Origin of the sequence: Acidithrix ferrooxidans, assembly GCF_000949295.1 — a bacterium.
Lineage (GTDB): Bacteria > Actinomycetota > Acidimicrobiia > Acidimicrobiales > Acidimicrobiaceae > Acidithrix > Acidithrix ferrooxidans.
In genome coordinates this window covers 1-40,592 of sequence record NZ_JXYS01000065.1, presented here as the reverse complement: position 1 = coordinate 40,592, position 40,592 = coordinate 1, and the positions used below count along the sequence as shown (strand labels likewise).

Below are 40,592 nucleotides of genomic sequence, written 5' to 3'. Positions count from 1 at the left end.
GATAAGTATGATCTCAAACTTTCTGATCCGATCAAGAGCCTCTAAGAACTTATCCTTATAGTGCCAGTGTTCTTCAAGATGGAGTATTACTTTTCTAGCTGAACGAGTGATATGTCCTGCGATCTGAAAGTAACACCGTCGAAGCTTTGGTGTGGTGATAACAGTTTCTGTAATAGCACCTATTCGTGCAGTTGCACCGTGCCAGGTTGTGCAGTTGCACCGTGCCAGGTTGTGCAGTTGCACCGTGCCAGGTTGTGCAGTTGCACCGTGCCAGGTTGTGCAGTTGCACCGTGCCAGGTTGTGCAGTTGCACCGTGCCAGGTTGTGCAGTTGCACCGTGCCAGGTTGTGCAGTTGCACCGTGCCAGGTTGTGCAGTTGCACCGTGTCAGGTTGTGCAGTTGCACCGTGTCAGGTTGTGCAGTTGTAAACAGCGACTTTTTTTTGACCCACATCAGCGGTTTAAAATTGACCCGCCCAATTGAGTTCAATAGTAGTTGTTGGTGTCAGTAAAAGTGTCTCATTTCTAAGACACCGTGGATCTGAAAATCTCAGTTGAGAAATTCGTTTAGCCGAGCAGTAAGACGCTCTGCATTATCTCTAGTTTGATCGAAGGTGACTATCACTTCTTCATTATCTCGAAGTAACTTGACCATCCAGGATCGCTCCTCTGGTCGACTCCGGGTAGTTGCAGAACCAAAATGTACCTCTGCTCTAATCAGGCCTCTTTTCCTCTGTCTATGAGCTGCCATACGACAAGCTGCTGAGCAGTACCTTTGTGGTCTTCCTATGCAATCTTCCGGAAGTATTTGATCACACCCCTGTCTCTCGCAGATCTTTGAGATAGGTAGTTCCGTAACGTTATGAAATGGGTTCTCCTCTCTGTTCAGTTCTCAGCTGAGATAGTTCCGTAACGTTATGAAATGGTTCTCGGGTTCGCTCTAGTGATCCCAGCTGAGATAATTCTGTAACGTTTAGAAATAGGTATTGGTTCTTCGGTATTTGTAACCCCCGAACCGATTGGAAATCATTTGAGACCGGATCAGGTTCGCTTAGGTATCGCAAGTGTTGACTTCGAGTTTTCATTTTTCCACCTCTTCACCTTTCTTCACGTTGTCACCAGTTTGTGGATTGGTATAGATTCCTTGTTTGATTCGATCCTTGAGCCGTTAGCTGTTGCCCTTGATGTTTATAACGTGGCAGTGATGTAACAGTCTGTCTAAAATTGCGGTACTTAGTACTTGTGAGGTCAACCAGAATTAGTAGACACCTAACAATTCAACATACGATGTTGAATGAAAGAATTTCACTATGGCAATCAATAAGAGGAACTTCACCTTGAAGTTCAAAACAGAGGCAGCCCATAGGGTAATTGATTCTGGTCGTAGCGTAAAAGATGTGGCTATATAGCTTTCGCCTAAAGAGGATTCGCTCAGAAGATGCGTCCGTGATGAAAGAGGAAAATTTATGCCATCTAACCTGGACATTTATGGTCGGGCTGAGAAGATTTGAACTTCCGACCTCTTGACCCCCAGTCAAGCGCGCTAACCAAGCTGCGCCACAGCCCGAACTCATTGAGTTACAACATCTTAGCCCGTAGGAAGGCCAGGACGGCGACGAGAAGACAAAAAACCACCCTTTACACTTTCGGAAAGATTGAAACCTGAACCTCGAAGCGAATCCAGTATTGCAATCACAAAGACGCTAAACACTCCAATTTGCACAAGCACATCCGGCATCAAGACCGGAGAAGCCACCATCAAAATTACTAATCCTAAAATGAGAAAGACCCCTGGCACCACCGACCGCAAAGGAAGTCGCTTCACGGCCAGAAATAAGCGCTTGCCAAAAGCCTCTCCCAATAAGTCGACTCTAGAATTAATGTAGATTCGAAAAGCCAAAACCAAAGAGGTAAATTCTATTAAGAATTGAAATCCATTGACTGCAAGGGTTCCGCGATCTGGGGTCACCAACAATGTACCAATTGTGCCTGCAGCTACCAAAAAGAGCGGATCTCTCCTCTTGATCAAGATCGGAACAAGCAAAATAGGAAGATAACTGCTCCATAGAATCGGTGTCAAGACCAAAGATGCCGCAATCAAGGCGACAAAGAGGATGGAATCGTCCTTAGTCTTGCGATAAATTCCAAGCCCTACAAATATCACTCCACCAGCAACTGCTCCAACCGATAGATCGCGTAAAATATGGCTTGTTACGAGAGTTCCCATCAACCGAGTCAACGACCAACCCTGAAGCGTCTCATGGCCCGAAAGAAGTAACAACATCTTGGCAAATCCAAGAGGTGAGAGGGGCCCAACTACAAAGCCAATACCCAATAGAAGTATCGAGCTAGTCAATGACGAAATCGTCAAAGAATACCGTTTAGTCCAAATGGGAAAAAGCAAAAGAGGAGCCAGATAGAGCTTTGACATTGCGACTCCAGCCAATACAAAGCCACCGACTATCTTGAGCCGATCTCTAAAGTGCCAAACAAAAACCATCCCAAAGATCAGAATTGGAGTCAATGTACCCATCTGGATGGCAATCACGAACGGGCTAGAGATCATTAGGGCTACGGCGACCAAAGGTTTAGCCCCAACTGAAAAACGAATAGTGAGTGCATTTAACAAAATCGAGAGATAAACAAAGATCATTGAGGCTAGATAGTTGGAAAAATAACCCAATGGCTGTAGGAGATATGCGACAAAATAGGGATATACATAGCTAGATCCCGAATAAGTAACCGGCGATCCCACGGGCGGATATGGACTTCGACCCCTCGAAATCTCGCGTGCCGCATGCAGGAAGACAAGAAAATCAGATTGATTGACGCGCCGAACATAATAAAATAGGATGATCGATGTGAGAACGACGCTCAACCAAAAGATAAGTTCCGACCTAATCAAACTGCGATTTAAACTAAAAAATCTTCCCTTTTTCATCGATCCACCGAGACAAATATTCATGAATATAATCTGTCAAACGCCAGCGCTCAGGGCGATTGTCGCCAGGCACTCTAAAGGCCTAGACCACAAAACAGAGGTATCGCGAGCCTTCATCAAGCAGACTACCAACCATGAGGATCAACATAGGAAATTCGCATCCACTCTCGGAACGATCCCTAAAGCGCTAAGTTCGCCAGGTAACACCTTAGCAGAACTTAGCAACAACCAAACGTAGGCGAAACTTCAGTGTATGGAAGATTTAGAGGACCCTTTGTACCCAAAGCGATCAACTGGAGAGGTTGATTGAATCGAATGTTCTATCTCTTCGTTCGAGGTACTACTTAGAATGTGATTTAGGTTTCGTGATATGTCTGAAGATGCAACGCTCTGCTCCTCGGCTGCCGCGGCGATCTGCGAGACCATATCACCAACGCTTGCCACGTCTTCAAATATCTCTAACAAAGCATTATCAGCCCGAGCAGACGACGCCTCGGACTCGGCAACCTTGCTTGTAAATGATTCGATCGACGTTACTGCGGCCGACGTGCCATTTCGGATCATCCTAATCTTTTCGGTAATTTCCGTAGCTGCGATTCTGGATCGTTCCGCCAACTGTCGCACTTCGTCAGCTACAACTGCAAATCCCTTGCCAGCGCTCCCCGCCCGGGCTGCCTCAATCGCGGCATTTAGGGCCAAGAGGTTCGTCTGTTCGGCAATGCTCTTGATGGAAGAGACGATAGAGTCAATCTCTTCAGATTGAGTACCCAGCTCGGAAATTATATGTGCTGTATCTTTAACTCTCAAAGCGACATCCCGCATCGCCGCACTTGCACTCTGTATTAAAACTTTAGATTCAGAGGTAACGCTTGACGCCTTTATCGAAGAATCACTAGCTACTTGAGAACTCCTAGCAATTTCAGCTACAGTAGCGCTCATCTCTTCCAACGCAGCAGCAATAGCTGAGACTTTGTCGTTCATATTTCCGGTACGTTGAAGTTCAAGGGTCCGCTTTTTACGCTCCAGGGCACACTGAGTTGAAATATCAGTCCAACAGGCCATGTAGCATAAAAGCTCACCCTTTTTCTGTGGATGCCATATGGGATAGGTTTTAGTCTGGAAGTAGATATCGTTACCCATTGGGATATCGGCAACGTGCTCTGAGCTTGATCCACTCCCCATCTCGCCCAGTATTCGCCGAACCCGTTCCGGATCCTTATGAAATTGATGAATCGAATTTCCCATCGCGTGTGCTAGATCCGAATGCGGTAACGCCTCGGTGAGCTTGGAATGGTACTTTACCATGGTTGACGAAGCAGCCTTATTCATATAAATGATTGTATTTTCACGGCTTGAGTCACAGAGCATAACAATGTTATCTACCAAGTCCAAGACAGCTTCGAGCCGTCCGACATCTACAGTCTCTTTCGATTTACCAAACATATTTCGATAATCGGCATAGCACATCATCAAGTAAACGAATTTTTAATTATTCAATTAAATAAATATCCGAATTTGAATATGTTTGCCGATAGTATCAAGCAAATTACAACCATATCAGGCAATTAAAATCCACAAACCTACAATTCAGACGATCCATTAATTGCACAATTGCGTTCTAAGATTAACTAACTAAGCCTATTTAGCAGCCGACTTATTAATTCGAGCAGATCGATCCAGGATGTTTCAAGCCTACATCCTCTTTGCAAAGCTTCATAAAATATTCAAAAATGGTAGATTACGCTCTAAAATCAGGCGATCACTTTTGACAAAATAATTACAAACGCTATAACCAAGCTAATGACGCTTATACCTTCTATTGGTCAGCATGCCTAGCCGATCACCACCCAACAAATGGCTATTTTCTACCGACACAAAAATCAGTCGATACCGCAATCGAACTTCATGAGCTAAGCAAAAAATTACTGGAATGGAAAGTCCAGGGTAATTATCAGGCTAAATCAGGCGACCGTGCAATTAGAGGTGATGGGGCAACCAAATAATCAATTGAACCAAGCGATAGACCAAATATATCGCGGTGGCCACCACTAGTAATTTGAAGTGCCATGGAGCTTTCTTCGGCTTCACAATAGGAGTGTCGCAAACCGGACAGTGGCCATTACGCGGAATTCTGTCGTCCTCTTGAAACTTCGCACATGTTTCACACCAAGCCAAAAAACTCACCTACATAAATAATAACTTTGACAGTGATCCTACTTCCTCCGAGATCGGAACTACAAGAAAACCTTGTCAGGATGGTTTGGGCTGAGAGCAAATTCTATACCGGATGAACGCCGTGGTGCTTTGGCACATCTAACCTTGGCTTTCCAATGGCACAGTCAAATCTTCCAATCAACTCACTACGCAGATCACTTGGACTGACTATGTCGTCAATCACCAAATCACTCGCAAGTCTATACAGATCGACGTCAGCGACATATTCGCTTCGCTTTTGTGCAATGAATTGCTCCCGCTCGACTGGGTCTACAATTCCAGCAATATGATTGGCATAGACTGCATTCACCGCAGCTTCAGGGCCCATGACCGCGATCTCTGCGCCCGGCAAAGCAATGGTTGCCTCGGGCGAAAAAGCGGGTCCGGCCATGGCATAGAGTCCAGCCCCGTAGGCCTTTCTTACAATGACGGTCACCTTCGGGACCTGAGCCTCTGATACCGCTGCGATCATCTTCGCGCCATGGCGAATAATGCCTTGTCTCTCGACTGCTGTACCAATCATAAACCCTGGCACATCAGCTAAAAATAAAAGAGGGATGTTGAAGGCGTCACACATCCAGATAAATCTTGCCGCCTTATCGGCGGAATCCACAAAGAGAACTCCACCACGGCTGGCGGGATTATTTGCAACAATCCCAATGCACTTGCCATCGAGTCGAGCCAAGCCTACGATCAATTCAGGCGCAAAAAGAGGCTTTACCTCAAAAAAGCTACCTTCATCGACCAATCGCTCGATCACATCCAGCATCTCATACCCAGCCGTGGATAGCTCCGGGAAGAAGTCATTCTCGAGCTCCAGCGTCGGGGGCTCACTCAAATAGGTTGGAGGAGTATCTCTAAAGTTGGTCGGAAAATAAGAAAGGTATTCTCTAGCAGCGGCAATCGCTGATTCGTCGGAATCAAACAGATTATCGCCACAGCCCGAGACACTTGCATGCATGCGAGCGCCACCCATCTCTTCTAATGTAGTCTTTTCTCCAATCACCATTTCAGCCATCCTTGGTGAACCGAGGTACATCGAAGCGTTGGCTTCCACCATAAAGACAACGTCACAAAAAGCAGGTATGTATGCACCTCCGGCCGCACTCGGGCCAAAAAGACAGCAGACCTGGGGTACCTTCCCACTAAGTTGCACCTGATTATAAAAGATCCGTCCAGCTCCACGTCGACCCGGGAAAAGCTCAACCTGATCAGTGATACGCGCACCAGCAGAATCGACCAGATAAACGATCGGTAGTTCCAAACGGAGCGCAGTCTCGGTAATTCGAATTATCTTCTCAACGGTACGTGCACCCCAAGATCCAGCTTTCACTGTAGAGTCATTCGCCATCACGCAAACTCTGCGCCCATCGATCTCACCTAGGCCGGTTACGACACCATCGGCAGGCAAAGAGTTGGATGAAACATTGGCAAAGAGGCCATCCTCGACAAAACTGCCCTGATCAAAAAGGAGCGCTATACGGTCGCGCACGTAAAGGCGTCCGCTAGATTCGAGCTTGGCTTTGGATCGCTCGCTATTTCCGGTTCTAATCTCCGAGCGAACTTTATCCATATCAAGTGGTCTACTTGTCAAATCTTCCCCTTAGGTGAAAGCTCCATATGAAGTTATCAATGTAGCAGCCAACAAAGTTACAAAGCAATTGAAAACATTAATAGATCAAGTTAATCAGTCGGAACGACGACGAACCCTCATCTTTATAGGAGTTGGGCCGAGGCCAAATCTCTCTCGCAACTTACGCTCGAGATAGCGCATATAACCAGCATCTATCGGTCTCGACGAAAAGAGAGTAAAGGTAGGTGGGTCAGTCGCACCCTGGACAGCATAGAGGATCTTTGTTCCCTTAGGCGGATGTACAGTCTGAAACTCAGAGATAGCCACATTCAATTCACGAGTTGGAATTCGTCGACGATAGGCAACGATCGCATTTTGGACTGCAGGAAGAATTCGATGGACTCCCAAACCAGTTTTGGCACTAATCCTAATAAAAGGAGCATAGGTGAGGAATGCCAGCTTCTCTTCGGCCTCCTCGCCACGGATCAGCTTGTCTTCAGAGGAGAGGTCTTCCCACTTATTCAAAACGACCACCACGGGACTACCTGCAGCATCTACACGCTCAGCGAGTCTTTGATCTTGATGGGTAACACCTTCTTGGCCGTCAACCACCAAAATCGCTACGTCGGCTGAGTCTATAGCCTTTAGCGCACGCACCATAGAGTAATACTCGGTTCCACTTGCCTCTTTTGCTCGCCTACGCATTCCTGCAGTATCTAAGAACCGAAGTACTCCAATGTCGGTTTCGATGACCGTATCCACTGTGTCGGTGGTAGTACCTGGCATATCGTGGACTACGGCTCGATCATCACCAACCATCCGATTGAACAAAGTCGATTTACCCACATTTGGCCGTCCCACAATTGCCACCGAGAAGATTCCGTCATCGACATCGGTTTCGCTATTCTCGCCATCATCAAGATCGATAGAGCCCTCAGGCGCATTCTCAGTAAGTCGATCTATGAGCACGTCAAGAAGGTCTCCCGTCATTACACCATGCAACGCAGATACTGGAATTAGATCGTCAAAGCCAAGCGCTGCAAATTCCCAAGAATTAAAGCGACGAGACTCAGACTCTGCCTTGTTAGCTACGACTATGACTGGCTTAGAGATACGACGAAGCAGTTCCGCGACATCAGCATCCTCGCTAGTTATGCCCACTGCAGCGTCCACCACAAAGAGCGCTATGTCGCAATCGGCCATAGCCGAGCGCGCCTGCTCTGAGATCTTTACCTCTAGGGCGTCGCCGGCTTCAAGCCATCCGCCTGTATCGATCAACTCGAAACTATGGCCCCGCCAAGCCGCAACATAAGATTTGCGATCTCTTGTAACGCCTGATCGTTCCTCAACGATGGCATCCTGTCTACCCACTATACGATTTACAAGCGTCGATTTACCGACGTTTGGCCGTCCCACGACTGCCACTTTAAACATTAACGCTCCTTGAAACTTCTCGCCTTGGAATTTATAACTTCCAATTAATAAAGCTCGATAACTATCGAGCTAAAAACTCACCCTTTGGTACACCTTTGTGCCCATAGATCTCCTCCAATACACCCCGAAGAGCAATGCCATCGGTCGCCACAACGCGAATAGGTGCGTCTATCTCATCCACGGAGGTGCCATCTAAAAAGATATCCTCAGAGAGAGCCACATCTGGAAGGAGATACAAATCATGCTTTGACGCTTTTGAAATGGTTCGTTTGATGTCTTCTCCGACCATCAAACCCGCAACACCGATATTGCCTCCGAAAAAGTCGTTGCGTACCTCTAAGAATTCAACATTAGGAAATCTAGGCGAGACTACCTCTGGGAGGGTTGCCATACCATAAGTCGAAGTCAAAATCGCGATTCGACGGTCACTCCTTTTGCGCGGAACTCCCACCGAGACTCCGATCTGATCGGTGATCCTCTGTGCACGATAGCCACTCTTTGGGGCACCTTCTACCCAAGAGAAAAAGCCCGACTTCACAGAAAATGCTGCGTCACTATTTCCGTTGAAGGCTGCCTCAAATGCTCTAGCGATACCAATTCCATTCTCGTGTTGTGAAAAATCGTCATAATCTTCATACTTAGGAAGTGGCACCTGGGCGAGAATGTAATATTCATCAGAGGCGTAAACCATCCTTCGTCCAAGTAGTTCCAAAAAAACTTTCTGCATCGAATCGATAGCTTCAACCACCGAGAGCGCCTCTTGCTGGGTATGTGGGCGCATCCGCCCCTCGTTAGAAAAGCGTGACACGCCTAAGGGCACAACAGCTACATTCACCAATTTCGGGAAACGATCCAAAATCGATATAAGAGTCTCGTGCAAAAAAGCACCATCATTCACACCTGGGCAGATCACAAGCTGACCGTGAACCTCTATACCCGCCTCTAAAAGTGCCTCTAGCCAACGCAAAGAGGTGGCACCACGGCGGTTTCGCAAAAGCTCAGTCCGTAGCTTTGGATGCGTTGAATGGATCGAGACAAAGAGCGGTGAAAGCTTCTCAGTAATTACCCGTTCTAAATCAGCTTCTGTAAAACGGGTTAGCGTTGTAAAGTTTCCATAAAGGAACGAAAGTCGATAGTCATCGTCCTTCATATAGAGCGTCTTTCGCATTCCCTTTGGCAACTGATAGATAAAGCAGAACTCGCAATGGTTGTCACAGGTCCGAACCTGATCAAATATCGCGGAGGATACCTCAATTCCCAATGGATCTCCGGCAAGCTTTTCTATCTCAAAATCGAACTCAATACCACCTCGATCGATCAAAAGAGCTACATCTGGCTCTTCTACTAGCATCTGATAGGCTATGACGTCGGTTGGAACCTGACCATTAATCGACACAAGCTCATCGCCAGGTATAACACCTGCCAATGCCGCCGGGGAATTCTTCGCTACTGAGAGCACTATTGGATTCGACAATTCGAGACACCTATTGCCTTGGGCTAGAATTTAGCGTATGGCCGTTGAAAAAGTTTTACTAGCAAAGCCTAGAGGTTTTTGCGCAGGAGTCGAGATGGCAATCAAAGCCCTCTCTTGGATGGTGCGCGTCTTCGACCCTCCAGTCTACTGCTACCACGAGATAGTACACAACAAAATTGTTGTAGATCGTTTCTTAGAACAAGGAGTTATCTTCGTAGATGACCCTAGCGATGTTCCAAATGGCGCACCAATAATGTTAAGCGCACATGGAAGTGCGCCTTCAATCGTTGAGTCTTCACGTTCGATCGCCAGCATCTCGATAAACGCAGTCTGCCCACTTGTAACAAAGGTACATCACGAAGTAAAAACGCGAGCAAACAAGGGGTTTGAGATAATCTATATCGGCCATCACGGCCACGATGAGGCACTTGGGACCAAGGCGGTAGCGCCTGAAAATGTGAAACTCATTGAAACCATCGCGGAACTCGAGGATTTGACGATCGAATCGGAGTCAGTCGCGCTCATCGCCCAAACAACGCTAGCTCTGGACGAATGGAGAGAGATGGCTGATCGCGCCAGCGAGCTTTACCCGAGTCTTTGGATGCCTGGCAAAAGTGATCTCTGTTTTGCAACCACAAATCGCCAAAGTGCCATTAGACATCTTGCGCCGCTAGCACAAACAACAATTATTATCGGTTCGCAGAATTCCTCGAACACCATCGCACTTGAAAAGGTTGCCAAAAAGGTTACCGACGCTAGGGTGTTACGGGTCAATTCTGCAAGCGAGCTTCCAGATGATATTCATGGTGTCGTTGCGATTACAGCAGGCGCTTCAGCCCCAGAGGACCTTATCCAAAAGGTAATCGAACGACTAGCCCCAATTCAAGGAGTCGAAGAAGTTGCCGTGGTGGACGAAGATGAATATTTCCCGCCTCCACGAGAACTAAGAGAATTTCTACGAAGTCTCACATTGGTTAGCGCCTTTGTCTTCGGGGCTCCCAAGCCCGCTTACTTCCCCTTAGATAACGATTCATCAATCTCCGCGTCGTCTGTAATAAATTAATCGCTATCACCAAATTCACCCCAACTAACGGAAGCTACACTGTTTCGCCTTTTACCGCCTTAAAAAGGCGAAACAGTGAACCGATACCAGTAACTCATGATCGGAGCAATTCAATTTCTAAGATAAAGTCTCATCATTTCGAAGATCGAGTCTCATCGAGCCGAACAAATAAATGATTTCCGTGGTCAATAAGTAGCCAATGAGCCACATCGGATTAGACAGTTGATGCATAATTTACATATGCATGAAAAGACTACGACCAGTTCACTCAATAATACTTTCAGCGCCATGGATTCATCCAACAAAGACCAATGGATGGCGATAGGCCACGAAACCTCCAAAAATCAACCAAGGGTCGCTCAATCGATATTGACGATGTTAAATTCGCTAAAAGATATCGTCGATGGATTTTCTGTCGACCAACTTACCCACTCCCTGCAAACTGCAACGCGCGCTGAAGAGGATAAAGCAGAACCTCAAATGATTGTCGCTGCGCTCTGTCATGATATTGGTAAAGCAATTTCTGTGGCTAACCATGCTCAAATTGCGGCTGAAATCCTTCGTCCTTACGTAGACGAGGACGTATACAACGTAATTAGAACCCACCAAGAGTTCCAAGGCTGACACTATTTCGAATATTTCGGAGGCAATCCAGATGCTCGTGAAGGCTACCGCGACGAAGCATGGTTTTCAACTGGTGAAACTTTCGCGGATAAATGGGATCAAAATTCATTTGATCCTACCTACCCCACTCAACCTCTAAGCCACTTTGAGCCGCTAATTAGGCAAACCTTCGCAAAGCCAAAAAGGTCATTTGGTTAATACGAAGAAAACGTGATCCTTAAACTTCTTCCTTGAATCAACTAATGGTACCAAAGGCTATAGGATTCTAAAATAATAAAGATTAAAACCACGGTTGTCTCTAGGCGACCTAGTGGCTTTGTTGGATATTTTCAAATCAGCACGCTCTCAACCAACGGTTCAAGGAGGAAGTAGTGATTTCGATGCTCAAGGGCGAACGCAATCAAACGATAGCCCGAATCGTCTTTGCTTGGTGGGTTATCTTTTCACAGACGAACTACATGAGTCATTCGAACTCAGCCTATGAAATCTTTATATTACTCTCAAGCGTCACCGCAGGAGCTGCCCTGCTATTGTTATCCGGGGTAAGAGGTGAGCTCGATCTAGATCTTTATAACTTCATCCTACTCGCATCAACCTTTATCATGATTTCGAGCTACGTGATCTACACCTTGGTCCTACTTGGATTAGTCGTCCTACGCGACATCTCCATTCCGGGCGGTATCCTAGATATCTTTCACGTAATCGTCCTAGTCGGCGCAGGTATTGCTATCTCTGGTAAAAGATTTAGAGAAGATGGCACCTATTGGCGAACAATTGCACTTATAGGCAATCGTAGCCAATAACGATCGCCTTGTCGATTACCTAAAGATAAAGGCGATGAACACACCAAAAGATGCCAGCCATAGTAGCATTTAGAGCTTCGAATATGTCCAGACTCCCTAATCCTTGCTAGCTACTCCAGACTAAAATAGTCCCCCAAATACAGTCCTATCAAAGAACAGCATCCTTTGGAAGCCACGAGATAGTTCCTCATCGTTTGATCAAAGCTCTCGCCTCATTTACCGTTTGGATTACTAAAACAACCACAACCGTAAAACAACCACAACCGCTCTAGGCGCGTCAGATTATCGGGTAGCCCAAAAGAAAAACCAATTGATGGGTCACTTTGAATTACAAATTTCAGCTATTACTCAATGAACTACCTCGCAATGGGAGTAAAATTTAGTCAAAATTCAATTGCTAAAGCTTTCCCGACTGCTGCCCAAGGGCCTCTAGCGCCATATCATATTGCGCTTGAAGATCATTCCTAAGTCTGTCTGTCAAGACACGAATACGAGATCGAGCTATGCGCTTTTGATCAGGGTCGCCCTCGACTCCATCTAAAATTGCTGGCCCAATAGACATGATGCACTTCACGGGACGAGGAAACTTGGCACCCTTAGACATTGCACCCTCACTGCCTGCAATTCCAATTGGGATAACTGGAACTCGGGCCTTAAGTGCAATATAGGCTGCTCCATCGAGCAGGTCGGTAACGATTGGCCCGTGGCGTCTAGTTCCTTCGGGAAATAAAACTAGCGACTGTCCAGCTTGTAATATCCGAATACTAGCCTCAACGGCATTGCGATCAGGAGTACCGCGACTGACTGGAATCCCTCCCATACTTCCCATCACCTTTGCTAGAAAAGGATACTTCCACAGTTCCTCCTTGCCCATATAGCGAAGACGCCTTCGCGTCAATGATGCCATCAAAATTGTGTCGAGATAGCTACGATGCGTTGGCGCTATTATGTAGGGTGGTTCTGGGAGTGGAAGATCACCTTTGATCTCTAATCGAAAGTAAAGACGATTGACGACATTCAAAATTGAGGTCGCTGTTGCATACAGACCGCTATCAACTGCACTCGTATGAAGTCGAACTTCAAAGTCGCCAACCTTCATCAAATCATCCAAAAGACAACCTCCCTAGATATGGGCAAATTTCCCAAACCTAGCAACACTCTAGCGCATGACCAGCACGTCATGGATGCGCACGAAGCTTATAAACAAAATCCGACAAGGGGCCGTTATCTAAACGAAACGGTTCCCATAGAGTGTGACCAATTCATCCAAAAGATCATCGATAGTTCGATTAGATGTATCGATCTCAATTGCATCGTCTCCAATAGCTAGGGGACTATGAACTCTCTTCGAATCGCGCAAATCGCGCTTGGAAAGCTGTTCAGAGGTTACCTCTCGTCGCCTCGCGAGGCGGACCTCCGGGTTAGCCACTAGAAACACCTTGAATTTAGCCTTTGGAAGCACTTTGGTCCCAATATCTCGACCCTCTAGAACGGCCCCTCCATGACTTTGAGCGTAATCTGTCTGCCATCTACTCAAAAACTCCCGAACGCAAGGATGTACTGCTATCTGGCTTGCGGCCTCGGCTACTTCAGGGGTGCGAATGGCTCCAGAGACATCGGACCCATTTAGAAACATCCTGCCATCGACGTAAGAAAGTACCACCGATTTAGCGAGTTCACAGACGGCGGCCCCATCATCTAAGTCCAGCCCATTTTGAATCGCCAAAAGGCCAATTGAGCGATAAGTTGCACCAGTATCCAAAAATGCGAGACCCACCTTTTGGGCGATCAATCGAGCTAAAGTGGACTTACCTGTACCCGCCATTCCATCAATCGCTATCGATCTTTCATGCCAGTCCTCAACATTTTCCACAATACGAAACTATTCGCTCATGAGGAAAATACCTCTGATTTTTGATGGAAACAGGCGACCTTGACGGACCTAAGGTAAAACCACACAATCCCTTTGGACAGATAGAGCCAAGATGATGCCAATCTTCAAAAACAAACTATTCAGAAAGAACTCAGAAAACTCGATCGATTCCTGAAGAATTCGGGCTAAGAATATTGGTGTGGCAAAATCAAAATTTCCAAAAGACAGAGGCCTTACCGCAAGAATGGGATTGACTGTATTCCTTCTCGGGTTGGTTTACGTAATTTTTATCGCAGTGCTTTTAATGCTCAAGCTCTCACTCTCGCTTATAGCAGTCGTTGCCTTCGGGATTCTCTTCGTGCAGTACTTCTTTTCCGACAAGATTGCTTTAGCATCTATGAAAGGAAAGATAGTAACCAGGGAAGAAGAGCCTCAGTTGCACGCGTTAGTGGATCGCCTATGCGCGTTGGCCAATATGCCAAAGCCTAAAGTTGCAGTCGCTCGAAATGATATGCCAAATGCATTCGCCACCGGTCGCAACCCATCAAATTCAGTGGTGTGCGCAACTACTGGCCTCATGAGGAGATTAAACGAGCAGGAACTAGAGGCCGTGCTTGCTCATGAACTCTCGCATGTAGCCCACCGCGACGTCGCAGTCATGACCATTGCATCATTTTTGGGCATGGTAGCTGGTTTTCTTACTCGAATCGAACTCTGGACCGGTGGAGGTATAGGCGGAGGTGGCAACAGAAGGGGTAACGGAAACAATAACCAGGGAAATGCTGGAATGTTGATTCTGGTTGTCTCGGTAGTCGTCTATGCCGTTAGCTTTCTAATCACTCGGGCACTTTCTAGATACCGCGAACTCTCTGCAGATCGATCAGGAGCGATCCTGATCGGGCGCCCCTCAAATCTCAAGTCAGCACTGATCAAGATCACAGGAGAGATGGGCCGAATTCCAACTCGAGACCTAAGACGCGCCTCTGCCTTCAACTCCTTTTATTTCGCTCCAGCGATTAGCCCTAATAGCATGAGCGGACTTTTCTCAACGCATCCGAGTCTAGAAAAGAGAATCGCTCAGTTGGACAAACTCGAACGCGATCTGATGCAATAGTTTTTCATTTTATAACTGCGTGGCAAGCAACTTTTGGAGCAAGGTTACATTGTCACCTTGCAAAACGCCGTCACCTCCAAATAGGTTAAAGCTGGCGTGATTTTTGGGATCAAAGGCTTCAAAGAGCCACTTGAACTTCGAACGCCATAATTTTTGATAATCGAGATTATGGCAAATCAGATTGGATAAACGCTAGCTCGAATTAGGTGAAAAGTCATCCGATCCTTGAAAATCTTTCCAAGTAGAGCCACAAAGTAGGCCCCAGATCGATGAAATAGGGATCGAAGAAATAGCGGGTTTACTTGGACCCATAGACAACCACAAACCAGCCGCACATCCGACTGCTTTGACACCTAGGGGGACCATGGGAAGATGCATCTCTAATCAGTTGGGAAAAACTATCCCATTTTGGCCACTCTTCATTAGAGAATGACATTTGCCCGAATGAAGATAAGGAATAGAATATCGATATAGCATCGGCTCTTTAGAAAGGCACCGGTTTGGGAAAACTTCGCGACATCATACTTGGGCGCACTGCTCCAGCTCAGGCTAACTTAGATAATCTTTTTGCACTTCCTGCGGCAGGGATTACGCTTGAAATTTCAGCTAATTTGATATCCACCAACAAAGCTTCGGTCTGTTTCAAACCAGCATCTGGAAGCGCATTCGCCAACACCACTTTGGACTTTAAAGCGATCCTTGAGATGGAAGATGACGGTCAGAAACCTCCGGTTGAGACAATCGATTCTATGGGCTATAAATGGGTAACGATTGAAGCCGACAACCTTGAAACTCTAACGACCGCAATCCATGCGGTCAATTCCACCTTAGAGTCAAACAACTTTGGGCCACAGCTGCTCTGTTCCGTCTTTGCCTTTACCGATCGCGATAGCGCACAGCGGGTTTATCTCATCTATCTATATAAACGCGGGACCTTCTACCCATTTGCACCACTTAGAGGCGAGCGACGAGACAATGAGCGCGAGCTTTCTCTTCAAGCGATAATCAAAGACGATATCGTCCTAGAAGCCGACCTTGAGAGGTGGTTTCCGATCTGGGACTTACCTCTGTGAGCTAATAGCACCGTTGTAGTTTAATGAGAGAACTAGTTTCAAATCCCCATCTCTTAGAGGTTAAGGTCACAAAACTACAGAGATCATCGATCTTGTCGCCTCGGCGCAATCTAATATGTGATTTCTTTTATTTGTATCCATAGTTGGAGATGGAACCCACGCAGTATCGCATAAAAAATTTAAAAAGGATACTCCGCTAAAGGCCAAATGGAGCCAATCGCTAAAACTTGTCAAAAGAGCAACGTAATGTCGCCTATCGCACTTCGATCTCAAAGCCACAAGATCTAAAGACCGAAACAAAGGTAGGGAAAGAGGTCTCAACCGATTCAAAACCCTCAATGTAAGTCTCCCCTTGAGTTAGGGCACCTAAAATAGCGCCAGACATCGCTATCCGATGGTCATAGTGACTTACAACGATACGTGGCTCTTGAACGAATCCATTGCTTTCTAAGACGCCTTTGGATGGATCATGGCCAATGCCATCGACATAAAACCCTCCATCTAACTCACCAGTATCTACCCCAAAAGAGGCGAGCATGTCGCAGGTGGTGGCTATTCGATCGCTCTCTTTATGTCGCAACTCCCCAACACCTAAAAACTCAGTTCTCCCGCGCGCCATGGCCGCAGCTACACCAAGAATGGGAACCTCATCGATAAGGTCGGGGGTGCCATCTGGCCCAACTACTACTCCACTCAATTCACTAGGATAAGATTTAATATCACCCAAACCATTGCCCTTATCGCTAAGGTCAATCCGCCCACCCATAGAGATCAGAGTCTTTAAAAATCCATCGCGTTGCGGTCCCAAATATACGTCCGTAACCTCTATTGAGCATTGACCTATCAGTCCCAATACAACAAAAAAGGCAGCCGAAGAGGGATCACCTGGAACCTTGATGTCGATTGGGCGCAATTTAGATGGCTCAATCGAGATTTTATTTGCAGTTGGGGTCCTGGTCACTTCTAGATTTGCGCCAAATTGGCTGAGCATCTCTTCAGTATGGGCCCGTGTTGGAACCGTCTCTACCAAAGTGGTAGTCCCCGAAGAGTTCAATCCTGCAAATAAGATGGCAGACTTTACCTGAGCCGAAGCCACTGGCATCTCATAGTCAATACCGTGCAACTTAGTGCCAACTATTCCAAGAGGTGCAAGGGTTGAATAACCTCTACCAATAATCTTCGCCCCCATCTTTGTCAAAGGGTCGATCACGCGACCCATGGGACGCTTTCCAATCGAAGAATCACCCTTCAAAAAGAATGTATTACCCTCACTGCCCGCAAGAACTCCAGATATTAGGCGGATCAGTGTACCCGAATTGCCAACATCTAAGAAGTCATTGGGCTCAGATATATCAAAGCCAACCCCCCTAAGGATAATTCTGGAACCTTCTTGAGAGATATGAACGCCTAGGGTTTCGACAATATCCTTAGTTGCGAGGACATCGAGAGCACTAGATAGGCCATCTACTGAGTACGTCTCGCTCGCCAAGAGAGAGAGTAAAAGACTTCTATGTGAGATCGATTTGTCTCCAGGAACCGACACCGAGGCCTCGTTGCCAATCCCACCTCGTACAACAGCCTTCATAGGGACATCTCCTGACAAAAATTTATAAGTTATAAAAATCGATAGTGGCTCAATCTGGCCAAAAAACTAGCAAAACAGCACGTCAAATCCACGACCATATGGCTAATGGCAAAGCAAAAGTTATCTTCAATCGTTTCCAGAAGGAGGAAAGTAGACTACGAAGTAGCGACCCCGGATTCACCCTAGCTAGAAATTAAAGCCCAAAGGCTCATGATCTCTAGGCTGGAAGATCGTCGCGCAACCCTTTCGCGCCCCAAAGGTAGACATGTCGGAGCTCGTCTCGAGCCTTCGTAGTTTCAATATGGGCCATGACCCGAATGCAAAGGGGTGTTCCGCCATCAATCGAAAGTTCCTGAGCACACATTAGTGGCACGTCGCCATAGCCAAGCTCTCGCGCTGCAGCCGCTGGAAATGCGCCGTGTACGTCGGGAGTTCCAGTAAAGAGTATCGAAATCAACTGGTCCTTATCAACCTCATTGCGCAAAAACATCTCTCCCAATAACTCTTTGGTACGAGTGATGATCTCCTCACGGCTATCTCTATCTATTGTTGTTGCTCCACGAAGTGCTCTGACTGACATTCGAAAAATTTTAGTCACTTTCCAACGCAGCCGCCCACAGAGACCGAAGTTCAATCTCCTCCAATTTGCGAAAATCGCCCGGAATGAGTTTGGAGTCCGACAACGGACCAATGCGGGTGCGGATCAATCTCTCGACATCGTACCCCAAGACGGCTAGCATTCGCCTTATCTGTCTGTTTCGGCCCTCACGAATGGCAATACGGAGCGCACCATTTCCTAGATCATTCACTTGAGCTGGAAGGGTAATACCATCCTCCAATTCGACGCCTTTTCTTAGGCTCACCACATGTTCGCGACGAACCGAACGATCCAATACCACAAGGTATTCCTTTTCGATCTTGTATCTTGGATGTGTCAAGCGGTTGGTAAATTCCCCGTCGTTGGTCAGTATCAATAGCCCTTCGGAATCGGAATCCAAACGGCCAACGGGATAGACAGGCGGAGTCGAGGGCACCAAATCGATCACCACCGGTCGCTCATGAGTATCACGCACCGTGGAAACCACGCCCCTTGGCTTGTGAATCAAATAGTAAACTCTCGACGAATTCACCATAATTGGGACGCCATCAATCATTACAGTATCGCAATCAAGGTCAGCGCGATCTCCCAGACAGGCTACTTCACCATTGACCATGACGCGGCCCGCTACAATCAGTTCTTCGGCGTGACGGCGCGACCCAAGTCCAGCCTGGGAAATCACCTTCTGAAGACGTATGCGGCTACTAGAGTCGTCGATATTGTCCTTTGTAATCCCTAGATCTTTTAGTCCATCCCAAAAGTCTGACAAGTTACGCCTCCTCTCTCAAGGTAACTTCGAAGGCCTCAGCTATCTCAATTGGTGGGGTAAAGTCCGCCAGATGAGGAAGATCGCCCAAAGAGCCCAGACCAATTTTTTCTAAAAACAAGGTTGTCGTTCCAAATAGCACTGCCGATCCCGGACCAGAATCTCTTCCCACGCTAGCTATATAGCCCTTCACCCCCAATAGTCTCATGACTGCATCTGAGTTAACCCCTCGAATTGTGGATACGGCTCCTCGTGAAATGGGTTGCTGATATGCGACTATTGCCAAAGTTTCCAAAGCTGCACCCGAAAGTTTAGACTCATTGACGTCATCAGAGAAGTTCTTCAAATATTCGTTCAAAGTAGGCTTAGTATAAAGACGAAATCCTCCAGCTACCTCAACTAATTCCACGCCGGAAACGCTATCATCATACTTTTGCGTTAGTGTATCGATCGCATCGCGGATCTGGCTGGGGTCATAACGGCTAGCTCGACAGAGCTGATCGACGGTAACTGGTTCAGTTGCCACGAACAATATAGCCTCTACAATCGCGCATAATTCAAATTCCGACAATGTCTATACCTTCGAGGTTCCAGCAAATCTGGAGTGCTATTTAATCGTGAGTTCAACCAGCCAACTTCAAATTCATCATTTTTACATTTGCATGGTCCCGAGAACTCGGGTAATGGTACCACTTATCCTAGTTTGCACCCATCACATCAGACCACTTTGACCCAGAGAACCGCATGGCTAAACCAGTAGTCGAGCCGAAAGCAAAATTGGAGAACTGCTTCCCTCCTGCGATATCTCAATTTTGCCCAATTTGAAGAGCTCCAAAAGCCCAAGAAACATCACTACAATTTCAATTCGATGAGAAGAAAACTCAATCAATTCATCGAAAGGTACCTCTTTTTTGAGGGTCAATCGAGCCAAGATCTTATCTCTAGCTTGGGCTACTGAAACCTTGGGAAGCGGCGTTACATGGATCGGACCAAGACTCTCCTTGGGTTGTCTTGAAACCACTTCTCGATAGACGAGAGCTAGCTTGTCTGGAGAAACCTTACCCAAGGGATCGGCGACCAAGTGAGAGAGCTCGATCCCAAATCCAGCATCTCGAGATCGCCTTCTTCCCCCAACCTCCAAAAGCGACGCAATCACTAAAGAAACATCTCGATAGGTCTTGCATTCAAGCAGACGCGCCAGAAGAAGGTCACGCTCTTCAAAGAAAGCAATCTCTTCTTCATCATCTAAAGCGGTAAGGTTCGGGAATAACCGCCTACATTTAATCTCCAACAAAGTAGCAGCTACCAATAAAAACTCCGTGGCTACTTCAAGGTCTATCGCCTTGCGCCTCTCGATCTCCACAAGGTAGTCGCTCACCAACTTAGAGATAGACAATTGATAGACATCTAGGTCCTGCCCTTGGATCAAAGAGAGCAATAGACCAATGGGTCCCTCATAAATATCCATCTTGACTTCAAAGGACATTTAAACCAACTTCACCCACATCGACCACATCGACCAAAAATTTTGAACAAATCACCAAATGTTTAGACCTCAACGTCACCATTAACACTACCAGGCACCTCTGAAGGCTCCATTAACTGTAGGCAAGATAGTCCAAGCCCAGATCCTACCAAAGACCGATGTTCCCATAAAACCTCCCAATCGTCACGTACAGTCCCAACACATCCGAACAAACTGTGTTCGCTAAAAGAGACACGAAAAACCGAGTCAGCCCAGATAACCATCAAGAGCTATTCTCCATCCCAAGGTAAGATCACTTGTAGCATCTACCTCCCCCATCAAGAGGGCGCTAACTCTTTGTCCATGGATCTGAAAGTTTGAAATCGATAGGGATAAAATGATAACGAAGGCGACCTTTTTCAAGTCCAGCAATAATGGGTAGCCTCCAAAATTAGCCGCTACAGGTAGATCTCATTTCTAATTCGGATAGATATCAAGATGAAAATCAAACACAGACCGAGCTTTGATGTGGCATTATTTTGACAAGTCAATATCTCAAGGAAGACAATGAAAATAGTAAGTCCCATGTCTGGAACGCTAATTACCTTCAGCGTTGCAGTTGGATCATCAATCTCCAAAGGAGACGATGTAGCCATCATCGAATCGATGAAGATGGAGATACCTGTCTCAGCAGAGACTGACGGTGTTGTGGCAAAATTATCCCTAGCCCCGGGTGACTTCGTTGAAGAAGGCCAAACAATAATAGAGCTCGCCTAACTGCGCCCAATTTGACCATTGCGACCTAGTCGCTCAGATAATCGTTCGCTTTCTTCACCAAATTTCGCTAACTCATGGCTGCTACCGTCAAATCGAGGTAGCAGATCACCCAAGTTGACCCTAGGGCTAAATAATTAACAAGTCAGTCACAATAAAAGATGCCTTTGCGTCTATAACGTCATAAGTTATAGATAAAGCTCGCCACCGTTGAAGCTGGTTAATTGCCACCTTTACCTAAATTGTATTAGATCGGCTTGGGCGCTGTAGCTTCGCCAAGCTACCACGTATGTTCTGTTTATTTAGCCGCAACTACGCCAAATCAAGCCAAAAAGCTAAGGAGACAATAATGACAGCTTCGAATCTTTATCTGATCCGCCATGCAAAAGCAGGAGAACGCTTGCACGATTCAAAGGATGATCAAGATCGGAGTCTCTCTGCCAAAGGGAAGTTGCAGGCTGAGATGATCGCTCAACATCTTGGAAATCGACCAATAAATTTTCTGTGGGCATCTCCCTATGCCCGTGCTATCGAGACACTGACGCCTTTGTCCACCGTGTCCCAAAAAAAGATCATGATTGATCGTCGAATCGGAGAAGATGCCTCGATCAAAGAGTTGGATACCTTTATCGAAGAGGTGATCCATCTCGAAGGAGAACACGCGATCTGCAGCCATGGAAACATTATTCCCTTAATCCTACGACTGTTAGAACGCTATAGCCCGGACTCGATCAGATGCGCAAAGGGCTCAATCTACCGCGTCGACTTATCTAAGCTTGAGGTCGAATATCTCGAATTCAAGGTCGTATAGCCTAAAGAACCCCTCGCCAATTAGCCCAAGCACTCTAGTCATAGAACTGATCTAAAATCATCGATAGCGCGCATCAACAAGGTCCGTCACGCCTAAGAGACGAGACAATTGCCATACCGTAAAAAACTCATCACAAAGGAACTTGGAGAGGGTTGATCACCACTAATAATTATTCTTTGTTAGAATCAAGGGTGTTTAAACGGTACGACGAGACTAGTGCGGGGTAGCAATGACGTTCGTAGATAAATATCTGCTGAGCCATTGGGGGTTCGATCCGATATTTTTCATACTCACGGGAATACCTGTGGTCTTGTATGTGATCGGATACCGAAGACTCGAGGCCACAATTGCTCGGGGTTCAAAACGATCGCCCAAACGGCGGCGACTCAATGCGTTGATCTTCGGAAGTGGAATTGCCATCCTGGTTCTGGCTGTAATGTCACCTGTTGACTATTGGTCCGATACTTACTTCTGGGTCCACATGTTCCAGCATGTCATGTTGATGGTCTATGCACCAGCGCTAATAGTGATATCGGCTCCATGGTTAGTTATCTACAGAGGACTCCCTGTCAAATGGCGTCGATCCCTAGGTCGAACATTTCTTGTGAGCGAACAAACCTCAATTTTAAGGTCCATTGGAAACTTCTTCATGAACCCAGTTTTCGGATTCTTGTTTTTCAACGTCGACATGTACTTTTGGCACTTTCCAGCCGTACTTGACCTGGCGGAACGAAACCAGGTGGTCCACAACTTTATGCACTTTTTCTTTGTGGTCTCAGGAATGCTTCTTTGGATCCATTTAGTAGATTCCCATCCAATTCGACCTCGCATCTACCCCGAGATCAAGCGGATTGTCCCGATATTCTTCACAACGGTCCTCTCTTGGATCCTGGCCATGATAATGGGCTTCGCATCAGTTCCCTTCTACAGTGTCTACCTACATATACCAGGAAAGACCCTTTCGGGAATGGCCGATCAAGAACTTGGCTCTGCAGTTCTATGGGTCCTGTGCATGGAGCCATTTACCTACGCTGCGATCTACAACATTCGAAAGTGGATGTCTAGAGAGGCAGACTTTGACTACGAACTAGAAAAACTTACGACAAAGTCATCAAACAACAAGGTCAAGAAGAGGATACCCGGCCTCTCATAGAGTGTCATTATCGAAACTTGTTCTACGTCTAACAGCCAACTCGTGGCCGTTTTACCCAGAGGGGACTCCCCACTACTAGATAGCATGGGGTGCAAGGTTGAAACGAGAAAATGCTCAACCATATCGACTTTACCCATAGATAAGCATAAAGTTTGCAAAAAGTCAGACGTAGCAATCAATTTCGACCATCATCATTGAAGACCCATTTATGTTCGCTATAAATGCTCGATGCTTCGTTGAAGTGCATATTTTGCGCAGTTCCAAAGAATGTTAGTCCAACAAAGAATTAGACGGTTCAAAGATTTTGGCGGGATGGACCGAAGATTAAAGAAAGGTCAGGTCGACCCATCAACTCATATCTTGGCTACATCTCTTTCAGTTACGATTCTTAAATCTATCCAAAACGTCAAATCTTCTGGGAAAACTGCATCTAGTCAATCCGCGCCTTCGCGAACTGGAAAAGCTCGACCCAGAGGCGCTGTTTATGCGCTGGCTTGTATATATTTCGCCTTAGTCTTTGCGAACATCAACTCCCCATCGAATCCACCCAAGTGACACTCTTGAATCCTAAAGTGCCCACCAACCACATTTATCCGAGCAATGCTTTTTATGTTCTTATGTTCAATCTATTACCAAATCCATAAATCTCACCAGCCATAAATCTCACCAGAAAATCGCCCCTGCGACAAATACAAATTTATTTCGGTTCCCATCAAACCTTTGATCCACTCAAAGAAGCCCTAAACATAAATCAAAAAAGAACAGACATGGCGCCAACTCCCACAAAGCACTAGGCAGATCGGCCATGAAGCCTCCTTGGAAATCCCAATCTGACTAATTACCCTGGCCAACAAACCTTGATTGTGAATAGCACGACAAATGGTCAGATCAGATCTGTTCCAATTTGAAATCCCCAATAACACACCCAAAACTATCAGATAACAAAGGGTAACCAGGTAACTTGACGATCAGCCTCGATGAATCTTCTCGTCTCGAACTAGTGCGCTAATGACTTGCGCAATAGTTGAACTTGCCTCATTGACGCAAAAATTTACAACCATATTCATGTCAAAGGAGTCATCGGCGAAGTCCGAGATTACGCGAATAGCACCCCAGGGCACCCCTGCTGCAAGCGCCACCTGAGCAAGAGCAGCGCTTTCCATATCAACGCAGATCGCATCGGGGAAATTTTTCTTTATTGCAATCTTTTGCGCTTTTGTGCCTATTATCGCATCTCCGGAAGCCACTTCGCCTATCACACATTTAATCGATCGCGAGATTGCACCCGATCCAAAAGACGATTCGCTACCTACATTAGAAAGGCAATATCTATTGGCTATCTCCACCTCAAGCGCCAAAATCCCTGGATCGGCAGAGATTAGATGACAACTTGCTCCCGGAAGAATGCCAGGCGAATTCAGAATGGGACGAAGGTCAAAGTCATGGTGAAAGGCGCCACTTGCAAGCACTATGTCACCGATGTTTAACCGATCATCCAAAGATCCCGCTAATCCGGAGATTAAAAGTGCACTTACGGTGTACCTCTCTACCAGGGAGGCTGCGGCCATCGCAGCGTTAACTTTACCCATCCCCGAATAAGCCATCACAACGATTGAATCCCCGATTTGACTTTGAGACATTGGAACGAGCCCCTCAGTGATTTCAAAACCCTGGAAATGACGATTACGGAGCTCAAGGAGTTCCTCTTCCATAGCCACAACAAGTCCTATAACTTTGGACTTTTCCTTTGACACCGCAAAGCTCCTTATCTCAACCAATAGCAAAGCTAGCAAATCAATAAATTGCCAATGGCCATTGTAACCCTGATCGAGAAAGTAACTCGGCTCACAGAGACCATATGGGAGAAAGCCATGTCCCATTTGAAAAAAGAGGCTAGACACTGGGCTACTTCTACAGCGTTTAACTTTGAGGAGCTTGATGAAGATATCTCTCGAGCGGTTAGAATCTTGGCTTGATGAGGGTACTTTCAGGAATTCAACCAACGGGACAAGCACATATCGGTAACTACTTTGGAGCAATAAAGTCCTGGGTCGCCCAACAAGAGCTCCAAGACTCCTATTTCACAGTCGTAGATCTTCACGCCATAACGATAGAGCACGATCCGAAAGAACTCTATTTGGGCACATTGGAACTATTTGCAACTCTTTTGGCCGCCGGTCTTGACCAGGATAAATGCACAATCTTCGTCCAGAGCCACGTAGCAGCACATGCAAATTTAGCCTGGCTAATGGAGTGCACTGTCAGCATGGGCGAGCTTAACCGAATGACCCAATTCAAAGACAAGGGCCGTGGAAGCGAGAGTGTTAGGGCCGGTCTCTTTACTTATCCTGCGCTTATGGCAGCAGACGTCCTATTGTATCAAGCAGATAAAGTACCAGTTGGAGACGATCAAAAGCAACATCTAGAACTCACTAGAGACCTAGCGATGCGCTTCAACCGACTATACGGCGAGGTGTTCACGGTACCGGAACCATCGATTCCTACAATCGGTGCCCGAATAATGGATCTTTCAAATCCAACAAAAAAGATGTCTAAGTCCTCCTCCTCCCCTGCGGGTATAATCTATCTGCTTGAACCAGCTGATCAAATCAAAAAGAAGATCTCAAAGGCCGTAACCGATACCGACAATTGCGTGGAGTATGACCCTCAAAACCGTTCGGGAATCTCCAACCTCTTAGAGATATTTGGTGTAGCGACCGGCAAAGATCCAAGATCGATTGCTCAATCTTATTCGAGCTATGGAGCGCTCAAAAACGATCTAACGGAAGTGCTCGTTACAAATCTGGCACCGATAAGAGACAGATTAAATAACTTACTAGATGACAAAGCTGAACTAGCAAGATTAATGCGTATGGGCGCCGAAAAGGCTGAAATTACAGCCAACGAGACCCTACGAAGAGCACAAGACGCGGTCGGGTTTGTTCCTAGAAGTCAATAGAGACGATCAGGCTTTACCTTGACATTTCATAAACCTTTAACCTAATATCAAAACCTCAAGTTGTAGTTACCCTAAAGAGCAACTTAGGAGACTTCGATAGCCGTGCACCAGGGGCGATTCTACGGGCAAACTACTTATATATAAGGAATCTTGTAGGTTATTCACTTAGGCAAGTACCAGAGCTAATCGGCCTTACTAATCGGCCTTACAAAGAATAGCCGTAATGCCAGATTTTGCGTTGTTGTACTGAACAACTAGATAGATCAAAGAACCCAAAATGAACGAACACCTATAAATTGAAGTAAATAAAAAATGCACACTCCCGCGACCTTGGCGCCTGAAAGTTATGGCTAGAGGAGCAAAGTTATTGCATCTAGTTCATCAATTTCAATAACTTTCACAAATAAGATTCAATTTCAATAACTTTAATAGAAGAATCACTCCGACCGAGTTCAGATTTTAAGTAAGATAATGAGCTGTATAGATTCATGCAAGCAAGTTGCGGGGTGATTTCCTTCCGATATGGACATAGTGAGCCGGCTTTCCTTACCAAAGGGTTACATCGGATTAGTAGAATCGTTTTCACACAAGAATGAATTGCATTTACTCGCGAACAAAAAATCGCTGACGGCATTTATTGTCACTAATTGTGCAAAATACCCTTACAGTCACAAACTAGTGCTATGATAAGTCACATAAAGTAGTTGGTCCACCACCCGCCCAGAGAATGCGGCTACACCAGAAAAAAGGAGCGCGAGCCAAATAAATGCTTACATCAAATCGCGTTCCTATCGAACATCTCGATCGAGCTATTACCGAATTCATCTTTGCTTCAAAGGCAACCTTCGTCGTAGCAATCACCTTCAATGATGCTAACTCGATTATGGGACTTGTCGCCAAGAGAGCTTCGAAGACAAAGAACGAGACAATCACTCTTGAATTAGGCTCAACGGATTGGATGAAGTCCAAGGAAGTCATTCGCCACGTTAAAATGGCATTACCTTCGCATAAGCCACGTAGAGTCAAGATGACGACGCCTCTCAAGGAAGAACTGAGCCACTTCATCCCCGCAATTTTGACTCTAAACGACCACTCCTGGCAACTCATAGTCCCTATCTACAAGTCAAATCTTGCCTTAATTCTCATCGATGCCAAGGAGTGGAATACTCCATCAATCGCTGAATTATCCAGGCTCATCCCTAAAGACGTAACGGCATCCTTTGACCCAACCTCAGACGAAGCCTTAGACAGACTTATCCTTGAACTCTCCAGCGCCGCAGCTACCGCGGATTCTTGGGTTACAGGGTTACGCAGCCTCTGTAGTTGTCTTGCAATACATCTAGGATTTTCTAATTCCACCTTATATGCGCTTGATCAAGGTCGACTAGTCCCAGTTGTAGCTTGCTCGAACGGGGAGGTAGTAAACTTCAATAGCTCCTATCCAACCAAAAAGACTCTAAGCGCACTTTCCAGCCTCTCTGATAGAGCATTTGAGTTACGGACACCTATTGACTTCGACTCAAACTATATCGATGCGATGCACTTTAAAGATTCGCGCTCCAACGCTGATCGAAGTCGCCATGGAATAGTCGTCCCACTTCGTCGCGGTGAGAGTAAATTGGGCGTAATCGTCCTTGAGAAACCGATAAACAGCAGCTGGAATAACCTCGTGGATTCCCCAAGTGTTACCCTTTTGCTGGCACATCTCGCGCTTTTATTTACTCAATTTCAAGAAGACCAGCAAAAAGAGCTCCGCCTTAGAGCAACCGATGGACTTGCACCCATGTTGGACGCCGCCACGCAGATTATCACCCGTGATGAAATGGCAAAGTTTCTTGCACGATCCCTCTCATTAACCCTTGGATCCGAATCCGCTCTATTTGTTCTATTTGAAAATCAAAGCAAGATCTCCGTCATTGCAAGCTTTGGATGTGACGAAAACAAAACGGAGCAAATTCGCAGTAATTGGATCGGAGTCGAAGCTTCCTACCTTCCTTTTTATCGCACTATTGCGGCTTCCCATGAGCCACTACTCATCGAATACACCGATTCCAGCTTCTACACAAACGAGATAGTAGATCTAGTCCAACAAAAGCCATATGCGATAGTCCCAATCTCCACTTCGGATGGCCTAATAGGTTTTGGAGCATCAACGATCTCAAAAGACAGGAAATTCTGGAGTTCTCAAGAGAAATCAATCGCACTGGATTGGAGTATTTCAGCAACACTGGTCGCCGATAACGTCGGCCTCCGCCTTTCTGAACAAAGGAGCCTCGAGAAATTTCGCGAGATGGCTTTCAAGGACTCCCTAACCGGCCTTCCAAATCGCGAATTATTCAACGATCGACTCGGCGTCGCCCTGGGGAAAGCACAGCGAACCAATGCGCGGACCGCAGTAATCTTCATCGACATCGACCTATTCAAGCATATTAACGACACCTACGGCCACCAAACAGGCGACCAAGTTCTAGTACAAATTGCCCGACGCCTCCTTGGGGTATTTAGGGATACGGATACTGTGGCACGCCTATCTGGAGACGAATTCGTAGTTCTTGTAGAAAATGCCCCTGAACGGGACGAATTGATCGAAATTGCTACCCGCGCCTTCAATAGACTCAATGACCTCTATTCAATCGGCCAACTCGAGTTAAATGTCTCGATATCCATGGGCATCGCACTCGGCGCGGCTGGCATAAGTGGCCTAGATCTTCTGGCGAATGCTGACAAGTCGATGTATCGATCCAAAGAGCGTGGTCGGGCGCGACTCTCATTTCACGATAATCGAGAACAATTTGGTGAAATCGACCTTCGCGAGACCTTTGAATTTTCAAAAAGAAAGATCGAAGACCAGGCAACAAATAAGTTGAGATCTGACCTAGTGCCCACTCTCTACCTACGCTTTAGTGCCGACTATGTGGAAATGGCAAAGTTGCGCCATGCCATAGAGTCGCTAACCGGCAGTCCTGCGCCACATTCATATGATCGCCGGATTCCAAACGACCTACAACCGACCACCTTTCTAGCAAGCCAAATAGGTGACGTACGACCTGAACTTGTCGCCTTTAGACCTGGCCTCGATGTGGCAAACTCCAACGATGGACACCACCTCTCTGTTCTTAGAAAATTGACAGAGATGGGTCCAACTTCCGAGATCTTCTCGTCGTCAATGACATATAGAGGAGCAAAGGTCTTAGTCGAATTGGGGCCGATCAGCGTGCAAGGGGTCGGAGACCTGGCATATTCTGTCGCTAACTTTGCCCGAACCTTTGAACGACATAGAAGGCTCGTCCTCTCAATCACCTCAGGAGAACTAGCAAAAGATCCAGACCTCCTCACCGCACTTTCGGCATTAGCAATTAGATTTCGATGCGAGCTAATGATCTCTTCGGTAGAGAATCGAGAACTACGCTTCCATGACATCTGCATGCCAATGGTAACATATCTCGCAATCAGCGCCAATGAAGCAGTTAGCGACGCTAACCGCGCAATTCCGAATTCCCTCTCTTCTCTCCTGGCAATTGCACATGACCGAGGAATTCGAATCGTAGCGCAACATCTAAATGACGAGCACAACGTGGATCCTCTTGTAATGGCCGGTGTTACAGTCATCTCAGGAGATGTAGTGAGCTTTGCCACCTCCAGAGATCCACATCCAAGACATCCCTTTGGCAATAGCATCTCTTTCGGCTACTAAGTAGCCCCATTAGACCCCTTCCAGGGGGCCAAAAAGCTATAACTGGCAGCATTTGAAGGATCATAAGTCAATTGATGTCGAAAACATCCCCCAAGCCGGCATAAACTAGACAACTGTGCGTTCGCTTCTAAATAAAAAAGAAAAGCTACTTGGCTTCGCCATAGCAATCTATGCAATAGTCGTCTATTTGATCTTGTGGATACCCCACCTTCACGATAAGGTCGTCAAAGGTCAATCATCTCCATACATATACGCGATTGAAGGTGTTGCGATTGCCCTCTTCTTTGCGCTTACAGTCTTTGTAGGCAAACGAATTTGGGTCGGGTTCGCAGGACTAGCACTCTCACTTGGACCTCTTGGCAAATATGTCGTTTTGATGATGCCTGCTGTTATCTTCGCGGCCTTTTCTGGCTTTAGATTTGTCATGCAACCCAAGAAGGATCGGATCAAAGCTAACGCAGAGGCGAAGCAGTCAGCAAAGGCCACATCGACTCAAAATCAAATTCAATTCGAATCACGACGCATTACACCACCAAAGCCCCGCAAAAAGAGACAACCAACTCCAGCACCTAGCAGTCAACTCTACGGAAGCTTGGGCCGATTGGGACCCAAGGGTGGTGCATCTTCAGAACATGATAACAAAAAATAGTTCCCACGGCCGAACTAATAGTGAACGTAGTAATTATTTGGGTTTAATCGTCAATCAAGGTGTGACTATGCAGTCCAAGCCCAAAACAAGCGAGTTCATTGCAGAAACGGTGAAAAATTGATATCTCAAACACTCGAAGGCAAAACATTCTTTGTGACCGGAGCAACCGGTTTTCTAGGAACTGCCCTAGCGGAACGAATCCTAAATGTTATTCCCGACGCAAAGCTGATCCTTTTGATTAGGGCGGGCCGTCGTGCATCTCCGATAGAGCGTGCCAAGCGAGAGATCATTAAAAATGATGCATTCAACCTCATGCGCGAACGCTTTGGCGATGACTTCGACCGTTACATAAATTCACATCTAAGTGCTGTCCCAGGCGATGTATCAAAGCCCCTTCTGGGCCTAGACGACTCTGGTCTTGACGCTCTTGCAAGTGCTGACATCGTGGTACACTCTGCAGCTACCGTTAGTTTCGACTCACCATTGACACAAGCGGTATCAGTAAACCTTCTTGGACCAACAAATGTCGGTGATGCAATCAAAGCGGCTGCCCAAAGAGCCGGGAAAGCCCCTACCGACACCCACTTTATTACAGTTTCAACCGCCTACGTGGCTGGCTATCGCAGAGGGTTAGCACCCGAAAAGCTTCTTCGAAATACCCCGTTCTCGCCGATGCCTGACTTTAAAACTGAAGTTAACGTAGCCTCTCAATTACGTGACGAGGTCGAACGAGACTCCCGAGTCCCAGAGCGCCTCGAGGACTTCAAAAAGAGCGCCCGTAAAGAACTAGGGGCGGTTGGTGGACCGCTTTTAGCTCAAAAACTCGAAAAGATTCGCGACGAATGGGTTAATGATCGTCTGGTTGAACTAGGAATTGCTAGAGCTCAGTCGCTTGGATGGCCCGATGCCTACACCTACACAAAGGCATTAGGCGAAGAGGCACTGGTCTCCAACCACTCCGACCTTGCCATCTCTGTCGTTCGACCTTCTATTATTGAATCTTCAATGATCCACCCATTTCCGGGGTGGATAAAGGGCTTTCGAATGGCAGAGCCTATCATCATCTCCTACGCTAGAGGTCTCCTCAAGGAGTTCCCCGGAGTACCTGAAGGCATAATCGACGTAATTCCCGTCGACTTTGTAACTGGTACCATCCTTGCTGTAGCTGCGGAAGATAAGCCAAAACCTTCGACAAATATTCCTGTCTATCAGGTTGCCTCGGGCTCTGCTAATCCTCTACGCTATAAGGTCCTTGTCGACCTAGTGCGAGAGTGGTTCCTAGAACACCCACTTTATGATTCACAGGGACAACCTATCCTGGTACCAGAGTGGAACTTCCCCGGCCGAGGTCGGGTCCAAAAACAACTCGCAAGGTTAGCTACCAATTTAGAATTCGCTGATTCGATAATTTCACATCTCCCCCTCAGAGGGGAACGAGCCGAACTCGTAACAGACTTAGAGGAGAAGAAGGAGGCTATAAATAGAGCCCTTTCATACGTCAAGCTCTATGGCTCCTACGCGGAGACCGAAGCTATCTTTGACGTAAAGAACCTCCTTGCGCTTTGGAATAAGCAAAGCGCCTCAGATCAATTAGATTTTGCATTCGATCCGCGACTGATCAATTGGGACTCTTTTGTAACAGAGATTCATCTACCTTCAGTAGTCAAACACGCAAGAGTAAAGACGACCCCAGATCGCAAGTCCACTAGCGCTCGAGTGGATCGTACCACCTCATCCATATTGAACGATGAATTCAAAGTGGCAGCTTTTGACCTAGAGAACACAGTTATAGCATCCAATGTCGTCGATGCATATGCCTGGTTTGCAACAAAAGATCTCCCTCTTGGTAAGAAAGCACTTTTTTCGCTCGCGCTAATGGCTGAAGGACCGTCGCTGATAGCCTCTGATCGAAGTGATAGAGGTGACTTTCTACGCAACTTCTATCGACGCTATTCAAAGGCAGAAGCGGCTCATCTCAGTGAAGACGCCAACGAACTCTTCAACTCCTACCTCCTAAAGAAAGCATTTCCTCGGGCTATCGAACGGATTCGCCATCACCGCAGATTGGGTCACAAGACGATACTGATAACGGGAGCACTCGACTTTGTCATAGCACCATTAGCGCCACTCTTTGACGACATCGTCGCATGTACCATGACGACCGATAGCCGTGGACGCCTTACCGGAAACTTAGATCAAACCCCACCTACCGGGGAAGCGCGAGCCATTCTGCTCGGAGACTTTGCCGATAAATACGAGGTATCCCTCTCCAAATGCGTTGCATATGCGGACTCGTCATCCGATCTTCCAATGCTGGAGGCTGTTGGCTTCCCGGTGGCTGTAAATCCAGAACCGCGCCTACTAGCGATGGCAAAAAGACGGGGTTGGACGATAGAAAATTGGGAACGGCAACCAGGACATTCAAAACTACTCCTCCCGATTGGTAAAGCACGATGAAAGCTTTAGTATTCTCAAGATCTCCAACGAGGTACGCGGCGACGCGGACTCTTAGCGTGGTTAGTTCGCGTTTCAATGCGTCGGTCTCTCCCTTAGACTTCACAACTAACTTCGAACTACCAAATAGGAACCTTCCTTATCAACAATGCAAGGTACTTTTGAGCGGAATCTGTGGCTCTGACATATCCATGCTGGACTCATCTTCTTCTCGATACTTCGAAGATTTCACCAGCTTTCCTTTTGTCCCCGGCCATGAAATTGTTGCGCTTGCCCCCAATGACGATGGGACTAAAAGGCGAGTGGTAATTGAACCGGGATTAAGTTGCATCGTACGAGAAATCTCGCCCCTCTGTGACTACTGCAGCGTTGGCGCTACCGACAAATGCATAAACACCATCTCCGGATCACTAAATAGTGGAACTCAAACTGGCTACTGCCATTCAACTGGCGGAGGATGGTCTGAGAACTTTATCGCCCACCCGAGCCAAATCCATGACTTGCCAGAGTCGATCTCAAATGAAGCAGCCCTCATGATCGAACCACTTGCATGTGCCATGCATGGAGTTCTGCGAGCTAAGCCCAAGGCCGATTCTGAGGTAGCAGTTATTGGCGCTGGAACCGTCGGTCAGATGACGCTCGCAGCCCTCTTCACCTTGGCGCCTGAGGCCAAGGTAAGTGCCTTAGCCCGCTACTCAAACCAAGCCGAACTAGCTAGTTCGTTCGGTGCCTCGATTTTACGTTCCAACGACGAACTACGTCGAACTGCAAGGCGAAAGTCAAAGGGTATCATGGTTGCCAATAGGGTAATGGGCGGCTTCGATACCACATTTGATTGTGTTGGCACAAATGAAACCTTAAGCCATGCACTCGAAATAACTAGACCTGGTGGCACTGTAATTCTCTCCGGTCTTCCTTCTCCGATGCGAATAGATTTAACTCCGCTTTGGCACAAACAAATCTCTATCGTGGGCACCTACGCATATGGTAGCGAAATCTACGAAGATAAGACGATACGAACATTTGAACTCGCTATTCAAAGAGCCAACTCGCTTGGCTTGGAGCGATTTGTATCGACAATTTATCCCCTCGAAGATTTCGAAGAAGCAATTAATCACGCTAGAAATTCAGGGCGCAGAGGAGCGACCAAGATCGCATTTGACCCTGCATCCAAAGTTTCACACACACCTCGAAAGGCATCCTAATTGAGTCCTAGACCTGGATTTATCCTAAATGTAGACAAGTCGTATCCGGGAACTCTCTTTTGGCACGGCGAAGGCTATCGAATTGAAAAACTTCCCGAAGGTTCATCTGTCATCTATGCACCTGAATCGCTACCATCTTTATCTGACCCTCTCGGGGCCATCGAAGATGCTCTGGACAACCCAGTTGGCGATAGCGATCCGTTGGATACCCTTCTGACCTCAGGGATGCGCTTGACAATCGCCTTTGACGACGTGTCGCTTCCTCTTCCTCAAATGGTCTCACCCGACATTCGCTCCCTAATAATTGAAGCAGTATTAGAGCGTGCGGCTAGAGCAGGCGTCGAGGACGTGGTGCTGATAGCTGCTTTAGCTCTCCATCGCCGAATGACCGAATCCGAACTTCGCCATGCGGTCGGAGATCGAGTTTATGACTCGTTTTACCCACGCGGTCTCCTTTTGCAGCACGACGCCGAAGATCCCAAGGGGCTTAGCTTTATAGGCCTCACGCCACAGGGCGAAGAGGTCGAAATCTCCAAGCGCGCCGCTGAAAGCGACCTGATAGTCTATGTAAATGTCAATTTAGTCTCCATGGATGGCGGCCACAAGAGCGTAGCTACTGGTCTATCTAGCTATCGGAGCCTAAGACATCACCATAACGTAAAGACAATGGTCCACTCTAAGTCATTTATGGATCGTCACAATTCGCAGTTGCACTCGTCCAACTGGAGGATGGGAGCAGTCATAAAAGAGGCAGGCATCAAGATCTTCCAGATCGAAACCACTCTAAATAACGACACCTTTCCAAAGCAATTCGAATTCCTCCAAAAGCGCGAATGGGAGTGGAACCTAAAAGACCGCGCGAAATTCATCACCACATCTAAAGCTCTAGAGGCCACTCCCCCATGGATGGCTCGTAATATCTTTCACTCCATAAGATCTCCCTATGGCCTTACTGGCGTGAACGCAGGTGAGGTAGACGCCGTCCATGAAAAGACGCTTGAGCGGGTCTACAAGCAACAACTGGTTCATGTCTCTGGACAATCCGACATATTGACTATGGGTTTGCCATTCATTGGTCCATACAACGTCAATTCGATCATGAACCCAATTCTGGTCTATTGTTTGGGACTTGGGTATTTCTTTAATATGTACAAAAACAAGCCTCTCGTGCGAAAGGGAGGTGTGTTGATAATGAGCCACCCCACGCGCAACGAATTTGACCCGGTCTTTCACCCTTCCTACATTGACTTTTACGAAAACGTCCTAAGTGAAACCACAGATCCAATTGAGATCGAGGCAAAGTACGAAAAGAGTTACGCTGAGGACCCCTGGTATATCCATCTCTATAGAACAGGTAACGCATACCATGGAGTTCATCCGTTCTATATGTGGTACTGGGGAGCCCACGCACTTGACCACCTCGGAGCAGTGATTATTCTTGGTGGCGACCCTAAGGTTGCAAAGCGACTGGGTTTCATGGCAGCAAGTACCCTTAATGACGCATTAGCAATGGCCTCGGCTTATGTTGGTACTTCTCCGTCGATTACACACTTGCACTCACCTCCTCTGTTGATGGCTCAAGTTGAATAATCTAGAATTCGAAAAGATCTAATACCAAGGACGAGCAATGGCAAAAATGCGTGGACTACTGGGCAAGATAACTATGCCCTTCCCACTTGGTCGGCCCACTTGGCCAGCCAATGTAGAAAGAACAATTCCCAAGTCAAAACTCGGTGCAAACTACGATACAGAATGGGCTAGAAGGTACTCAGTACGTCTTGTACGATCACTGATAACTGACTATGTCACTAAACCCGCGATAAATATAGTTGCCTCCCCAAAAGTGCTCGGTACCGATCGCCTAAAGGGTATCGACGTACCTGTTATCTTTGCCGCTAACCATGCCTCTCACTTAGATACTCCGCTTCTACTCTCGGTGCTTCCAGATGACTTTCGCCACAAGACGGCTGTTGGAGCCGGAGCAGACTACTTCTTTGACCGCAAATACAAGGCAGTCATCTGGTCATTCCTCTTAGGAGCAATTCCTATCGAGAGAACAAGGGTATCGAGAAGATCAACCGATTTAGCCTTAGAGATCCTGCGCGATGACTGGAACCTAATTCTCTTTCCTGAAGGCGGCAGAACCCCTGACGGTTTCGCAAGGGAGTTCAAAGGGGGCGTCGCGCAGCTAGCCCTAAAGACAGGCTCGACCATCGTACCCGTCTTCATAGGTGGCACCTATGAGGTCCTAGGTAAAAATAAAAAAGGCTTTAGCCCCGGTTCTACAGTTGTAAACTTTGGCAGGCCAATAAGTCCTAGCGGTTCAAATCCCCGTGATTTAACCAAAGAGTTACAAAGTGCGGTCAACCGTCTTGGAGATGAGGTCTACAGCGACTACTGGGACGCTGCGCTAAGAAGCGGAGCAAGTTCCACGCCGGACTTAGCCGACAATGGCGATAATTCCTGGATAGCAGAGTGGAATCGTCCCAGGTTTAGCGACACCTTTGAAGATTCAAAGAAAAGTCGTTGGCCAAGATTACCATTTATCGACAAGCCACTCTGATTTAATAGCCTGCTAGAGAAAGACGAGCCGAGCCTTAAGGTCGACGTCGACATATTTATTATCCAATGTACTCCCAGGGAACGGCTTTCTCTCTGTTTAGGTAAGCCCAAATTACACGATGCCAGCTCGTTATTTATAAGGTCAGTTTTAAGGATAAAATCATCTACCCGTCGCTCTTTGGCTGTCTAGCGGTGGTTATCCCATCCACTTATAACCTAACTACCAATCGCTCCAAGGACTAACCCCTGGTTGATCCAAACTCTAGATGCGAGGAGACTTACACTTGGACCTAACGCCTAATAAAACGAGGGACTGAGATAGCCTAAGGCAGTACTAATTGGTTAAAAATTGAAAAATCGGCGCCGAAAGAGCGGCTATGATTGCACTAGACGCAGACCCGAAGGAGCTATAGAATCTGGCTCACTAACCAACTCGGTAACAAATTCCGTTTTATGACCAGGAAAGACGGAGACTGAATAAAGTTTGGCCCCACCGTCTTCATCATAGGTAATCCTCTCACACCAAAGCGCCGGCGAGTCACGCGGTACTCCAAGCAACTTGGCATCGTCATGGTCGATTGCAATGGCCACAATTGTCTGCACCGCCCGACTCAGACGCTTAGCTAGATTACCCCGCTCCCCCAAAAGATCATACAAACTCGCCTCCTCCAGTTCAGGTATCGAAAACTGAGCACCAATTTGCGCCGGAACCCAAACTGTAACCCTAGCAAACGGATTACCATCGGCGAGGTTGATTCTCGTTATGACAAGCAACTCGCCCTCGCCGAGAATCTCCTTCAGCCGGCCCTCGGCGATCTCAACCCGTGCGGAGATAATCTTCCTGCCCGGTTTAACACCTCGTTCAGACATCTGGGCTTCAATGGTAGTGAAGCGCCCTAAGCTCTGACGTACCGGGTCTGAATTCGCGATCCAACCAAAACCCTGTCTTGAGTCAACAAGGCCCTCGCTTCTCAAGACATCGAGAGCTTTTCTTACAGTAATCCGACTAGCCCTATGAGTTCGTGAAAGGGCCGCCTCGCTCGGTAAGACCGAGCCACGACTCACCTGTCCGGACACAATTTGCGTACGGAGGCTGGATGCAATCTCTATATATCTGGGTGTTTTTTTGCTTTCTATATTCCCAAGATACCCAAAGTTGGATACAATTCCAAAACCGAGCCCTCAACAATCATTAAAAGCAAAAAAGTAAAAGCTAGGTTCTAATTTTAGCGTTACAACTTAGGCTAGGTATAAAAAGCGCCTAGGCGAGAGATTCTCTGGTTGGGTAGATTCTCTGGTTGGGTAGATTCTCTGGTCGGTATATATTCGCTCACCGACCTATAAGCAGCCAATCTCCTCTGTAGACATTAGTTAGCTGTTCAACTTCGAGATGCGCCAAAATCGTTTGGCTAATTTCCGAGAGCGCGATCAACTGTTGGCCACTCAACACATTCGCAAAGCAATGACAGACTGCTACGGCGTGGATAGGCTCCGCCATAGTGATTCACTTCAGACCCTCTTCAGTGAGCACCTTAATCGATCCACGCCGATCGGTGCTACATATCCTTGCGAACAACGAGGCCACGCACAGCCATCCAGCTAAGTTGCTGAGAGGTACGACTGCGCTACCAGCCAAGACCGCTGGCGAGATCCATCGAACGCATCTGGTGGTCAGAAGACTTCGAAAACACAGCACTGGTCCTCATCGACCACCACGTCGGCACGATCAGCTGGGCGGGCGAACTCGTGGTCGAAGAGAAGGAGCAGTTTGTTGCTGGCAGCACAGCTCAAGATGTGAGTTACGGTCATCGCACGCTTCGCTGAGGCGGCCGGTATACCTCTTGTCCTCACGAGCAGCCTCGAAACCGAAGCACAAGGACCGCTATTGCCCGAGTTCGAAAAGTTCCTTCCCGAAGAGTTCGTCGCGCGCATCAAGCGAGAGGGTGTCATCAATGCTTGGGAGGACCCGGCTTTCGCCGAGGCAGTGAGAGCCACTGGCAAGACGAACTTGCTGATAGGTGGTTTGACGACCGATGTCTGCTTGGTCCCCCAGCCCTATCGGCGAAAGAAGAGGGCTTCAACGTCGTAGCACTGATGGACACCTCGGCTGCTTGCACCAAAATCGGTGCCCAGAACAGCCGTGACCTCTTACTAGCCACGGAAATCGAGTTGATGACGGTGATACCCATGATCACCTCCATATCCTCAGGAACTACTAGAACCCTGCCTCTGGGGAGCTTTACGCCGCGTCCGGTGAAGAGGGTGTCTATCACGCCTTCGCCCAGGGCGACCTCCGCTAACATCGCCACCGGAACCCTCGTCGTATCTGCGGTGTGAGGGTTCCGGTGGCCCGAGATTCAAGAGGGTACAACTTTGCGTGATTGGCCCAGCGCATCACAAGAGCGAGGCTTCTTCTTGCCTGTAGCTGAAGCCCTGACAGTCGGCGTCGTGTTCGTCGCGGTCTTGCTGATTGGTTATCACTCACCACGCCCGCGCGATGGCCGCGTCGACGTGGTTGGCAGTCCGGCATCCGTTCCGGCGCTAGTTCATCAATGTCAATCAGAGCAAACCGGGGGCTCTCGACCTTGTCCGGGGGCTCTCGAGCGAAATAGGTCTCGAGTCGCTACGCGAGGGACGGATATTCGGCGTCCTCACTCTAAGCAGCAATCCAACTCTCTACGTTGCCGGCGCCAACGGGCTGTCAGTGACATCTGGCCTCGAAACGAACTCTTACACTCGATGATCTCGCAGAGCGCTCCATTGCACACCGTCGACAAGTTGCCCCTACTGCCCAATGACACGTCGGGGCTACCCCTCTTCTATCCAGTCTTTGGCGTTGTAATTGTCAGCTACCTGTTCGGGATCGCGTCGGTGACTACGGGTCGGAGCCTCTCACCGACCGGTCGCTGGGCCCCGGCATCCCCGCTTGCATCGCTACTCGCCGCATTATCAACGTTGATTGCTCGCTTCAGTACTCAAACCATGTACACATTCGGTGATCCCGTCAAACAAGCGGTGCTGTAGACACTCGATGATGGCGTAAGGTTGGGGTAGCTGGCCTATCCTCTGTGGCCTAGGGTGGCTGGACACGGCGCTTTAATTGTGATAGTTATAGTTACGTGGCAAAAACAGTGCGCCAATACGACAACGAGCGGATCGCTTCGCTGGAGGCCGAGAACGTCGTCCTTAGGTCCGAGCGTGACGAGTTGTCTGCCAAAGTGGATGCACTCACAGCCAAGATCGTCGAGCTAACCAAACAGGCTTTCGGGCGTCGCTCCGAACGGGCGAAGATGGCTCAGGATGTGAACGCAGAACCAATAGGCGCCTTGGAAGAAAGTAGCGACCCTGAGCCTGATGAGGTGCCAAGGCGCAAGAGAGGTCAACAACTCGGGCACCGCGGCCATGGTCGACGCAGCTATGACCACCTACCACGCGTACAACAGATCCATGAGCCCGATTCCAAGCTGTTGGTCTGTGGGAGCTGTGGTGCGCCTTATGCGCCTTTCGGAGAGGAACGCTGCGAGGAGATCGACGTCGAGGTGATAGTCCGGGTCATCGACCATATCCGTCCGACGTACCGGAGAGGATGTAACTGCAAGGCGACCAAGGGGGTCGTAGCTGGCGCACCACCAGCGAAGGTAGTTCCAAAAGGTAGGCTGTCGGCTGGGTTCCTCGCCCATATCGTGGTGGCGAAGTTTCTCCTTGGGCTCCCGATCAACCGGGTATGTGCAGC

35 protein-coding genes, 1 tRNA gene and 1 pseudogene are annotated in these 40,592 nt (G+C 47.5%); 18 read left to right on the top strand and 19 right to left on the bottom strand.

The features are described from left to right. The 8 genes and pseudogenes from AXFE_RS19350 to AXFE_RS09765 all read right to left on the bottom strand — a co-directional run. On the bottom strand, positions 1-381 hold a 381-nt coding region (locus AXFE_RS19350; protein ID WP_152626011.1), incomplete at its 3' end, for a hypothetical protein. 785 nt (positions 382-1,166) lie between these two features. After that, positions 1,167-1,250 (bottom strand): annotated as a pseudogene (locus tag AXFE_RS20775) (ATP-binding protein); the annotation flags it as partial. 237 nt (positions 1,251-1,487) lie between these two features. Further along, positions 1,488-1,565, bottom strand: a tRNA-Pro gene (locus tag AXFE_RS09795). Positions 1,566-1,586: 21 nt separating this feature from the next. Continuing rightward, positions 1,587-2,939 carry a glycosyltransferase 87 family protein gene (locus AXFE_RS09790; RefSeq protein ID WP_160291809.1) on the bottom strand — a complete coding sequence of 451 codons (1,353 nt, stop codon included), beginning with the start codon at positions 2,937-2,939 and terminating at the stop codon, positions 1,587-1,589. Between the two features lie 246 nt (positions 2,940-3,185). Then, positions 3,186-4,382, bottom strand: coding sequence for a methyl-accepting chemotaxis protein (locus tag AXFE_RS09780; protein ID WP_160291808.1), 1,197 nt, complete (start codon positions 4,380-4,382; stop codon positions 3,186-3,188). An 835-nt stretch (positions 4,383-5,217) separates the two neighbouring features. Then, positions 5,218-6,726, bottom strand: a complete 1,509-nt coding sequence (locus AXFE_RS09775) for an acyl-CoA carboxylase subunit beta (RefSeq protein WP_052605681.1) — start codon at positions 6,724-6,726, stop codon at positions 5,218-5,220. A 114-nt stretch (positions 6,727-6,840) separates the two neighbouring features. Further along, positions 6,841-8,160 carry a ribosome biogenesis GTPase Der gene (gene der / locus AXFE_RS09770; protein WP_052605680.1) on the bottom strand — a complete coding sequence of 440 codons (1,320 nt, stop codon included), beginning with the start codon at positions 8,158-8,160 and terminating at the stop codon, positions 6,841-6,843. A 61-nt stretch (positions 8,161-8,221) separates the two neighbouring features. Continuing rightward, positions 8,222-9,634, bottom strand: a complete 1,413-nt coding sequence (locus AXFE_RS09765) for a DUF512 domain-containing protein (RefSeq protein ID WP_052605679.1) — start codon at positions 9,632-9,634, stop codon at positions 8,222-8,224. A 37-nt stretch (positions 9,635-9,671) separates the two neighbouring features. Here AXFE_RS09765 and ispH point away from each other — a divergent pair, with 37 nt between their 5' ends. The 3 genes from ispH (at position 9,672) to AXFE_RS09750 (ending at position 12,124) form a co-directional block, all read left to right on the top strand. After that, the gene (ispH, locus tag AXFE_RS09760) at positions 9,672-10,697 is read left to right on the top strand and encodes a 4-hydroxy-3-methylbut-2-enyl diphosphate reductase (protein ID WP_052605678.1); all 1,026 of its coding nucleotides are present in this window, start codon (positions 9,672-9,674) and stop codon (positions 10,695-10,697) included. A 225-nt stretch (positions 10,698-10,922) separates the two neighbouring features. After that, positions 10,923-11,321, top strand: coding sequence for an HD domain-containing protein (locus AXFE_RS09755; protein WP_082058644.1), 399 nt, complete (start codon positions 10,923-10,925; stop codon positions 11,319-11,321). Positions 11,322-11,692: 371 nt separating this feature from the next. Then, positions 11,693-12,124 carry a hypothetical protein gene (locus tag AXFE_RS09750; protein ID WP_052605676.1) on the top strand — a complete coding sequence of 144 codons (432 nt, stop codon included), beginning with the start codon at positions 11,693-11,695 and terminating at the stop codon, positions 12,122-12,124. A gap of 397 nt (positions 12,125-12,521) precedes the next feature. On the opposite strand, the gene AXFE_RS09745 is transcribed toward AXFE_RS09750, so the two are convergent. Beyond that, the gene (locus AXFE_RS09745) at positions 12,522-13,235 is read right to left on the bottom strand and encodes a lysophospholipid acyltransferase family protein (protein ID WP_152626008.1); all 714 of its coding nucleotides are present in this window, start codon (positions 13,233-13,235) and stop codon (positions 12,522-12,524) included. A gap of 117 nt (positions 13,236-13,352) precedes the next feature. Further along, positions 13,353-13,997 (bottom strand): (d)CMP kinase, encoded by a 645-nt coding sequence (cmk, locus tag AXFE_RS09740; protein WP_052605674.1) that lies wholly within the window; start codon positions 13,995-13,997, stop codon positions 13,353-13,355. Between the two features lie 199 nt (positions 13,998-14,196). Between cmk and htpX the strand changes: the two genes are divergently transcribed. Both htpX and pspAB read left to right on the top strand, forming a co-directional pair. Next, positions 14,197-15,111, top strand: a complete 915-nt coding sequence (gene htpX / locus AXFE_RS09735) for a zinc metalloprotease HtpX (RefSeq protein ID WP_052605673.1) — start codon at positions 14,197-14,199, stop codon at positions 15,109-15,111. A gap of 500 nt (positions 15,112-15,611) precedes the next feature. After that, entirely contained in the window at positions 15,612-16,184 is a 573-nt protein-coding gene (pspAB, locus tag AXFE_RS09730) for a PspA-associated protein PspAB (protein ID WP_052605672.1), read from the top strand. 253 nt (positions 16,185-16,437) lie between these two features. On the opposite strand, the gene aroA is transcribed toward pspAB, so the two are convergent. From aroA to AXFE_RS19985, 6 genes are all read right to left on the bottom strand, one after another. Next, positions 16,438-17,769, bottom strand: coding sequence for a 3-phosphoshikimate 1-carboxyvinyltransferase (aroA, locus tag AXFE_RS09725; protein WP_052605671.1), 1,332 nt, complete (start codon positions 17,767-17,769; stop codon positions 16,438-16,440). Positions 17,770-17,986: 217 nt separating this feature from the next. Then, the gene (gene aroH, locus AXFE_RS09720; RefSeq protein WP_235347737.1) at positions 17,987-18,367 is read right to left on the bottom strand and encodes a chorismate mutase; all 381 of its coding nucleotides are present in this window, start codon (positions 18,365-18,367) and stop codon (positions 17,987-17,989) included. Next, a complete protein-coding gene (locus AXFE_RS09715; RefSeq protein ID WP_200891252.1) occupies positions 18,360-19,136 on the bottom strand; it encodes a pseudouridine synthase in 777 nt (258 codons plus the stop codon). Before AXFE_RS09715 ends, aroH begins: the two co-directional genes overlap by 8 nt. Before the next feature lies 1 nt (position 19,137). Beyond that, positions 19,138-19,704 (bottom strand): SMC-Scp complex subunit ScpB, encoded by a 567-nt coding sequence (gene scpB / locus AXFE_RS09710; protein WP_052605669.1) that lies wholly within the window; start codon positions 19,702-19,704, stop codon positions 19,138-19,140. A 177-nt stretch (positions 19,705-19,881) separates the two neighbouring features. After that, positions 19,882-20,619, bottom strand: a complete 738-nt coding sequence (locus AXFE_RS09705; protein WP_052605668.1) for a segregation and condensation protein A — start codon at positions 20,617-20,619, stop codon at positions 19,882-19,884. A 246-nt stretch (positions 20,620-20,865) separates the two neighbouring features. Continuing rightward, positions 20,866-21,030 (bottom strand): hypothetical protein, encoded by a 165-nt coding sequence (locus AXFE_RS19985; protein WP_160291807.1) that lies wholly within the window; start codon positions 21,028-21,030, stop codon positions 20,866-20,868. 135 nt (positions 21,031-21,165) lie between these two features. On the opposite strand from AXFE_RS19985, the gene AXFE_RS09700 reads away from it, so the two are divergent. From AXFE_RS09700 to AXFE_RS09690, 3 genes are all read left to right on the top strand, one after another. Then, positions 21,166-21,375, top strand: coding sequence for an acetyl-CoA carboxylase biotin carboxyl carrier protein subunit (locus AXFE_RS09700; protein WP_052605667.1), 210 nt, complete (start codon positions 21,166-21,168; stop codon positions 21,373-21,375). A 346-nt stretch (positions 21,376-21,721) separates the two neighbouring features. Continuing rightward, on the top strand, positions 21,722-22,183 hold the full coding sequence (locus AXFE_RS09695; protein ID WP_052605666.1) for a SixA phosphatase family protein: 462 nt from the start codon (positions 21,722-21,724) through the stop codon (positions 22,181-22,183). Positions 22,184-22,412: 229 nt separating this feature from the next. Continuing rightward, the gene (locus AXFE_RS09690) at positions 22,413-23,336 is read left to right on the top strand and encodes a cytochrome c oxidase assembly protein (protein ID WP_082058642.1); all 924 of its coding nucleotides are present in this window, start codon (positions 22,413-22,415) and stop codon (positions 23,334-23,336) included. Positions 23,337-24,304: 968 nt separating this feature from the next. On the opposite strand, the gene mtnN is transcribed toward AXFE_RS09690, so the two are convergent. After that, entirely contained in the window at positions 24,305-25,090 is a 786-nt protein-coding gene (gene mtnN, locus AXFE_RS09680; RefSeq protein WP_052605663.1) for a 5'-methylthioadenosine/S-adenosylhomocysteine nucleosidase, read from the bottom strand. Between the two features lie 221 nt (positions 25,091-25,311). On the opposite strand from mtnN, the gene trpS reads away from it, so the two are divergent. From trpS to AXFE_RS09645, 7 genes are all read left to right on the top strand, one after another. Then, the gene (trpS, locus tag AXFE_RS09675) at positions 25,312-26,295 is read left to right on the top strand and encodes a tryptophan--tRNA ligase (protein ID WP_052605662.1); all 984 of its coding nucleotides are present in this window, start codon (positions 25,312-25,314) and stop codon (positions 26,293-26,295) included. A gap of 766 nt (positions 26,296-27,061) precedes the next feature. Further along, the gene (locus AXFE_RS09670; RefSeq protein WP_052605661.1) at positions 27,062-29,989 is read left to right on the top strand and encodes a sensor domain-containing diguanylate cyclase; all 2,928 of its coding nucleotides are present in this window, start codon (positions 27,062-27,064) and stop codon (positions 29,987-29,989) included. 115 nt (positions 29,990-30,104) lie between these two features. Beyond that, positions 30,105-30,638: a hypothetical protein gene (locus AXFE_RS09665; RefSeq protein WP_052605660.1), complete on the top strand. Its 534-nt coding sequence runs from the start codon at positions 30,105-30,107 to the stop codon at positions 30,636-30,638. Between the two features lie 117 nt (positions 30,639-30,755). Beyond that, positions 30,756-33,095: an HAD-IB family hydrolase gene (locus tag AXFE_RS09660; RefSeq protein ID WP_052605659.1), complete on the top strand. Its 2,340-nt coding sequence runs from the start codon at positions 30,756-30,758 to the stop codon at positions 33,093-33,095. Then, positions 33,092-34,297, top strand: a complete 1,206-nt coding sequence (locus AXFE_RS09655; protein WP_052605658.1) for a zinc-dependent alcohol dehydrogenase — start codon at positions 33,092-33,094, stop codon at positions 34,295-34,297. The genes AXFE_RS09660 and AXFE_RS09655 overlap by 4 nt, the downstream gene beginning before the upstream one ends. Then, positions 34,298-35,887 (top strand): lactate racemase domain-containing protein, encoded by a 1,590-nt coding sequence (locus AXFE_RS09650; protein ID WP_052605657.1) that lies wholly within the window; start codon positions 34,298-34,300, stop codon positions 35,885-35,887. It begins immediately after the preceding gene. 37 nt (positions 35,888-35,924) lie between these two features. Further along, a complete protein-coding gene (locus tag AXFE_RS09645) occupies positions 35,925-36,860 on the top strand; it encodes a lysophospholipid acyltransferase family protein (protein ID WP_052605656.1) in 936 nt (311 codons plus the stop codon). Positions 36,861-37,234: 374 nt separating this feature from the next. Here AXFE_RS09645 and AXFE_RS09640 read toward each other — a convergent pair whose 3' ends face one another. Further along, the gene (locus AXFE_RS09640; protein ID WP_268749155.1) at positions 37,235-37,963 is read right to left on the bottom strand and encodes a GntR family transcriptional regulator; all 729 of its coding nucleotides are present in this window, start codon (positions 37,961-37,963) and stop codon (positions 37,235-37,237) included. Positions 37,964-38,530: 567 nt separating this feature from the next. Beyond that, positions 38,531-38,710, bottom strand: coding sequence for a hypothetical protein (locus AXFE_RS19340; protein ID WP_152626005.1), 180 nt, complete (start codon positions 38,708-38,710; stop codon positions 38,531-38,533). Positions 38,711-38,815: 105 nt separating this feature from the next. Between AXFE_RS19340 and AXFE_RS19335 the strand changes: the two genes are divergently transcribed. The 3 genes from AXFE_RS19335 to AXFE_RS09625 form a co-directional block, all read left to right on the top strand. Then, a complete protein-coding gene (locus tag AXFE_RS19335; protein WP_152626004.1) occupies positions 38,816-39,196 on the top strand; it encodes a hypothetical protein in 381 nt (126 codons plus the stop codon). 36 nt (positions 39,197-39,232) lie between these two features. Further along, positions 39,233-39,883: a hypothetical protein gene (locus tag AXFE_RS09630; RefSeq protein WP_052605653.1), complete on the top strand. Its 651-nt coding sequence runs from the start codon at positions 39,233-39,235 to the stop codon at positions 39,881-39,883. 95 nt (positions 39,884-39,978) lie between these two features. Then, positions 39,979-40,592, top strand: a 614-nt coding sequence (locus AXFE_RS09625) for an IS66 family transposase (RefSeq protein ID WP_455423338.1), incomplete at its 3' end; no start/stop codon positions are given.

What these genes read in the sequence shown, in the direction of transcription:
- AXFE_RS09790 (WP_160291809.1), bottom strand. Translation starts at nt 2,939, where the DNA reads ATGAAAAAGGGAAGATTTTTTAGTTTAAATCGCAGTTTGATTAGGTCG.
- AXFE_RS09780 (WP_160291808.1), bottom strand. Translation starts at nt 4,382, where the DNA reads ATGTTTGGTAAATCGAAAGAGACTGTAGATGTCGGACGGCTCGAAGCT.
- AXFE_RS09775 (WP_052605681.1), bottom strand. Translation starts at nt 6,726, where the DNA reads ATGGATAAAGTTCGCTCGGAGATTAGAACCGGAAATAGCGAGCGATCC.
- der (WP_052605680.1), bottom strand. Translation starts at nt 8,160, where the DNA reads ATGTTTAAAGTGGCAGTCGTGGGACGGCCAAACGTCGGTAAATCGACG.
- ispH (WP_052605678.1), top strand. Translation starts at nt 9,672, where the DNA reads ATGGCCGTTGAAAAAGTTTTACTAGCAAAGCCTAGAGGTTTTTGCGCA.
- AXFE_RS09755 (WP_082058644.1), top strand. Translation starts at nt 10,923, where the DNA reads ATGCATAATTTACATATGCATGAAAAGACTACGACCAGTTCACTCAAT.
- aroA (WP_052605671.1), bottom strand. Translation starts at nt 17,769, where the DNA reads ATGAAGGCTGTTGTACGAGGTGGGATTGGCAACGAGGCCTCGGTGTCG.
- AXFE_RS09705 (WP_052605668.1), bottom strand. Translation starts at nt 20,619, where the DNA reads ATGTCCTTTGAAGTCAAGATGGATATTTATGAGGGACCCATTGGTCTA.
- AXFE_RS09700 (WP_052605667.1), top strand. Translation starts at nt 21,166, where the DNA reads ATGAAAATAGTAAGTCCCATGTCTGGAACGCTAATTACCTTCAGCGTT.
- AXFE_RS09695 (WP_052605666.1), top strand. Translation starts at nt 21,722, where the DNA reads ATGACAGCTTCGAATCTTTATCTGATCCGCCATGCAAAAGCAGGAGAA.
- AXFE_RS09690 (WP_082058642.1), top strand. Translation starts at nt 22,413, where the DNA reads ATGACGTTCGTAGATAAATATCTGCTGAGCCATTGGGGGTTCGATCCG.
- trpS (WP_052605662.1), top strand. Translation starts at nt 25,312, where the DNA reads ATGAGGGTACTTTCAGGAATTCAACCAACGGGACAAGCACATATCGGT.
- AXFE_RS09670 (WP_052605661.1), top strand. Translation starts at nt 27,062, where the DNA reads ATGCTTACATCAAATCGCGTTCCTATCGAACATCTCGATCGAGCTATT.
- AXFE_RS09655 (WP_052605658.1), top strand. Translation starts at nt 33,092, where the DNA reads ATGAAAGCTTTAGTATTCTCAAGATCTCCAACGAGGTACGCGGCGACG.
- AXFE_RS09645 (WP_052605656.1), top strand. Translation starts at nt 35,925, where the DNA reads ATGGCAAAAATGCGTGGACTACTGGGCAAGATAACTATGCCCTTCCCA.